Here is a 57,671-nt window from a genome sequence, read left to right on the forward strand (position 1 = left end):
GCCACAGGCATCTCCCGCACGTCGACGCGCAGCCGGCCATCGGCCTGTTTCGATGCGGACAGGAGCAACTGTTGATCCCGGCGATACAACGCTTCGAGTGCGCCATCGCGCTCCGAAATGACATGCTCCACATATCCCATTCCGACTAGCAGCTCACGGAGCCGGGCCAGTGGGAAATCCGGCATCGTCGAGATGTAGCGATACTCGGTCGCCGTCGCGGTCGAGAGATAGTGAGTCTGCCGCAGGAGAGCATCGGTTGGCCATGGTTGCGGATCAGGTCCTGCAACGCTGTCGAGAATCTGACTGGCCGACGCCACATCGCCGGAAACCGCCGCCGCAGCGGCAGAAAGGCTGCGTGTCACTTTGTCGGCCGCCGCATCCACCGCACTATTCAGCGCCTGCTCGGGTTCTGCAGCAGCCTGGGTGGCGCGATCCCGTGTACTGGCCAGTCGCTGCCTGGCTTCCGTCACGGCGCGCGCGGCCTCGTCTCGTGACTGCGACACTGCAGCGTTCGTGGCATCCGTGACCTTGTCCAGCGCCGTCGACCCCCAAGCCGAGAACCGCTGTAGCGCAACGGCGGCTATGACGACAACCAGCAGCACGACAAGAGCGGCCGCTCCCAGCAGGATCGCCACGACACTGCGGCCGGCATGTTTCGAGTGATGCATGGGTCGACTCCTCACTGTGACATCGACGAAGGGACGGCGGTGGACTTGCGGGTGCGCCACAGGCTGTAGACGATGCCGCCTCCCAGCAGCATTCCGGTTACGCCGAGCGAGATCGCCGGGTCGACCTTCCCGTATACCTGAGCCCAGAAGATCTTGCCGCCGACGAAGATCAGGACGAGGGCCAGCGCGTACTTGAGGTAGTGGAAGCGGTCGACGATCGCTGCCAGTGCGAAGTACAAGGCGCGCAGGCCGAGGATCGCGAAGATGTTGGACGTGTACACGACGAAGGGGTCATTCGTAATGGCGAAAATGGCCGGCACCGAGTCGACTGCAAATATCAGATCTGCGAACTCCACGAGCACCAGAGAGAGGAACAGCGGCGTAGCCCACCACACCATCGGCGCGGAAGCGGCGCCGTCCTGCGGTGCGCGCACGAAAAACCGGCTGCCGTGCAGCTCATGGGTTATGCGAAGCCGCTTCTGCAGGAACCCGATGAGGGGATTGGACGCAAGGTCCGGCTGCTTGCCCACCATCCAGAGCATCTTCACGCCAGTGAGCAACAGAAAGGCGCCGAAGATCCACATGACCCAATCGAAACGGGAGATCAGCGCAGCACCAAGGCCTATCATCACCGCACGCATCGCGATGACGCCCAGGATTCCCCAGAACAACACGCGATATTGATACGCCGCTGGGATGGCGAAGTAGGAGAAGATCATTGCGATGACAAAGACGTTGTCGATCGCAAGCGTTTTCTCGATCAGGAATCCCGTGAAGTACTCCTTGCCCGGATCGGCGCCGAGGTACCACCACACCCAGGCACCGTAGATCACCGCCAGGGCGATGTAGCCGATGGACAACGCGACACTCTCCCGCACGCCGATGGCGCGGTTGTTCCGGTGCAACACGCCAAGATCGAACGTCAGCAGGACTCCCACGATTCCGACGAAACTGAGCCAGAGCCAGACGGCCTTTCCAAGAAAATCTTGAGTGAGCAACAGTTCAATGGTCTGCATACGGACTCCTCAGGCCAGCAGACGGAGTTTTCGGCGGGCCACCAGCGGATCGAGCCACGCCATGGCGGCGTATGCGACACGCCGGTAGAACCGCAAGCGCAGTCCCGGCGGATCGATTCGATACGGCCGGCTGTGGTGCAGGATTTCCTCCACGATCGCCCTCGCCTGCGCCGCGACCCCGGTGTCCACGATCCTGAGCATTACGTCGAAGTTGATGCGCAGGCTTCGCGGATCGAAGTTCGCGGATCCGACATAGACCACCTCGTCGACTACGACGAGCTTGGCGTGCAGCATCGCGGGGACATACTCGTACACGCCTATGGCGGTAGAGAGCTGGTCCATCACATGCCGCGACGCGTAGTGCGCGATCGTCACGTCATTCGTTGCCGGTACGACTATTCGAACCTTGCCACGGTGTGCGGCACTGCCAAGCAAGGCGCGCACTCGCGTCGTCGGAACGAAATACGCGGCGAGCACGTCGACTCGGCGGGCCTGGCCCAGATCGCGATGCAGTTGACGGCGATAGCGCCGGCCTCCGCGCCCGGCGCCCGCAAAAAAAAGCTCCCAGTCAGCGCCCCGCGCGCCCTCGGGCATCGCCGCGCTGCCCGGCAGCTGGTTGAAAGGCGCCATGTCCCACATGCGCTGAAACGAACGCGCGAGCACGGCCACACACAACGGGGCCTGGATGCACAGCCCCAGGTCACGCCAGCCTTGCTCAACGCCGTCACCGTCGTACTCGTCACCTACGTTGCAGCCGCCGATGAATGCGTGGCTGCGGTCGACCACTACGAGCTTGCGATGGTTGCGGAATGTGAGCCGCATGAACCTCCGAGGATTGAACCACGCTACCTGGACTCCCATCCGCTCGAGACGGCGAACAGCCGGGCCGGCACCGTCGCTGCCGTAGGCGTCAATCAGCAGCCGCACGCTGCAGCCTCGGCCGACTGCCTCGGCCAACCGGGATTCCAGCCGTTGAGCGAGCCGGCCAGGCGACCAGATGTAGAACTCCGCAACGATCGACGAGGTTGCACAACGGATCGCCTCCTCGATGGCCGCGAACCACTGCCGGCCTGTCGGGTACCACACGATCGTCTGCGCGGTGGTCGATACCCCTTCAGAATTTGCGGCCTCGTTCCCAGCGGCGGACCGCATCACACAGCCCCCTTGGCGGCCGGCAGATCGCGCGTCTTGACCCAGGAGAACACCACGCCTGCAGTGATAAGGCCGAGCGTGACGCCAAGCGACAGCCATGCGGGAAACTTGCCGACGATATTGACCAGGAAGATCTTCGAGCCGATGAAAACGAGGACCAGCGCGAGCGCGTACTTGAGGTATTCGAAGCGCTCGATCATGGCCGACAGCGCGAAGTACAGGGCGCGCAGCCCGAGGACGGCGAAGATGTTCGAGGTATAGACGATGAACGGATCCTGCGTGATCGCGAAAATCGCGGGCACAGAATCCACGGCGAAGATCAGATCGGCCGTTTCGATCATGACCAGCGCCAGGAACAAAGGTGTCGCGTAACGGCGTAGGACACCGTGCTTGTCCGCAGACCGGATGAAGAAGCGGTTGCCATGCAGCGTATCCGTCACGCGCAGGCGGCGGCGAAGCCACTTCAGCACCCGGCTATTTTCCAGATCCAGTGGCTGGGCCGAAACGATGAGCATCTTGATGCCCGTCAGCAGAAGAAAGGCGCCGAAGAGGTAGAGCACCCAGCTGAACTGCGCGACCAGGGTCGCGCCCAGTCCGATCATGATGGCTCGCAGGACGATCACACCGAGGATGCCCCAGAACAGCACGCGATGCTGAAGCGCACGTGGGATGGCGAGATACGAGAAGATCATCGCGATCACGAACACGTTGTCCATCGACAATGACTTCTCCACGAGATAGCCCGTGAAATAGTCCGCCGCCGACCCCGCACCCAGCTGGAACCAGACCCACCCGCCGTAGGCGAGTCCCACCGCGATGTACCCCGCCGAGAGCCACAGGCTCTCGGATACCGGAATCTCACGTTCCGTACGATGCAGAACGCCCAGATCGAAGGCGAGCAACAGCGCGACCAGTACGAGGAAGCTGAGCCAGAGCCACGCAGGCTGGCCTAAAAACGGGGTGATCAGGAGTCCGGACAATTCCATGGTTTTTATGTTCTCTGGATGTGTGTAGGCGCAATTCGGTCAGTTATCGTCGGATGGGTTGCGGGCACGTGCCCCCCCTGTGCGCGCGTTACCTGCTACGCGTGCCCAGCACGGTCTGCGCTTCTGATCCGGCCTTCGGGGCCGGTCAGGCGAGCCCCGCCGCGCCGTGGCGCGGTGCGTGCCGGATTGCTGCCTGTCCCGCGTGCCCGTCGCCACTTGGCTGCTATCGCCGGATTCCCAGCGCATGACTGCGCGCCAGGCGGCGAGCCACCGCGCGGTCGATACGTCCAGCGGCCCGGTCGATTGCGACGTACAGGTCCGTGTCACGCTCACGCACGACGATCGGGACGAGCGCGGGACCGCGCACTTCGATGACGCAGTGCTTGTCCACCCCGCCGCGGGGACCGTTGACGTCAGCCAACCGCACATAGGTTGATTCCAGCACCTGCCGATAGCGGCCGAGGGCGGTTGCCATCCGGCGCTGCGCGTACTGGCGAATCGCCTCAGTCAGCGCGATACCGTGGCCGAGAATGCTCGTCTTCATGGTCGTGTCTCCGCGTCGAGGGAGACCAGACTGAGGGACGTGATCGGTTCGATCAATCTGCTACATTGGAATCATTCGATCGAAAAAAGCGAACCATGAACCTCAAGCACCTGCGCTATTTCTGGGCCGTCGCGCGGTTCGGCGGAGTCTCCCGCGCAGCTGAAAAACTCGAGCTGTCTCCTCAGACACTCAGTGGCCAGATCGCCGATCTCCAACTCGACATAGGCGTAGCGCTGCTCAAGCAGGTCGGCCGACGCCTGGAACTTACCGATGCGGGCCGCGTCGCCTACTCCTACGCTGACGAGATCTTTGGACTTGTGGACGAGTTGGGAGCCCAGGTCCGATCCATGCCGAGCGGGCGAACCCGAATGTTCCGGGTCGGCATTACCGACGCCGTGCCGCGTTCTTTGGCCTGTCGGCTGCTCGCGCCACTCATGGAGAACGAGAGCATTCGTTTGTCGGCAAGTCACGAGCGGCTCGACGTCCTGCTCGCGGAGCTGGCGCTGCATCGCCTGGAACTGGTGATCGCCGACCGGCCTGTCCCGGGCGGGAGTGCGGTGAAGGCCTTCAATCATGTGCTGGGAGATACGACCATCGCGCTCTTTGCCCCGCGCGCCCTTGCGAAGCGGTTGCGGCGAGGTTTTCCCGCCTCGCTCGACGGAGCACCGATGGTCGTGCCCGGCCGCGATAGCGTGATGTACGAGCAGCTACGATCCTGGCTCGAACTCCACCGCCTGAAGGTACGTATCGTGGGGGAGTTCGACGACGGTGGCCTGATGAAGACCTTCGGCGCCTCGGGCGCGGGCGCATTCCCGGCGCCGATCGCCGTTCGCAGCGAAATCGAGCGGCAGTATGGCGTGGAGTTCGTGGGCGATATCGACGGTCCGACCGAACGCTACTACGCGATCTCAACCGAGAGGCGGGCCACCGATCCCCAGGTAGTCAAGATTCTCGCCCTGGCCGGAGACATGCTGTCGGACTCTCCCTGGGTACAGAAGAACGAGCCCAGCACGCCATCGGGCGTCGCGCGGCAGCAGCGGCGCATGACGGGTGCGCCACGAACGCGATAGTCAGTACAGGCGAGCGGATTCCGGATACCGCGAGAGGCTTCGCCAACCCGACGCCAAGGTGCCGAACGTCCGGCAGACGCCGAATCTCTACATCGGCGCATCCGACGCGCGAATGGCGAGATTGCCGTGTCGGGACACGCGGGTCTGCGACAACGCCGCGGCCTGTGACGCTGCTGCTGCAGGCGGTACGCGATCACCCGACGGTCAGCGACTGTCTGGCGCTCTCGCGCGTGCACGAATGGAAGAATCTTCCGCATCGAATCGCATTGCAGCAGCGGCGGCGATCGGACAGTTCGCTGCGTCGCGTTCGGACACGACAGAGCCCTCGTCGACCACCGCACGCGGTTCACCGCGTGAGGCTATCGCGAGCGTGTCGCGCTTCTACTGGAAGCCGCTGGCAAAAATGACATCGCTTCCGGACAGCGTGACGAACACCGCGCTGACCGGACCGGCCTGGCCGGCGCCATCGGTCGCCTGCAGATAGACGAGCTGGCGACCGGGCTGGAGCATCGATCCCGGCAGACTCCACTGCGCCGTCTCGATCGTGCTGTTGAAGCTGCCGTCCTGCGGCGACATCGATCCGATCGGCGTCGCGCCACTGCTCCATGGCGGTGCCAGGAACACGTCGACGCGGGTGATCGCCTGCGCCGGTTCGGTGCCGGAGGCGGTGTTGTAGCGCGTGTCGTCGGCGCGGACCGTGAGCTGCACGGTGCCGGTCGCCGCGATCGTCGCCGGCTCGGCAGCCGCGTCGAGGAGCTCCGGGCCACCCGGCAACCGGTACGGCCGTCGCGCCACCTTCGAGGCGAAATAGAAGCCCTGGATGTTGTCCGGGGCGATGGTCGCTTCGTAGGTGGTACAGCTCGGGAAGAAGGACGATCCGCCGAGTTCGACGGTATAGGCAGGAACGCCGAGCGTGCCGAAGGTGAAGTCGTCTGTCGCGCCGCCGATCGCGCCGCCGGCATTGGACTGCTCCGGCACGTAGCGGTTGAAGAACGAAATCTTGCGGCCCAGCGTCTGCAGCTGCGTCGCGTTCGGCGCGAGCACGCCGTCGACGTTGCCCCAGGGCCACCAGGTGCGCGCCGCGTTGCTGTGGATGTCCATGTAGACGCCTTCGGCGTCGAGCGAGACCGGTGTGGTCAGGTCGACGCCGGCCTGTTCGTTGCGCTGGTCCGAAAAGATCTGGCGCAAGTAGGCGATGATGGCCTGCGATTCGACTTCCGAGTTCAGGCTCGGGCCGCGATAGACATCGCTGCAGATCGTGCCGGAACTGCCGGCCCCACCCCAGTCGAACGGAAAATTGCGATTCAGGTCGACGCCGACGGTGGTGCCGCCAGCCGGACAGAAATTCTCGTTGCGGTTCTTGCGCTGCATGCGCGTGGACTGAGTCTCGGCAACCTTGCGGCCGTCCGGATTGGCATTGAGCAGCAGTTGGACTTCCTGCGAATCCAGCAGCCAGGTCACATCGGGGTCGATGCCGTAGCGCGAGACCAGGAATTCGGCGTAGCGCGTGACGGTTTCCGAGGTGACGTACTCGCGCGCATGGATGCCGCCCTGAAGGTAGTGCACCGGCTTGGGCCCAGGAATGCTGCGATTGGTCAGCCGCAGCACGCGCAGGTCGTAGCCTTGCGCCGCGTTCTGGGTCTTCTTCCAGCTGTCGCCGATGTCGACGATCTGCGCGATCTGCGGCGCCTGGGCCACCAGCTGGTCGGCGGTGTTCTGGGTTTCCTCGACGGTGCGGTAGCACGCGAACCCGGGAATGCCGGTGATCTGCAGCGGATTGCGTTTCACAGGCGCATAGGTTTCGACGGTCAGCTCGGGATCGATGGCGACCGAGAAGCCGTCGTCGAGCAGTTGCCGATAGGCCTGCCGATCCTCGACTTCGATCGTCAGCCTTCCCGCGGCGCGATCGACTTTCCACGGCGCGGCGCGGTTCAGCAGCCGGTTGAGTGACGTATCCGAAGTGAAGTAGGCGGTGACGACCCAGGGGCCATCGCCTTCGGGCAGGACCCGGCTCGGCGCATGCGGCGCCGCTGTCGCTAAAGCGGATGCAAACAGCAGTACGGCATGAAAAACGACGCGGATCTTCACTCTGACTCTCTCCGGCGCAGACGATCCCGCAAGCATAACGCCGTGCCGATACGAAGCGTCATCGTCCGGCAGACCCGGCGCAGACTCGTTCGCAACGGCGTTGGCGCCCGCCTCGCAGGTGCGATGGCGTACGGCCCCTCGTGTCCGGATCCTTCGCCGCGCCGTGCAAACGGCTCAGGCCGCCAGGCAGACCCCAACCAACGTCGGCTTGCGAGGCCGCGCATGTCCTCGCTATGCTCCGCCGCGTCATTGGGGAGTAACTGCCTTCCAACGAAGGAGCCGACGTCAACAGACTTGGTCCACAGACCATGGCGTCGGCGGCAATAGTGAGACCTTTGACTCTGTAGTCCAAGCCGGGGCCGGCGATGGATCGCAGGGTCATTGGTTCATTCATCGCCGGCCCTGGAGTCTCTCGTGGAAGCCCTTCTGTCCTCCTTCACGCTGGTTGCGATCGCCGAGATCGGCGACAAGACGCAGCTGCTGTCATTCGTGCTCGCGACACGATTCCGTGGCCAGCACTGGCCCATCATTGCCGGCATCTTCGCAGCGACGATCGTCAACCACCTGCTCGCCGCGCTGGTCGGCGATTCCGTAGCGCGCGCACTGAGCCCCGATACCCTGCGCTGGATCCTCGGCCTGGGTTTCCTTGCGTTCGCGGCCTGGGCGCTGATACCTGACACGCTCGACGAGAGCAAGCAGAACGTTTCGCGCCACGGCGCCTTCCTGACGACGCTCGTGCTGTTCTTCCTCGCCGAGATGGGCGACAAGACCCAACTCGCCACCGTTGCGCTCGGTGCGAAGTATTCGAGCCTGCTGCTGGTCACGATCGGCACGACGCTGGGCATGATGGCCGCGAACGTGCCGGCCGTGCTCGTCGGCGAAAAACTCGCGCAGCGCTTTCCACTGGGCAAGATGCGTTTCGTCGCCGCGGCGCTGTTCGCGCTGTTCGGAGTCCTGATCCTGCTCAAGGTGAACTTCGGCCTCGGCCTCGGCGGAATCTGAAGTGCGCTCGCGCTGGCCACGCCGGCAGCGCCGGCGCGGCCGCTCGCGTCGCCCTGAAGTCGCCGCTTGACGCGTCGTGCACGTCGTAGCGCCGAGGATGCCCGCGACACGGAGGACACCTCATGAGCAAGCAGAAAGCAGCGCCGGCGACTGGCCGTCGCGCCAAGCCCACCAACGACACCATCGGTAATGGTGGAGAATTGCACCGCAGCGCAGCCGGCGATCATCCGCCGCTGACCACGAACCAGGGCATCCCGGTTCCGGACAACCAGAACTCCCTGAGGGCTGGTATCAACGGCCCGACCCTGCTGGAAGATTTCATCCTGCGGGAAAAGATCACCCATTTCGACCACGAGCGGATTCCCGAGCGCATCGTGCACGCACGCGGCTCGGCGGCGCACGGCTATTTCGAACTCACCAAGTCGCTCAAGCGCCACACCACCGCAGCGGTGCTGACCCAGGTCGGCGAGCGCACCCCGGTTTTCGTGCGCTTCTCCACCGTGGCCGGCGGTGCCGGCTCGATCGACACACCGCGCGACGTGCGCGGCTTCGCAGTCAAGTTCTATACCCAGGAAGGCAACTGGGATCTCGTCGGCAACAACATCCCGGTGTTCTTCATCCAGGACGCGATGAAATTTCCGGACCTCGTCCATTCGGTGAAGATGGAACCCGATCGCGCCTTCCCGCAGGCGGCCAGCGCGCACGACACGTTCTGGGATTTCATCTCGCTGACGCCCGAATCGATGCACATGATCATGTGGGCGATGTCGGACCGCACGATCCCGCGCTCACTGCGCATGATCGAAGGCTTCGGCGTGCATTCGTTCCGCCTGCTCAACGCGCAGGGACAATCCACCTTTGTCAAATTCCACTGGCGGCCGAAGCTCGGCCTGCAGTCGATGGTCTGGGACGAGGCGGTCAAGACCGCCGGCGCCGATCCGGACTACCATCGCCGCGATCTGTTCGAGGCGATCACGTCGGGTGCGTTCCCGGAATGGGATCTTGCCGTGCAGCTGTTCAGCGAGGACGACGCGGCGCGTTTTCCGTTCGACCATCTGGATCCGACCAAGCTGATTCCGGAAGAACTGATCCCGCTGACCGTCATCGGCCGCCTCGTGCTGGATCGCTGGCCCGACAACTTCTTCGCCGAGACCGAACAGGTCGCCTACTGCCCAGCCAATCTCGTGCCCGGCATCGACTTCAGCAACGATCCGCTGCTGCAGGGGCGATTGTTCTCGTATCTCGATACGCAGCTGTCGCGCCTGGGTGGACCCAATTTCCACCAACTTCCGATCAACGCGCCGAAATGTCCATTCGCCAACCTGCAGCGCGACGGACACATGCAAACCCAGGTGCCGCGCGGCCGCGTGAACTATGAGCCGAGTTCGCTGCAGGCCGATGCGCCGCGCGAATCCCGCAGCGGCTTCCGTTCGTTTGCGGCCGAGGGCGACCCCGGCGCCAAGGGACGCCTGCGTCCCGAGAGTTTCGCCGACCACTACAGCCAGGCGCGCCTGTTCTTCCGCAGCCAGACCGCGCACGAGCAGGCGCATATGGCTTCGGCACTGGTCTTCGAACTGTCGAAGGTCGGCACGCCGCACGTGCGCGAGGCCGTCGTCGGGCACCTGCGCCACATCGATGCGGACCTGGCCCAGCGCGTCGCCAATGGCCTCGGGCTGCCGGCCCTGCCGCCGGCGCCGGCCGCCGCGGTCGAGCCGCGGGATATGGCGCTGTCACCTGCGCTGCGACTGATCGGCCGCATGAAGCACACCCTGGAGGGCCGCTGCATCGGCATCCTCGTGGACGAGGGCAGCGACCTCAAGGCCGTCGATGTGCTGCGCAAGGCGATCGAGGCAGAAGGCGCGCAAGTCAAGATCGTCGCGCCGAAAATCGGCGGTGTGCGTGGCAGCAAGGGAGCCTGGCTGCCGGCTGACGGGCAATTGGCCGGTACGCCGTCGCTGGTCTTCGATGCCGTCGCGCTGGTGCTATCCGACGCCGCCGGCGCGAAGCTCGCGCGCGAAGCCGCGGCAGTCGACTGGGTGCGCGATGCGTTCGGCCATCTCAAGGCGATCGCGTTCTCGCCCGGCGCTCAAGCGTTGCTGCTGGCCGCTGGCGTCGAGGCCGACGACGGCGTGGTGCCGCTGGCCGGAACGGCTGTATTCCTGGAGGCCGCCGCCACGCGCCAGTTCGACCGCGAAGCCTCGGTGCGCACGCTGGCCTGAGTGCACTGGCGAAGGCGGCGTGCTGCCGGCGGTCGAGCGCCGACAGCACCCGGCGGCGGGCAGTCGATGGACCGCCTGCTGCCGCGAGTGGTCTGCACGGTCACACATCGTGCAATTCGCTGCAAACACCGCCGCGCGCGCTGGTGGATGCGCATTACCACGCTTACGGCCGACCCAGTTCTTCGCGATGGCGCTCTCGCACGCGCTACCGCCCCGGCATCGCATCGTGCACGACCTGTCGCGTGGGCATCGGGCAGTTGTCCGGCCGTGGCCATGCGGGAGCGAATGGCACGCCGCGAGATACCTCACGGAGGGCATTGGCACAACCCGTGCTCAATCCCAGCCCTACTAAGGAGAAAATCATGGCAGATCGCAAGAACACGTTCGAACAGGGCAAAGCCGCGCTGCGCGACATCAAGGACAGCCTCACCGAAGGCGCCGAGGGCGTGCGGGACGGAGTCCGGCGCGCCGCTGGCGACGCGGCCGATGCGTTGCACGACGTCGGCGACACGGTGGGAACGCACGCGCGTCGCGCTGCGCATGCGGCGCGCGCTGGCGCTTCCGCAGCGCGCGATGACATTGGCGACGCCGCGGCGGATGCGGCCGATCACCTGGAGGATGGCATCGAGTCGGTGCACGACGAGGTCGAGGAAGCCATGTACGGCGTTGGCGACGATCTGGACGACGCCATCAAGGCGGGCAAGGCTGCCTGGGCAGAGGCGACCGACGCGGTGCGGGAGGTTTCGCGCGATGCCGTGGCTTCGGCGCAAGATGCGCTCGCCGATGCCCAGGAAGGCGTGAGCGACTATGTGCGCGCCAAGCCGCTGAAGGGGCTGGCCATCGCCGGTGCCATCGGATTCGTGCTGGCGCTGCTGCTGAGGCGCCGCCGCTGATGGAGTCCCCGGCTCCGCCCGAACGGTCCGACGCCGCGCGTTCGCTGCTCGACCGGGCAGCGCGCGTCGTGATCGTCGGGCGCCATTCGGTGCCCATCCTGCGCGCGTGGGCCGGGCTGGTTCGCACGGAAGGGGACCTTGCACGCGAAAACCTGCCGCGGATTCTGGTCGCCGCCGGTATTGCCGCGTTCGGTGTCTTTGTCGTGTTCACCGCACTCATTGGCGGCGCCATGCTGGGCTTGCGCGAAGTCGGCTGGCCGGTATGGGCCGCGACTGCACTACCGGCCGGCATCGGCCTGATGGCTGCCATCGCCGCGGGCGGGTTCGCTTACGTTCGCTTTGATCGCCTGACGTTTATCCAGACCCGGCGCCGCCTCGGCGTCCTGCTGGAGGTGCTCGATGAGAGGTAACGCGTCGCCTGACGCGGTGCACGTCGCTGCCTGCCGGCTCGATGATCGTCTCGTGGCCTGTGCGCACGCCGTCAAGCAGCGTCCGACGCGACGCGCCCTGACCAATCCGTGGGTGATCGCCGGCGCGGCGGTCGTGTTCCTGCTGCTGCCGCGCCGCTTCAAGAAGCCGATTCTTCAGGCGGCGCTGCCGGTGGCGCTCGGCTTGATCAAGAGCGGCTAGACGAAAATCCGTCCCCCCGGGTAAATCGAAGGGGACGCATCGCAGGAACCTCGAGTTCGCTGCGCTTACCCGGCGCGCAAACTCACTCAATCCTTCCTCACTCAAACCTTCGCGCTGCCTCTGAACGGCCTGCAAGCTGCTCGGACGATCCTTGGATCGCCCGACAGCCCCATCCCATTCACTGCAGCCGCCGCAGGGTGAGTGCGAGACACACCAGTTTCCGGTCGCCGGTTACGGCTTCAGGAATCAGCTGGCTCTGCTGGAAGCCTCCCTCGGCAGCGATGGCGGATCGGTGAAATCCTTCGCCTCTGTTGCCGCGGAGCTGTAACGAGTACCGGCTATCGACTGAAGACGCTGGGCAAGCGGCGGCTTGGCGTGATTGAGCAACACGTAGGCCGGATGGGGCGTGAGGTTTGCGAGGCTGGTGACGGAGAGCTTCTTCAACGCGGATATGACGCTGTCTGGATTACCGGTCGTGCTTGCAGCGAAAGCATCAGCCTTCGCCTGCGTACGGCGCGACATGTAGTTGCGAACGATAGAGAACCCGAGCTCAACCGGCGGGAATACCAGGCTGAAAAAGACCAACCCAAGGTAGACCGACTGCTGTACCCCGAACGCACGGAAAATGCCCGGTTCCCAGATGAACAGCGACATCAGGTAGAACATGATGCCGATCATGCCAACGGTTCCGATCAACCCCAGGAACCAGTTGTCGAAGCGGTCCCTGCCGATGGCCAGAGCGACCGCCGCCACCATCTCGTCACGGCTTACGCTGCGAATCAGGTTATCGTTCAGGACGATGCTCTTGCTGTTGCCGAAGCCGCGCAGGAAAGCGCCGGCAACCGCGGTCCGCTGCGATGTGTCGACGACAACAATGTCCTTGAACCGGAAGTTGACGCGCTTGGCGTATTCGGCGACGGCGGTTCGAATTTCACCATCTTCGAGCGAGCGGTATTTGTTGAACAGCGGTGCAAGCAGCGGCAGAAACACGTCCTGAATGAATACGCCGCAGACGGAAACGAAGAGCCAGACATAAAGGAAGGACTGGCTCCCCATCTTCTCGAAGATCCACAGGATGCCAAATACCGGCAGTGGCAGCATCACCAGCCTGCCTATGAAATTCTTGGCGTAGTCGACAAAGAACAGGGCCGGCGTTGTTTTCCCCACGCCGAACTCGCGGTCTATCTTCAGCTTGTAAAGGTAGAACGGCACTTTGAGAAGATCGATGAGGAGCACATAGGACACGACAAAGATCGTGCCGCCGACCAGCGTCGACAAGCCGAAGCTGCGCAGGAGATTATCCGCCGCTGCGAAGCCTCCCACGAACCAGAACGCCAGTACGCAAACAAGCGCCGAAAAGTTCTTGATGAATTCGTAGATGGCCGTCTGCTTCAGATAGTCGCGTGACCGCTGGTGGTGATCCGGCTGGTAGATTTCCTGCAGTTGTGCCGGAACAGGCTGACTGGCCGCGGCCACGTTCATCCATTCCGAAAAGCGATTGGTGGCGAAGAAAGTCAAGATCGCGCTCAATATCAGGACCGTTACAACGTCCATCCCCAAACTCCTGGCATTGGTGCACCGGACGCGGTGTCTGGCGCATCCCTTTGATAAATGGCATGCCACGCGGCGGAAAACCCTGCGCGGCCCCCCGAACATCAAGCGTCAGCGATTAAAATACCAGCCGAAGTCACTATCGGCTCCAGCCTCGTCGCAAACGCTGTTTGCAGCCGTCCTGCTGTCGAAACGGAATTTCAATTCCCTGAAGTTATCGAGCGAATCGAGAACACTCGGAAAATCCATCCCGAAATCGATGAGCGCGGCAACTTCATCCACGCCGATGCGCTCCAGCGATTCCACCACCCGCCCACATTTCTCCAGGTCGCCGAGTAGTGACCGGCTGTCGAACAGATCACGGAATGCCCCCTCGAGGATCAGGTCCCGCTCGGCGTCAGTCATCGGCGCCTGCTGCGAGCTGAGCTTCTTGTCGTCATTCTTGGCCAGCAGGAAACTGGCGAGATAGCGTTTCAGGGGAGCTTCTACCAGTTTCCTGACCGTCTTGTTGTCCGTCCCGATGAACGTATGCAGGCCGACCGTTACGATGCCCGCTGCAGGATCATGACCGAAGCGCACCCTCGCGTCGCGATACCGGGCGATGTTTTCTTCGATTGAATTCCATGAGTTCAGCAGAGCCAGCACGTTGAGCCCCAGCTCGCCGGCCTTGGTCCAGATGCTCGGGTCGCTGCTGAAGACCAACCAGAGCGGGATCTGTTGCTGGACGGGTTGCGGGTGGATCCTGATATCGACAATGTCGTTGCCAATCGGACAGCCCAGGGATTTCCCGGCCCATAGGGTCCGGACTTCGTCGATTTTCCGAAATGTCACTTCTTTTCTTTTTTCGTAATTTTCCGGATAAAACACAAAGTCGCGTTTGTGCCAGCCGGTCGCGAAGCAGACGCCGGCCCTGCCTTTGGAAATCTGATCAACCAGCGCCCATTCCTCGGCGATCCTCACCGAGTGATGGTGAGGCGCCACCACCGAACCGGCTCGAATCTGCAGTTGGTTCGTTCGCGCCGCGAGCGCTGCCGACAGCACAGCCGGGTTGGGAAACGAGCCGCCAAACTCCTGGAAATGCCTTTCAGGCGTCCACAGAGCAGTGAAGCCATTCTGATCCAGGTATTCGGCAACCTTGAACAGGAACGCATAGCGCTCGGCATGGGCATAGTTATCTTCTGCCGCAAAGACAAAGCCACTAAATTTCATACGCCACCCCTTGTGTGCCGCGAACCGAAGGAACCAGCTTGCGGGTGGCAGCCGCTGCGCGCGTGTCGCCTAGGAAGCGATCGATCGCCGTGGCACATTCCCGCAGGTGCATCGGCATGGAGAGGTGATCGCAGGCAAACTCGATGAGACGGAATTCTCCTTTCAGGAAGGGCCTGAATCCCTTGGTGGGATCCGAGGAGAGACCGATGATCTGCTCTTCTTTGGCTTCGTAGTGGTGCGCCCCCCGTTGCCCTTCGTACACCGCCGGATTGTAGAAACCCTGGCTGGCCATGATCATCAGCGTGTTAACGTCGCGGGGCAGCGCGCCGGGGTGATAACGCGTATTGGCGTGCCGGTTCGCCTTGTCGACTGCGAAATGTGATGCGATCACCCGTCGCGCCGCAGTGAAAGACAGCTTCGCCGAAGAATGCGCGGCAAGATGGCGTGCCATCACCTCGATCTGATCTTCCTCTGCCAGATTGTTCAGCAACTCGAAATCCAATACCTGATTGACACGCCAGCGGTCAAAGATGATCCCCGCCAGGCCAATCTGGTTGAGATCTTTGCCGTCGACTTCAAGGCGCATCTCGCCGAACACCGAGAATGCATCGGTGTTCGGCATGTAAGGATCAATCAGGATGAGGTTCTCGACCGGATGTCCGGCGCGCTGCAGCTGATGGCAGACCTCATAGGCAACGACGCCGCCGAACGACAGGCCAAGCAATGTATACGGTGCAGCGACAGGACTGCTCAATAGCTGATCGGCGAAAGCGCCGGCCAATGTCTCAATCGTGGGATAGGTCAACGCCCTGGCGCCGAGCCACTGCTCCAGCGCATACATCGAATAGTCGCGCCCCAGGTGGAGCGAGAGGCTGGTCGCGTAGCCTGCGTCACCGTACAGGGTCGGAAAACAAACGATGTTCCCCTGGCGACCGGTGCCATTCAAGGTCACCAGACCCGGGCGAAGATGCTGCGTGCCGGTACTTGCCTTCGTTTCAACGCGCGATCGCGGCCTGTGCGGGGCGGACCGGCTCACCAGCATGCGGCGTTCGAGATCAATCTGCCGGTAGTTCGCCTCTGCAACCGGCCAGGCCTGCGCGACATAATCCGACGGACTGAGTGACGACTCGATCACCGTCATCGCGCCGGCATATGGCGCCGGCTTGATGAGGGTGGCGGCCAGCAGTGCGTTGAGCTGGGCCAGGTTACCGGCTGCCCGCGTCAGCCAGGCGTCGAGCATGTTTGCCGGCATGGGTACACGTCCATGCTGCGTCAGCAGCGCGCCCATCGCCGAAACCAGCACTGCGGGTTGTTCGCCGCTTCGGGCACGCGCGGCAATGGCGCTTACCTGCGCTTCCGGCGCCGCATCGGCACCCCATGCGCACGCATACATCTCGAATAGCTGAGGCATATCCACGCTGGCACCCGGCTGAGGGTCGACCAGAATCACCTCGTGCAGGCGATTGCCGATGACTGGCAGATCGCACAGCTGTGCGGCGACCGTTGCCATACTGGAATACGCGACGAGACGGAACCCGTCGCCACAGTCGATGTCCCGCAGCGGTTCGGCCAGCTCGCGGGCCAAAGTAGACAGGTTCTCGAACGCTACCGGCTCGCGCGCGTTCGCGTCACCAAAGCCCGCAAGCTCGATGCCGATGACGCGCTGTCCTTCGGCCAGCGTATCAATCCAGTGCATGCACCAGGTCAGGTCACCGGAAGGTCCGCACAGAATCACCAGCGGGTATTGCGCCAGTCCCGGCTTGATGTTCAGCACGGAAACGCGCGGCCGGGATGCAGGCTTGGCGCCGGGGTTTGCCATGCTGGCCGGCACATTCGTCTGCGCTGCCGGGTCCGGCGTGGGGTTCGCGGCGGGTTGCGGCGCATGAGCTTCGGCCGCGACGGACACGTCGCCGCGATCAGCCGCGACGATGGATTCAGCGATGAATCCGGCAAGATCCAGCAGGGTCGGATTTTCCAGTACCGCAGCGGCGGGTAGCTCGCTGCCATACTCCTGCTGCAGGCGCTGCATGATGCGCAGCCCCGACAGCGAATCCACGCCGAAATCGGCGAACTGGCTTGTGGGATTCAATTTTTCCATGGGGATGTGCATGGTCTCGGAGAACACTCGTGCGATGTTCTCCAGAACGGCCTGCTTCACGTCGACCGCGTGCAAGGCGGGCGGACTGGCTACTTCGGTGCGGGATTTGTCCGCGCTTACATTCGCCGTGTCCTGCTGCGGCGGTTGCGTGGCCACGGGTCCCGGCGCGGCGGGGGCCGGCCGTGCGGGCTCGCGCTGTGCGCGGCGCAGCGCCGCTTCCTCTTCCGTCACCAGGATGACTTTGCCGGGCACCCAAACCGATTCGCGCTCGAACGGGTAGCTCGGCAGGGATGCTTTGCGATACGACATTCCGGCGAATAGCGAATCCCACGATGCCGGCCCGCCCCGGACCCAGGTCTCGGCCGCCGCGCGCGGACTGTCGGACGTCAAGGCTGCGCTCACAGGCGTGGAGGCATTCGTGCGTTCGGCATGGCCGCTGACGACATCGCTGGACGGTTCGTCAGTAATGAACCCAATCAGCTGGTTGAGCAGCTGCGGTCGGGATGTCGCCAGCATGGCTACGCGGTGGGGAAATGCTTCGCGCCCCCTGGCCAGGGTTAACGCCACATCATGCAACTGCAGCGTCTCGTCGCTGGTGATCCGCTTGAGCAGCGCGGTGCAATAGCGCTTGAGCTGAGCCCTGGACTGCGCACTCAGAACGACCGGATACGTGGCCGCGCGCGCGCCAGCGGTGGTGTTGCGCTGGAAACACGAGCCCTGCTGCAGCACCTGGTGGACGATCACGCCACCGATGCCGAAAGAACTCACGCCGGCCGTGCGGGGTAACTCGGAACCTGTCTGCCAGGAAAGCTTCTCGCGAGGCAGGTACAACCGGCTGTCTTCGAGTTTGATCATGCTATTGACCGTATCGAGCGTTGCCAGCGGAGGAATCACGCCTCGCTCAAGCACGAGAATCGTCTTGATCAGGCCTGCAATACCGGCTGCCGTCTCCAGGTGACCGATGTTGGCTTTGACCGTGCCAATGGCGCAGCGAGCCGCCGTGCTGTCGGTAAACACCCTGCGCAGCGCGTTGATCTCGATCGGATCGCCGATCCGTGTGCCGGTGCCGTGGGCCTCGATATAACCGATCGTCTCGGTGCCAAGTTCTGCATCGTCCAGCGATTGGCGGATCAGGCTGGCCTGCGAGACAACGCCAGGAGATGTCATCGACGCTGCCCTGCCGCCGTGACGGATGGCGGTTCCCTTGATCACGGCACGTATGTTGTCGCCATCTTCGATCGCCTTGGCCAATGGCTTGAGCAGCACGAAGCCTACGCCTTCGCCGCGCACGTAACCGTCGGCCTTGTCATCGAATGACTTGCACCGCCCATCCCTGGCCAGCATGCCTGCCGCGCCGAACATCAGGAACGCAGCGCAACCCAGGATGATGTTGACACCGCCGGCCAGCGCGAGCTGGCATTCGCCGCTGCGCAGCGATTGCACCGCACGATGCGCTGCAACGAGGGAGCTGGAGCAGGCTGTATCTATCGCTTCGCTCGGCCCGTGCAGATCAAGATTGAACGAGATGCGGTTGGCATGTGCCGAAAACAGCGTGCCGGTGAAATCCCGTGCCTGATCGTCTTTGGCCAGCAGGGTCAGGATGTCCGCATACTCGGACGTGGCCACGCCGACGAAGACTCCAGTCAACGATCCCGACAGCGCGCGCGGATTGTAGCCAGCATCCTCGATTGTCTGCCAGGCGCACTCAAGCAGCAGGCGCTGCTGCGGATCGATGGTGCGGGCCTCCACCGGAGAGATCTTGAAGAACAGCGGATCGAACTTGTCGAAATCGTCGAGGAAGCCGCCCCTGAAGAAATAATCGAACTCCGGATACGCCTGGCGGGCCGCGTACAAAGTAAATTCTTCGGTGCGCCGTGTCGGGAAGCCTGTGATCGACGTCTGCCCTTCGCACAGGTTCTGCCAGAACGATTCGAGATCCGTACTGCCTGGGAACTGCCCGGCCATGCCGATGACCGCGACGTCTTTGTCCCGCACGGTAATCGCGGCTGGCGCAGTCACCGCGGCCGGCGCTACCTGCGCTCGCTGCTCGACCACGCGCGAGGCTGCGCCGGCCTGATCCGCGCCACGTTTTTCCCCGAAGTCACGCAACGCCAGTACATGGCGATCAAACAGCTGCTGGGCGAAGCTGCCTAGCGATGGATGGCTGATGAATGACCGCACGTCGATGCCGATATCTTGCGGCAGGTTGAGACGCCGAAGCAGCTCCGACGAATTGACCGCATCGAAACCGAGTTCACGCATCGGCATGTCCATGCGGATTTCAAGGCGATCTATCTTGAGCAGGTCACTGACTTGCTCGGCCAGGAATTCCCGCAGCAGGTCAAGGCTCAGGCTAAGGCCAGGCCCACCGGCCAGCGGGCTGTCGGCGCCGCGCACGGGTGCCGATGCCTGCGGGAAAACCAGCTGAACCGGGTCGTGCAAAGCGGGCGGCGCGGTTTTCACGGGTGCATGCGAAGCGACAGAAATGACGGCTCCGTCCGCCGCGACTTGCCCGCCGGCGGCACCGGCCAGCCGGCCCGCATGCGACTCGAACAAATAGCGCGCGAAGCTGCCCAGCGTGGTGTGCTCGAAAAAGATCGTGACATCAATGTCGATGTCGTAGGGCTCAGCGAAGCGAGCCACCAGCTCGGACAGGCTGATCGAATCGAAACCATATTCGCTCAGCGGGCCCTCGATGCGGATCTCTTTCGCGTCGATCGACAGTACGCTGCAGACCTCCCGCACGACCAGTGATTGAATGTCTTCCAAAGTCGGTGCAGCGGCATTGCCCCCCCCCGCTCCCAGCGCGGAATCGCGTTCCGCGCCGGCAGCGATCCGCAATACATCCTCTTCGGTGAGCAGGCAAGCCCCGCCCGGCGCGGCAGCCGGCAACTCCTTGACGGCTGATGCAGGCGACGTGACGGCGGCCGGCACATGCAGCGCCGAGATCTTTGCGGCGTGATGCTCAAAAAGGAAATTTGCAAACTGCTGTACCGTGGTGTGCTCGAAAAATACCGTCACGTCGATATCGATGCCGTAGGGCTCGGCAAAGCGCGCCACCAGCTCGGTCAGCGTGATCGAGTCGAATCCATATTCGCTCAGCGGACCTTCGGGATGAATGTCGGCCTGGTCAATCTTGAGGACTTCCCCGATCTGTCCGCAGACCAGCGTCTGTATGTCGGCCAGCGTGATCGTGCGGTCATCCACGGCCGTTACCGGCGTCGCGGCAGCATTAGTCATGATTCTTGTCGCTCCATCGCCAGTGCCTTTTTGGTCATTTTGCATTGGGTACACAGCTGCCACAGGCCTCGGTTCTGCCTTTTCAAACCAGTGCCTGACCTCTTCGAACGGGTAGCCCGGCAACGCCAGGCGACCGGGGAATTCGCCCGCATACATCGCCAGCCAGTCCACTTCGCCACCACTGACCCAACGCCTGGCTAGCGCCGCCGGCGGTGCCTCGCTATGCGGCTCCGCTTCTGCAGCTGCCCGCGAAGCGGATTCCTCCACTTCACCGCTAAAGCCATCGCGGATAGCGCCGCTCCCGGCGAACTCCGCAAGCTTGCCGCGCAAGTCAGTCAGATCCGAGAACGCCAGGCACAGGCGGAACCGCTGCGCCACGCGACCCACCTGCGCGGTAAACGCCACCTCGGCCACAGACAGATCCGGGTGGTTCGAAAAATACTGCGCCATCCGGTCCGCATAGCGGCGCAGGATCGCCGGCTTGCGCGCCGATAGCGGAAACAGCAACAGACCGCGGCACGGCGCAGTGCGCGCCTGCGCCATGTAGTCCTCGATGATGACGTGGACATTGCTGCCCCCGGCCCCGAACGAGCTGATCCCCGCCCGCCGCGGTCGCGCGGGCGTGAACGGCCAGTCCCGGGTTTCGCGCACAAGCTGAAGGTTGGGCCCAAAATAGTTGGCCTCAGGTTCGGGAGCAAAATCTGCAATCGTCTTCGCCAACCTGCCCCACCGCAGCTGCAGCACCGCTTTGGTGAGCTGCGCCATTCCGGCCGCCGCCTCGAGATGGCCGATTCCGGGCTTGACCGAGCCGAGCCAAAGCGGTCGGTCACGCCGCGACTCGGCAGTGCCGAATACGCGGCCCAGGGCATCGATTTCGGCCTTGTCGCCGAGGCGAGAGCCAGTGCTCTGCAGCTCGATGTAGTCGATGCAATCCGCGCTGAGCCCGGCCTTGTCCAGCGCTCGCCGGATCACAGCGGCCTGCGCCGCTGCCGAAGGCACGGCAGTAGCCGTGGAACCGTTGGCGTTGGACGCGACAGCCTTGACGACTGCATAGATATGGTCACCGTCTGCCCGCGCCGCAGCTAGCGGTTTGATAACCATCGCGCCCACGCCTTCACCGACCAGGAAGCCGTCCGCGTCTGCGGCAAATACCCGGCATTGTCCGCTGGGTGAAAGCATCTTCATCGCATCGAGCGATGCCAGGTGAGAAGGATGAAGTACCAGATTGACACCGCCGACGAGCGCGACCGCACAATCGCCGCTGCGCAAGTGCATCACCGCCAGATGCAAGGCCGTGAGCGCGGAGGAACAGGCGCTGTCGACCGTGACGCTGGGGCCGGTGAAATTCATCAGTCGCGACACGTTGTTGGCCAGTGCGTAATGCGCTGATGACGCCGAGGCCGGATGATTTTTTGCCCACTCGTCGGCGGCCAGCAATTCGTAATGCCCATACATCGTGGCCGCGAACACGCCGACCCCATTTTGGGTATCCGTGGTATCCAGACCGGCAGGCGTGTACCCCGCATCTTCGACGGCCAGCCAGCAGGTTTCGATCAGCAGCCGCTCCTGCGGATCCATGCGTTGCGCGTCGCGCGGCGAAACATGGAAAAACAGCGAATCGAAGCAGTCGATACGATCCAGATAACCGCCGCTGAGCATTCCGGCGGCCAGTGGAGCAGATGCCGGCCAACGGTCGGTCGGGGTCGGGCCGAAGGCGCTGTGGCCTGCGACGAGATTCGCCCAGAAGGTGTCGATATCGGCAGCACCCGGATAGCGACCGCTGATGCCGATGATCGCAATTTCGCCCACTTGGGTGGATGGTTCGCCAAAGTCAGGCGGGCTGGCAGCGCGCACCGGTCGGTGCGCCGGATACGCCTCGCTACTGACTTCGGGTGGCAGCATGGCCCCCTCCCCGGCTGCGACAGCGCCGGCAGATTCCGCATCCCGCGACACACCTGATTCCTGCGCGTGATGAGAGCGCCCGTCGGCCACCTCTCCCGCCGTGATGGCTGCCATGTGGCGAGCCAGTGATGCGATCGTGTTGTGGCGGATCACGGCCTCGTTGGACAGTGCCGGGCAGCGAACGCGAAGGCGGTCCAGAAGCTGCAATGAAACGATGGAGTCCACGCCGTAGCGGTTGAAGCTGACGTGATCGCCGAGTTCATCTGGCGGAATTCTCTGCAGTTCGGAAAGGTGCTGGCGAATGACGCCGGCGATTGCTACTTCGTCCGCCGAATGGGCAATGTCCACCGATGCGCTGGGAACGCCGCTTTGCACTGCCGCGGGCGAAGAATCAGGCCGTGCGGATTCAGTCACAGCCTGCGCGCCATCCCCATGCCCGGCCCAGGCAAAGCAGGCGAAGTGACCGAATGCATCGCTGTGCGGGCTGTCACCGATGAACTGGATATCGGTAAACCCCGCGTGGCGCAGCAGGTGCGACCATCGTTCTGGCTTCAGCAGCGGTGAATGTTCTATCCGCTGCGCAGGATCCTCGAACGTCCACCAGCCTGACGAAAGGCCGAAGGTCAGAGTCATGATGTCTTTTCGCTCGCAAGCCTCGTTCAGCATCAGCACGCCACCATCGCGCAGCAGCGAGCGGCAATGCTGCAGCACCTGCCCGATTGAGCGCGTGGCGTGCAGGACGTTGGTCGCGATCACGACGTCGAACTGGTTACGCAGCTGGCGCTGCGACGCTTCGTCCTCAATGTCCAGGACAGCGAAGGACATCCGGGCGGCCTGTGGTCCGAAGCGCTCCCGGCCGGCGTTGACGAAGCTGCTCGATATGTCGGTAAACACGTACTCCACGGCGGGCTCCCCGCGCGTGAGCGCATCCAGCAGCAAGCGCGTGGTGCCGCCTGTGCCGGCACCGATCTCCAGCACGCGCACGGGTCGACCGCGCGGGCAGTGCGCCTCTGCGCGCAAATAGGCTTCAAGACCATGCCGGATGACGCGATTGAACAGATCGGAGGCCGGATTGTCCCGATACAGCGGTGCGACCAGCCGGTCCGATCCGCGCGGAAACAGAACTTCCGCATAGCTCATCCTGCCGCCCATCACGGCGGCGAGATGGTCCATGCAGCGCCTGAACAGGGTCAGGATGGGAGCAGTATCCGCGTGCGCCTGCGCGAGCTGTTCAATGCGCGTCTCGACCTGAGCCCGCGAGGCCACCGGCCGCGCACTCAGGCTCACGCCGCCATCGACCTGGTCCAGCCTGCCCGCGCCGACAAGAATCGCCATGCAGGCCTGCAGCAGGGCCTGATAGTCGGGCACGACGCACAACTGCCCTATCACCTCCGCCACCGGCCAGATGCGGGTCTGCTGCAGGAAAAGGCCGGCATCCCGCAAGGTGACAAGCAGCAATTCCTCGACACATGTCTGCAGTTCGTCGCGTATGCCTTCGCCGGCACCCAGGTCAATGTTTTGGACATCCAGCTTTTTCCAGAACCGTTCCAGGGACGACTCGAACGACCGGCGCGCGGTATCGGGCGCGCGAAGCGGTGACGTGCTTGCCGCCGTCAGCACATCGTCGGAGCCGGTCACGACCTGGCTGAAATCCCCGTTCACTGCAAGCTGCAGCAACGCCATGCCCTCGGCCGTCGACAGGCCTGCAATGCCCTTTCGGGCAAACGCACCGACATACTTGCTGGTGGCGACGATGCCGACTTCGCGCCAGAACCCCCAGTTGATCAGGACGATTTTCGGCGCGTCGTCCCGCTGCCTGAAGGTGTGTATCATGGCCCGCGCATAAGCGTCTTCAAACGCCGACGCCGCGGCGTAGTTCGCCTGTCCCTCGGTGCCGTTCTGCGAAATCGCCGACGAATACAGAACAACAAGGTCCCGACAGAGCGGCGCAAGGTATCTGAAGAAATTCACCACGCCCGCGGTCTTGGGCGCCAGCACCTCGTCGAGTGCCTCCCGGCTCATCTGCCGTACAGACACATCACGCAGAACCACGGCCGAATGGAAGACACCATCGATGCGGCCATAGTCCGATTCAATATCCCGCGCCAGCTTGAGCACGTCCTTGGTGGAGGTGATGTCGGCACGGTAGTGCAGGATCCGCCCGCAGCCCGGCTCCTGCAACTCGATCAGGCCGCGCGGTGTCGAGCGGCGCCCGACCAGAATGACGGTAGCCGAGTACTGCTCGGCGAGAAATGCGGCCGTTGCCGAACCAAGCCCTCCGGAGCCACCGACAATGAGATAGGTGCCGCGGGCTTTCAGCGCGTCGGCATTGCCGATGTGTGTGCGTGCCACCGGTGCGAAGGACTCGGTATGGGCGACGTCATGGCGGATGGCTACGGCACTGTGCGGCAGCGAAGGCAAGTCCGCGCGTAGCCACTTGCCCAGGTATTCACGCCGTGCTGCCGGCGCGCGTGCGGCGATGTCGGCGCTGTCGAAGTCCAACAGGGCGACCTTCGCGCCCACCAGCTCCCGCGATAGCGATCTGGCGAAGCCTGCGAGACTGCTGCTGGCAAGGTTGAAGTTTTCGCCGCCTTCTAGCTGGAAAACGTCATCGGTGACCACGGTCAACTCGACGCGGGCATCGCTCAGACCGAACAGGAGCTTGGAAAGGTCGAACAGGGAGTAAAGCGCGTTCCGGTCGAGTGCGCCGTCCACATCGGAACCGTCGCGCTGCGCGGCGGCGCTGTCGGACAATCCTACACAATGCAGCAGCCGCACGCGCCGGCTGCCGGCGTCATGCAGCGCGTCTTTGATGTGCGACCAGTCCTGGGAGGCCGAAATGTCCAGGCGCCGTACATTGTCTTTGCCCAGTGCCTCGATCAGCGCATCCAGCAGCAGGCTGGGATGCGGCGGCGCCAGCACCAAGGTAAAGCCGGCCGGCTCTGGCTCCGGTCGCGCTGACGGCAATGCATGCACTTGCCAAAGCGGACGATACAGATTGGTGCCGCCAGCAGTCACGGAGCTGGCGCTGCTCGTGGCGCGGGCGCAAAAATCCAGATAGGCGATACATTCGCGGTCGTGCCGGTCGAGTAGACGTATGTCGAAACGCTGCTCGTCGGCGCTACTGCCGGCCCGGCGCACAGCGACCGAGCGGACGATGTGCTCAGCCGGACGCTGCACGCGTATCTCGGCGCAGGAAAAAGGCAGGAATTGGTGGCCGGCGCGCGTGTTCATCAGCGCAATCGACTGCAGTCCGGCATCCACGATGGCGGGGTGGAACAACATTGGCTGATAGCGCCTGGCGCCGTCAGCTAACGGATCAGCCTGGCGTATCGTCGCCAGGCACCCATCGGCTCCGAACGTAGCGGACTCGATGCCGCAGTAAAGCTCGCCATACGCGTAGCCTGCCTGAGCGAACAGCCGGTAAAGCTCCGCGCCAGCCATCGACTGCATGCGGTCGCCGCTCGTCGCCGTGGCCTGCCCGGCCTGCGCCGCATCCGGCGGCGCGGGCGCGACAAAGCCGCGCGCGTGGGTGCCCTGGGCCGCGACCTCGAACGCGAACTGGCCGCGTTCGTGCGTAGTCAGAGTGACCGTGACGTCCACTGCCTGATCCACATTCAGCACGCTCGCATAGATGACATCGCGAAAGCTCAGCGGCGTCCCGACTGCAAATGTTCCCAGCAGCGCAGTCGCCGCGCGAACCAGTTCGAGTTGCAAGGTGCCGGCGACAATGACGTGTGAGTTGAAGCGGTGCTCCCCGACCATGGGTTCGGTAGCATCCAGGTGGAAGACAACACGCGCATCACCGGCGGCCGGCCGCTCGATGCGGTGCCCGATCGGATACCGCGCAACCGGCGCTTCGGGCGCGGTCGGGGCCTGGCGGGACATCGCCTTGTTGTCATGGAACCAGCAACGCTTGCTCTCGAACGGATACAGCGGCAGCGCAATCACGCGGGTGGCGGGTTCCTCGTGCCAGGGTATGCTGCGGTTGTCAAGCCAACTGTCGGCGAGTGTCGACCACGCCGCGCGTCGTATCAGTGCCAGCATCTGCTCCGCTGGCATGGCTGCCTGCACTGTCAGGGGGCGTTCGGACATGCAGTGATAGCGCCAGGCCTGATGCGTTTCCTGCCGGATGAAGCTGCAGAGGACAGCCAGCAACTCGTCGTAGCCCTGGGCGATGACTGCAAGCCGGCAATCCAGCGACGCGCGCGCAGTGCGCAGCAGCGTCGCCAGATTTTCAGGCGGCGGAAGACTTGCCTGGGTCTTTCCTGACTGCAGCCACTGAATATAGGTCTGCACGAGCGCATCAAGCCGACCGCGCGTCATCGCCGAGAAAAGGAACAGCTGTGCCCCTGCCGGCGGTGACGCGGCAACTGTGTGTGGATCCTCGACGCGGTCCCGATGCTCCAGGATCACGTGACCATTCGAGCCTCCGGCTCCGAACGAACTCAGCACCGCGATCCGCCTGCCCGCCGGACCGGCAATCCAGTCCGTCGCAGCCTGCGGCACGAAGAAATGCGTCTTGTCGATATCCAGCGCCGGATTCAATGTGCGCGAATGCAGGGACGGGAATATCGTCGCGCTCTCAAATTGCAGCAGGATCTTCGTCAGGCCTGCCAGCGCGGCGGCTGGCTCCAGATGGCCAATGTTGCTTTTGATCGAACCGATCGCACAGGGCGACTGTGTCGTGTGTCCGGCTCCCAGACCAAATGCCCTGCCAAGCCCAGCCAGCTCAATCGGATCGCCAAGCTGGGTGCCTGTGCCGTGCGCTTCGACATAGCTCACATCCGCGGCACTCACTCCGGCCTCGGCAAGGGTTTCGGCAATCAGGCTCGCGTGGGCGACCGGACTGGGCACCGTATAACCGTTGGTGCGGCCGCCGTGGTTGAGGCGGCATGCCTTGATGACGCCCAGAACGTTGTCCCGGTCGCGCTGCGCATCGCCAAGCCGCCGGAGTACAAGCGCTGCAACACCCTCGCCGGGCACGAAACCGGTTCCCCCGGCGCCGAAGCTGCGGCAGCGCCTGTCGGCCGACAGCATGTGCGCAGCCTCCAGCACCCGGTTGCGAAGCGGGTCCAGATTGAGGCTGATACCGCCGACAATAGCCACGGCAATATCGTCATTCCTCAGCGCGGTGCAGGCGATGTCCAGCGCCGACAGCGATGACGAGCACGCGCTATCGATGGACAGGCTGGGGCCGTGCAGGTCGAGGAAATACGATACGCGGTTGGCCACCGACCAGGAACTCGACTGCGCGCACACCGCCTCGCCGGGCTGATGATCACGCGCGACCAGCAGCGAATATTGGCCCGCCGCGATACCGGCATATACACCCACCCGGTGACGCGGCTGGCCCAGCGCATCGTGCCGCAGGCTTCGCGCATGTAGCTTTTCCACGCTGTAGCCGCCGTTTTCCAGCGCGTGCCAGACGGTCTGCAGGAAAAGGCGCTCCTGCGGGTCTATGTTTTCGGCATCCCGCGGCGAGATCCCGAAGAAGTACGGGTCGAACATTTCCACATCGTCAAGATAGCCGCCAGCCGTCAGCGACGCGTGTGCGTCATCCGTGCTGAAACCCACGAGCGGCCAGCGCGCTGCAGGAATTTCGCCGATGCAATCGGCACCCGCGCGCAAGCGTGCCGCCAGGGCGGCAATATTGGCCGCATCCGGATAGCGGCCGGCGACGCCGACGATGGCAATGTCCTGCTCAAGCGGCGTCGGCCGGCGCGTGCAGGAGCGCTGTTCCCAAGCCTGCGCGGATGACGAATGCACCGGCTCAGCCAATGAACTGTCTTGCGCTGCCGGTTTGGGCACCTGACGCGGTTGTACAAGCAGATGCTGCGCCAGGGCGCGAATCGACGGATATTCGAAGAACACGGTCTTGGCAACGCCCTGGAACTGTGTCGCCAGCTCCACGTTCAGGCGATTGATCATCAGCGAGTCGAGGCCATAGGCATCGAATGTCTGGTCGGGATGTATCTTTTCCCGCGCGGTCTCGGTGGCTTGTGCGATCGCCGTGACAAGAAATTCGACGATGCTGCCGATTCCGTCCGGCGCGGCAACGTCCACCGGCAAGGACTGCGCCACTGGCTGCGCCACGCCGGCCAGCAACCGCTCCAGCTTGGGGCGTTCGCCGAACAGGTACCAGCGCTGCGTTTCCCCGCTCGCCAGCATTGCCTCCAGCGTCTGCATGCCGGTTGCAACGGGCATCGGGTAAATGCCGAAAGCCTCGGCCTGAGCAGCCTTTTCCTGCGCCGACAACCCCATGCTTCCGCCATCCCACAGTGGCCAGTGGAGAGCAACCGTGCGTCCCGGCGCGCCCGCGGCACAGCGCAACGCGGTCATCGCGCTCATGGCGCGATTCGCCGCGGCATACGCCGCCTGCCCAGTATTGGGCAGCGAGGTAGCCATGGATGAACACAGGGCGAAGAAATCGAGATCGAACCTGCGGCTGTGCAGGTCCAGCCGATGTGCTCCGAGCAGTTTCGGTGCCAGCACACCGGCAAAGCGCGACACATCCTGCCTTATGAAATAGCTGTCATCGAGCACGCCAGCGGCATGGATGACGCCATGCAGTTCGCCATGCAGCGCGCCAATCTGCGCCATCAGCCCGGCAACCTGTGCGTCGTCGGCCACATCAACGCTGAAGTAGTCGCAGCTCAGCTGCGCGTCGTCGAGCGAGCGGCGCAATCGCTCGTCCAGGGGACTACGGCCCGCGAGCACCAGCCGGGCGCCGTAGCTGTGCTTCAGATGACGCGCGATCTGCAGTCCAATACCACCGGCGCCGCCCGTAATCAGGTATACGCCGTTCTGGCGCAACCCGACGCGTGAGATCGGCGCTGACTGCAGGTTCTCGACCAGGACCGGCCGGTAGCAGGTGCGATCGACCAGCGACAGCTCGAAATAGGCGCCAACGTCCAGTCCGGCCAGCGCGCGCAAGGCGCGCAGCGCCGTTTCCACGTCGGGGGATTCGGTGTGGATCACGCTTATGACGCAAGCCGGATGCTCTGCGCGCATGACCTGCACCAGGCCGGCAATGCCTTGCGACAGGGACAGGTGGAAGCGGCCATGGCACGCGAACAGCACGCGCTTGCCGGGATGCCGACGCAAGGCGCCAAGCCACTGAAAAGCCGATTGCAGCTTTTCCTGGCACTCGTCTGCGCAATCGGCCCCAAGCAGCAGAAGAACCGCGTCGCAGTCTGCCAACGGCAGATTTTCACTGTCGGGGGCGGCAAACGGAATTGTCCACTGCACGCCCGCCAGCGCGCTGTCACAGCGTGTACCGGCGGTGAGGTCGGAAATCAACACCATGGCGGCCGGGTAGGACAGCGCCGCCGGTTCAAGCCGCTGCTGGGAGCAACTCAATGTCAGCAAGACGCTAGCGTCCGACGCAAGCGCACCCGCGTTTGCCCGCAGATCCGCCAGCAGGCGCTTGGCCTGCCGCACATCGATCTCACGGCGTTCCAGCGCCTGCAAAATTTCCAGCTTTGTCATTTTCGCGCCTCTGAGCGGCATGCCTGTCGCTGAACTCATTCCTGGTCAAGGCAGTGTGTTCAACACTTCATCGACGGACAATCCGCCTTGGTAAAGCGATTCCAGCAACCAGTCTTCACTGGCGATTGCCGGTGCCACCGTCGCAAGACGGGATGTCTGCGGCGACGGCCCGCCTCGTGGATCCGGCACCGGCACGATGGCAGCAGGCCGATCGACCCAGTAGCGTTCGTCCGCCAGAGGATATACGGGTAACGACACACGCCGCGGCGTAGCGGTGAAAAAAGTACCGAAATTGATTCGTCGCCCGCGGGTAAACTGCACTGCTGTGTATTCCAGCAACCCATCTGGCTGAGTCGGATCAGCCAGGGAGATCCCAGTTTCCCGTTCCAGCGCCGCCAGGCTCAGCGGCGCCATGGCCGCGTCGGCAGGGGAATGGACTTTTGCCTCGCCGCAGTTGCTGTGAACCTTCGCCGTTCTCGCGCCGTCGCGCCAGGCCAGGAGCAGATTCCGCAGCCCAGCTATCGAGTGCGCCACGACCGCCAGCCGATAAGGCAGCTGACGGCGTCCCACGGCCAGTGTGTATGCGACCGACGTCAGCGAAGCGTGGTTCGAGCCCAGGCAATCAAGCAGGGCATCGACGAGTTCACCGACCTGGCGCGGGCTGTGTGCAGACAGCACAACAAGCCGCGCATGCGTTTCCTGCTCCAGGTCCGCGCGCGTCGGCGCTTCGTCGATGACGACATGGGCATTGGTTCCGCTGAAGCCGAACGAACTCACTGCCGCGCGCCGGACTTCTTCCGCGCCGACAACCCAGTCCTGCAACTGCGTATTGACGTAGAACGGACTGTGCGCGAAATCGATCGCGGGGTTGCTCTGGCGATAGTGCAGCGATGGCGGCAGCCGCCGGTGTTTGAGTGCGAGCAGCACCTTGAGCACGCCCGCCACGCCGGCCGCAGCGATGGTATGGCCGATGTTCGACTTGATCGACCCCAGCGCACAAAACTGGGTGCGATCAGTCCGCTTACGGAACGCCTCGCACAGGGCCTGGAACTCGATGGGATCGCCGAGGATGGTGCCGGTGCCGTGCGCCTCGACCAACGTGATACTGGCAGGATCAATCCCGAAGCGCGAATACACGGCGCTCTCCAGCCGCTCCTGCGATTTCGTACTGGGCGCCGTGATGCCGTTGGTCAGACCGTCCTGGTTGATTCCCGAGCCGCGAATCACGCCATGGATATTGTCGTTGTCGCGCAACGCATCCCTGAGCCGCTTCAGCAGCAGCACACCGGCGCCTTCTCCAGCGACAAATCCGTCTGCACGGCTGTCGAAAGAATGGCAGCGGCCGGTCGGCGAGAGCATGCCGGCACCGGCGGCACTACCGATCATTGCTGGAGTCGACAGCACCGTGACGCCACCGGCCAGGGCCAGGTCCACCTCTGCGCTGACTAGCGCACGGCAAGCCGTGTGTATGGCGACCAGTGAGCTTGAGCACGCCGTGTCGATGGCCACGGCCGGGCCATGCAGGTCCAGGTAATAGGAGATGCGTGACGCGATGACTGACATCGCATTGCCCCAGAACGCCTGGGGTGGGGCCGCTTTGATCAGCGAACCATAATCGCCGCTGCCGCAGCCGACATACACGCCACAGTTGCTCCCTTCGATGGATCCGGCGTAGCCGCCGTCCTCGACCGCTTTCCAGCATTCCTCCAAAAAGACACGTTGTTGCGGATCCATGTATTTCGCTTCGCTCGCCGAAATCTTGAAGAACATCGGATCGAAGCGATCAATATCGGACAGGAAGCTGCCCCATAGCACGTGGCCATCAATGGCGTCGTTCGGCCAGCGGTCTGCCTGACGCACGGAATCCTTCGCCGAAGCGATGTTGCGCCACAGCTCGGCGGGGCTGGACGCATCGGCGAAGCGGCAGGCCATGCCGATGACCGCGACCTGATCCTCATCGATAGCCGGCCGGCCAGCCGGTTCGATCTTCCGGTCGGCGGCGCTGCCCATCGCGGCCGTGGCAGGAGGGTGTGCGCGTCCGGTAGATCGGGCATGTTCATCACGTATCCCGCTTGCTGCCTCGCCGGAAAACGCGGCGCTCGCCGGCGGCGTATTCCGCGCCTCAGCAGGCTGGCTCGATGCTGACGGCGCCGGCGCCATGCGCGCGCCAGCCAGCGCGCAGACGCGTTGGCTGAGCTGGCGCAGCGTGGGATGACTGAACAACTCGCTCGTGGCGAGCTTGATCGAATACCGGGCGCTGATCGCATGGACCCATTCGACCCCGGTCACGGAGTCCAATCCCAGATCGCTGAACGGAAGATCCGGATCCCGCACTTCTGACTCGAGATAGAGGACCTCTCCAAGCTGCATCTTGAGGAACTGTGTCACCTCATCCAGGGAGACACCGGACGTTGCTGCGGCAGGCGTAACTGCTCCAGTCGCCGCCGCGGATGCGGTTGCGGCGATCAGCGCCGCCGGTACAGGCTCATCGACCGACATGGCGGCGGGAGTTCCATCGCCTGGTGGCAGCAACAGCGCAGCATCTCCCGCCGGCGCGATCTTTCGCATCACGAAAGCGGCGAACTGGATCAGAGTCGGAAAGCTAAATATCTCTGCAGAAGCAACTTTGATACCGAACGTTGTATTGACCGCCTGTACCCACTCCACGCCGGTGACGGAATCCAGCCCCAGCTCATTGAAAGGAACTTCGATATCGATCGCGTCCGCTTCCATGAACAAGGCTTCGGCAAGCAGGCGCTGGAGGCTGTCCAGCACAGCTACCTGCGCTGGCATGGATACAACCGGCACCACGAACGCCGCGTCTGACGTCCGGATGGGTGCCGTGTTGTCCCCGCTCGGCGGTTCGACTGCGCCCGGCGCCCCGCCGCCGGCTAGCGGCGCCAGCACGATAGGCGGCCTTGACGCACCCTCCGGGCGGTCCACTGCGGCTTGTGGAGAAATCCGCCCGGGTGCGCCGCTGCGCAGCGTTGACTCAATGCCAGCGGGATCCAGCAGCCTGACCACTGGCTTGTTTTCGGTTTTTGCCGCGACGGCCGGGAGCGCAGTGGAGCGCGGCAGGGGCACCGCCGGCGGGGCGGCCGGGCGCGCATCCGACGCCGTATCGTCCTGCGGTTTTACAGGCTCTATCCAGTAGCGTTTCAGGTCGAAAGGATAGCCTGGCAGGCTTATTCGCATCGGATGCGGGGACATGGCGCCCGCAAGCGCATCCCACGCGACAGCGTGACCGGCAACCCACAGTCTGAGGAGTTGCAGATATTTCCGCTGTGCAGTCCATGTTGACACCAAGGCCTGGAAATCCGCGTCCCTCGCCAGGGCCGACACCTCAGCCTTCTCCGTCTTGGCGTCGCCGCTCATCCAGCGACCTGCCGGCGCGGCACCCTCGACGAAAGCGTCGAGAACGTCCGTCAGGTCAGCCACGCTGGCGACACAGCATGCGAAACGCTTGCGCATTGCGTTGCGGCCGACCTGCAGGGTAAACGCGATATCTGCCAGGTCGGCGTCGCGGCAGCCGCGCTGCGCGATCGCAGCGCGCAATTGCGCCGCCTGGCGGATCAGTTGTTCGTCCGTTCGGGCTGAGAGAACGATGGCAAACGCATCGATCCCACCCGGCACGAAGGCGGACGGCGGGGCGGCGACGTAAGCCTCAATCACCACATGTGCGTTGACACCGCCGAAGCCATAGGAACTCACGCCGGCGCGCCGGGGTAGCGGCCTGCCATCGATGCCGCGCCCTGCCGGCCAGGGGCGGGATTGGGAAAGAATCTCGAACGGGCTATCCTGCAGATCTATGTAGGCGTTGCGCGGCAGACTGTGCAGGCTGGGCACCAGGGTCTGGTGCCGCATCTGCAGCAGCACCTTGATGACACCTGCCACGCCGGCCGCATACTCCAGATGGCCGATATTGCTCTTGACCGAGGCCAGGGCGCACCACGGTGCTGCAAGGCCGTCGGCGGAGGCAAACTCGCCGTAGCGCTGCTCTGCCTCGGCGTACAGCTCGCGAAAAGCGCTCTTGAGGCCATTGATCTCTACCGGATCGCCCAGTTCCGTGCCGGTGCCATGGCACTCGATGTAGCTCACCGTACGCGGATCGACGCCTGCTTCGCGATAAGCGGCCTTGAGCAGCATCGCCTGCGCGACCGGATTCGGCGAAGTCAGGGTATTCGCCTTGCCACCGTGATTCTCCACGCTGGCCAGAATCAGGCCGTGGATCTGATCGTGATCGCGCTCCGCATCGCACAGGCGCTTGAGCACGAGTATGCCCACGCCCTCGCCACGCGAGTAGCCGTCGGCACTACTGGAGAATGTCTTGCAACGCCCGTCCTGGCTGAGCATCCCGGCCTTGTTGAAGCTCATGTGCACTTCGGGCGTGACGATCGTATTGACGCCCCCGGCGATGGCCAATGCGCACTGCCGCGCCCTGAGTGTCGTCACGGCGCGGTGGATAGCCACCAGCGAGCTGGAACACGCTGTCTCGATCGGTTCGCTGGGACCGTGCAGATCGAGCAGGTAGCTGATCCGGTTAGGGCCTACCGAAGGCGATATGCCGGTTGCACTGTAGCTCTGGATCGCGTGCCCGGACTGCGCGATCAGGCTTACATAGCCGCTGACCGTGGTTCCGACAAAAATCGCCGTATCGCTGCCGGCAAGGCTTTCCGGCGCATGTCCGGCGTCCTCGATGGCGTGCCACACATGCAGCATCAACAGGCGTTGCTGCGGATCCATGTACAGCGCTTCGCGTGGTGATATGCCGAAGAAAGCAGGGTCGAAGTCCCCTACTCCGTCGATGAAGCCGCCCCACTTGATGTTGGTCTTGTTCGACTCAAGCAGCGGGTCGCCATAGAACTCGCGCCAATTCCAGCGGTCCGGCGGGATCTCGCCGATGCCATCGACGCCGGCGGCCAGATTGCTCCAGAACGCCTCGATGTTTTTCGCTGCGGGAAACGCACCGCTCATGCCGATGATGGCGACGGGCTCGGGTTCAGCCGCGTGCTGTACCGCCCTGGCATGGACAGGCCAGGGCGATGGTGCCGACAGAGCTGGCGCGCTGCCGGTTATGCTCAGCCCCGCAATCGGTGGCGCTGGTTGCTGCATCGGCGGGGCGACGGATGCTGGCGCCGCCCGCGGCTGCAACGCGCAAGCCACGGCGCTGCCTTGGGTGGCGGCGAGATGGGCGCAGAAACGCCGTAAGGTCGGATGTTCGAAGAAGACCGTCGGCATGACGGGCACGTCGAAAAACGCCTGTAGCCGGTTGCCCAGTTCCGTGAGGTTTATGGAATCGAAACCGTACTCGCTGAGTTCCGCATCCAGGTCGAGATCTCGAGTTTCGATCTTCAGCAGCGCCGAAACGACTGACAGCACGTGTGCGTGCAGTAGCTCCTCCAGCGCAGCCGGCGCTGCTGCGGGCGCCGGCGGCACAGGGGCGGCAACCGCGGCGGCGTTGCCGGCCGACGGCGTGAGCGCATGTGCTACCGCGGGCTCGCCCGGAAAATCGCCAGACTGCGCCAGCAGGTAGGCCGAGAACGCGGCGATGCTGGGATACTCGAAGAAGATCGTCGGCAGCAGGGACATTCCGCTCGTCTGGCTGATCCTGTTGGCAAACTCGGTCAGCGAGATTGAGTCGAAACCGTATTCGCTGAAATCACTGTCGACGTCCAGATCCGATTCGTCGATCTTCAGTTGTGCCGATACCTCCTGTAGCAGCCGTTGCTGCAGCTGCTGCAGTGCATCCGCACCGCGCTCGGTGCGGCTGGGGGGCGTTGAGGCCGTCGGCGGCAGGCTGGTCCTGGCCGTCGTCGGCGCCGGCACGGCTGCTTCGTGACTGATCACCGCCCACTGGCCGGATCCGACCAGGGCGAGATGCTCCAGCACCGCCATGGCGTCTTCGTCTTTCATCGGCAGCATGCGCCGCTGCTCCATGTCCGCGCGTGCCGCTGCGCCGGGCTGCATGCCCCCGTTGGCCCAGAGCGGCCAGTTGACGCAGGCGCTGTGCCCGTGCCCCCGCCCTTCCCTTACGCGACGCATGCGCTCATGGACAAACCCGTCGAGATAGCCGTTTGCTGCGGTGTAATCCACTTGTCCGGGGTTGCCGAACAGGCTGCTCAGCGACGAGAACACCACGAAAAACGCCAGCGGATCCTGCCGCGTGGCGCGTTCGAGATGGGCAACTCCGGCAACCTTGGCCGCCAGCACCTCATGGATCTCCTGCGCGCTCTTATTGGCAATAAAGCTGTCGCGGTTCACTCCGGCACAATGCAGCACGCCGGTGAAGGAACCGTAGTGCTGGCGCAGGTTGGCCAGCGACGCGACCACGTGCGCCTCGTCCGACACATCCAGCGACTCATAGACGATCCTGGCGGAGGCCGTGCGGTTGGCATCGAGGAATTCCTGTGCCTGCCGGTCCAGCGGCCTGCGCCCGACCAGCACGAGGGTGACGGGCTGGCCCAGACCTGTCAGGTAGCGGACCAGCGCGCGGCCGACCCCGCCCATGCCCCCGCTGATCAGGATCACCGCGTCGGCGGGTAATTGATACTTTGCACTACTCTTCCATTGATCAACTGCCACGAGGCGACGCTCCAGACGGCGACCACCCTCGTAGAAAAGTTCGCGTGCGTCGCCTTGGGCCTGGGCCGCCAGCAAGTCAGCCAGCACGTCGCTCCGCGGCACTATCGGGAAACCGAGCAGGCGCGTCTGCAGTGACGGGTACTCGCGCCCGGCGCTGGCCAGCAGACCGGCCAGTCCGCACATCAACGCGCTGTCGGCGGCTTCGGACTGGACGACAACGCAAAGCAGGCGGTTTGCCGCCCCCTGCGTGGCGATGTGCCTGCAGATATCGACAAGCTGCGTGACGAAATCGCCGTAGCGTGCTTCTGGGGACTGAGCCTTACTGACGAGGAACTGGTGCTGGCCCTGCACCGCGCCAAGGTCGGGCGTCTCGCTTATGCCCACGAAACACACCAGCGCATCGGCAACGCCTGAAACCGCCGGCTGCGGCGATGCAACCACCGTCCATCCGGGAGCCAACACGGTCAACGCCGCCGCCGGAAGTGACGGCACAGGCTGCACCGAGCGTGTGGTGTAGCCGCGCAGCGCCACGGCAACACGGCCGTGCGCATCCGCAAGATCAATATCGAAGCGGCTGACCGGCGCGCCCGCAACCCGGCCCGCTTCGGCAGGTCGCGCCCAGACCACTGCCTGCGCCGGACAAGCCGAATAGACGCGGACCTCCTCCAGCGCGAACGGCAGCGACATCCCTGCCGTACCCTGCCCAGCGGGCGCGGCGGAAGCGACGATGCCGGACAGCGCGGCAACAGCCTGCAACGCTGCGTCCATGAGGCTGGGATGAAGCACATAGCTGCTGTGGTCCGCCGCGACAGCCGCTGACAGACGCAGTTGCGCTAGCACGAACGGACGAGCGACATCCTGCGAGATGGCCACCTCGCTAAGCGCCTGCATAGCCGGGCCGTACTGAGCGCCGCCCACACCGGCACTGTGATAGAACGCAGCCGCGGCGATGCGCTGACTGGCGCACTGCGCCCGCAGCAGTGCGAGGTCAAGTGTCGGTGCCGCTGCCGCCGGCAACATCTGGATCTCGCCCTGGCTGTGTACGCGCACCGGCTGGTCCTGCGGCACCGAAACTATCCTGAATCGCAGCCGGCCGGTTTCGTCACGCCGCAACTCGGTGCAGACGCTGGCGGACGCGCCCTCCAGCACTACGGGTTGCATCCAGACCACGCCACGAATACATGCGATCTGTCCCGACGCGTCCTTGTCTTCCAGCAGACCGGCTGCCGCGCGCGCCATTTCCAGATGGGCCACACCCGGTAATAGTTGCCGCCCGCCGAGCACGTGGTCGCGTAGGAAGAAATCTTCTGGACCAAACGTGGATAGAAAGGCAAGTCGCTCAAAGTTACTGATGTTCACATGCACCATCGGGTGCAGGCGCACCGCGGTCGCTGATGACTTGCGCCGGGGTTCGAAGCGGCCGCCGATCCAGTGCGAGCGCCTTGCGAATGGATAGGTTGCCAGGCTGCACTTGGTCAACGTTGCCCATGTCGCGTGGTAAGCCGGCCTCCATTCGATCTGCTGTCCCCGCAGCCAACCGTCCGCGACGGGCTGGAGGTCTCCCTGGGTAAACAACTCGACGATTCGCTGCGGCGCCGGACGGTCGGCGCTGCCTGCCGCTGACGCCACATCGTGACGGCGCGGCACGACGTGGCGGTAGTGGCCCTCCAGCCCACCGGTCGCAAATTCGTCGAGCCGGCTGATCAGTGCCGCAACCGTGGAACAGATCACCGCAAGGCGGTGGGCATGCTCGTCACGGCCCACCGCCAGCGTGTAGCCGATCGAAGGCAAGTCTGCGTCGCCGTAGCGGTAGGCCTCGATCGAACGCTTCAGGCCGGCGGCATACTGCTCCAGCTGGGGGCGCGAGCGGGCCGACAGCACGACCAGCACCGGCAGCGAAGCCCTGTCCGGCGGCGCGGGCTCGGGTTTAGCGTATTCCTCGACGATCACATGCGCGTTGGCGCCGCCGGCGCCAAAGGACGATATGCCGGCCATGCGTGGCGCCCGCGCTCGAGCTCCCTCGTGAGGCGTAGGTGGAGCGGGCCAGACAGCCAGTTCGCGCTGCACGCGAAACGGCGAGTTGCCGAAATCAATGGACGGATTCAGGCTTTCGGAATGCAGGCTGGGAACCAGCATCTTGTGCTTGAGCTGCAGCAGCACCTTGGTCAGGCCGGCGATGCCGGCGGCGCTCTCGCAGTGACCGATATTGGACTTGACCGAGCCGATGGCGCAGAACTGGCCGCGAGCGCGCAGCTGTTCTTGGTCTGGCGCCGCGCGATAGAACGCCTGGGTAAGGCCGCTGATCTCGATGGGATCGCCGAGCGCGGTTCCGGTGCCGTGCGCCTCTATATACGACAGCGCCGACGGATCAACGCCGCCCTTGCGTAGCGCCGTCTCGATCAGCGCGGCCTGCGCCGTGGGATTGGGCACGGTATAGCCGTAGGTCTTACCGCCCGAATTGATGTGCGAGCTGCGGATCAACGCGTAGATCTGGTCATGGTCGCGCCTTGCAGCGTGCAGCGGCTTGATCACTACCGCACCTACTCCCTCGGCCGGGATAAAACCGTCACCGTCTGCGGCAAAGCTGCGGCATCGGCCCGAACTGGCGTGCATAGTCATCAGCGATTGCTGGATGTACTTGTTCGGGTGGATGGAAAGATTGACGCCGCCGACGATCGCAGCCTTGCATTCGTCGCGGCGAATGCTGTCGATAGCCAGATGCAAGGCAGTCAGCGAGGCGGAGCACATCGTATCGACGGCCATGCTCGGACCGCTCAGGTCCATGCTGTAAGACACCTGGTGCGCTACCGAACCGTAGGAGATTCCGCCGAGGTGATAGACCCCGTCCGCCGTGCGGGCGTCGTGCAACTGATAGTCGCCGTGCATCACTCCGACAAAGACCCCGACCTCGCCGGCATAAAGGCGCTTCAGGCAGGACGAGCGGTGCCCGGCGTCTTCCAGTGCTTCCCAGGCGGTCTGCAGGAACAGACGCACCTGCGGATCCATAAAGTCCGCCGTCGAAGGAGCGACACCAAAGAACAGTGCGTCAAACATGTCAACATCGTTGATGAAACCACCGCAGCGCGTCGCGCCTTGCGGCAGTCGCGGCACGCCATCGGGAAGATAGTCGTCGGCGCGCCAGCGTTCAGCGGGAATTTCTGTGATGCAATCGCGTCCCTGGGTAAGGTTTTCCCAGAATGCGATCAGATCGGCCGCGCCGGGGTATCGTCCGGCAACGCCGACCACCGCGATCGCCGATGCATCGTCAGCGCGGCTTTCTGTCCTCTCTGCCGAACCCGCATCTGCCGGGGCGGCGTAAGAGGAAATACTGCTTTCTGGCTCGTCGGCATCTGCCGCAGACTTGGCGTATCCCGGCTGGGCAAAGCGCGCCAGCACTGCCCTTGCGCGCGCCACATATACCGCGGCGGCAAGATCGGCAATGGTCTTGTGCGCAAAAAACAGCGTTGGCTCCAGTGCCTCGCCCAGCTCCCGCTCCAACTGCCGTGTCATGGCCGCGACAGTCAGCGAATTCAGGCCGAAGCGCTGTGTATTGTCTTTGGGATGCACATGGTCCAGCGGCGTCTCGGTCACCCGCGCGACGAGTTCGACCAGAAACTGCTGCAGATTCGCCTGCGCCAGGGCCGGGTCTGTGTTTGTGTGTAAGACCTCCGTAGGGGCGGCCGCTTCATCGCGTCCAGCCATGTCGTCGCGACCAGGGCCGTGGCCCGCTGCGGATCCACTGCCGGACGCCGGTAGCGAGGTCTGTGGGAGGCTGGCCGCGAGAAACATGTCCTGAGCCGCGGCCGCAACGGGCAGCCAATGCCGATGCTTGGCGAAACAGTATCCAGGCAAGCTGATGCGCCGCGCGCGGCGCGCTTCAAGCTCATCGGTGAGGCCGCTCAGGCTCGCATCGCCCCCTGCCCAGCGCCTGGCAAGCGCCGCCAGTTCCGTCGGCGACAAGCCATTGCGGCCTGCCCCTTGCCCGACCGACGGCGGCGCGCCGGCCGCGACTCCGAACCAGCCTCCGCACTGCTCGACCGTCCGAGTGGCGAAGCGGTCAGCAGCAGCCTGAGGCGGCGAAGCGATGAACGCGTCCAGGCAGCGCACCAGTTCGTCAACCGATTCGACAACCAGTGCGAGGCGGAACTCGCCGTGACGCCGGCCGCCTGCCAGGGTGAATGCAGCATCTGCCAGCACCGGTGAGTGGCGCTCAAGAAACCTTGCCAGGGCATCTGCCTGCTGCCGCAACTGTGCTTCGCTCATGCTCGACAGCACCAGCAGATGCGGCTGTGCCACTGCAGGCTCGCTCGCAGGCTCGAGTTGCTCGCCGAGCAGCAAGTGTGCCGTAGCACCGCCCGCCCCGCTCGAATTGACCAGCACCGTGCGCGCAAGTCCATCGCCGCGCGCAGGCCAGGGACGTGCGGCGGCAAGCAATTGCACCTGCTCCGACTGCGCGGAGACGAAGGGACTGGGCGGCGCGCCTGAACACAGCGGAATCATCTGATCATGCTGTAACTGCACAATAGCCTTGATGATCTGCGCCAGCGCCGAAGTCGATTCGAGATGGCCCAGATAATCTTTGCTGGTGCCCAGATAGCACGGCACCGCGCGAGCGGCGCCGGCAATGACCTTTTCTATCGCGTTGTATTCCGCGGCATCTCCCATCGCCGCACCCGCCGCGCAGCATTCGACGAGATCGATACGCGCCGGGCTGAGTCCCGTATCCTGCAGCAATTTCTGCACGCCCTCGCTTTGTGCCACCGAGCTTGGCGCGGCGTACTGGAACGTGCTGCCCATATGCCCGATCAGCGAACCCAGAAGATGTGCGTAGACATGGTCCCTGTCGTCATTGGCCAGATCGGAGCGCTTCAACAACAAGGTCGCGACGCCTTCGCCAGGCACCCAACCATCCGCCGTCAGCGCGAACGGTTCGGCGACTCCGCGCTCGCTGGCGAAACCCAGGTTGCGCAGCATCACCTGGTGATACGGGTGCGCAAACAAGTTGACGCCACCTACCAGTGCCATGTCGCACTCGCCGATGCGCAGCGCCGTACACGCCAGGTGCAAGGCCGTCATCGCCGAGGCACACGAGGTGTTGACCGTGAGGCTGGGCCCTTTCAGGTCGAGGGCATGCGAAATGCGGTTTGAAACACCGGAGGCATTCGAGGCGAACGCGGTCACGCCACTGCGATGCCAATGCTCGACGCCGGCCGATGCATAGTCATCTCGCATGATCCCGCAGTAGACGCCTACACGACCCAGGCGTGGATCGTCGACACAATAGCCGGCATCCTCCAGGCACAGCCAAGCCGACTCCATCAGGCGCCTTTCCTGCGGATCCATGCTCCTGGCTTCCGGAGCGGAAATGCCGAAGAAGCGGTGGTCGAAACAATCGATATCGTTGAGGTAGGAGCCGATAAAGGATTGCTGCGCCAGCGCTGGATGGCTGGCGTCCCAGAGTTGACGCCGCTCCAGAGGCAGCGGGCCGTAGATCGGCTCGCGCCGCGACAGCGCGCGCCAGAAGCTGTTTAGGTCACTGCTCCCCGGGAAGTTGAAGTGGATGCCGATCAGCGCGATGCGTCGCGCCGCGGCAGGATCGGCCTCTGCCCGTGGCGCGCTCGGCTGCGGCACTTCCTGCACGGGCGAATCCGGCAGCGTCTGTGCAACCGGCACGACGGGCGCCTCGGCGCACTCGGCCGCGGGCCCCGGGCAGTCCAGCAACACCAGCAGCGCATGGACAGTCGGTTCAGCCAGAAACGTATCGATGGGAATCTCAACGCCGAACGTTTTCTTGATGCGCTCGGCGAGAAATACGATGGTCAGCGACGTCGCGCCCGCTTCAAACAGGCTGGTGTGTTCATCTAGCTGTGCGTGATGCAGGAGTTCCGCCACGATCTCTAACAGCTGCCTGCGCACCTGCACCTGCGCAACCTGGCGCAGTGCAGGCTCGGCGACAGGCGCCGGGCCAGCTGGCAGCGCAGCCAGCCGGTGCGCGCCAGCCGGCAGCGGCCATGGCAAGGCAGCGCGATCGACTTTGCCGTTGCCACTGACCGGCAGGCTGGGCATGACGCAGGTGAAATTCGGCAGCATTGGCTCTGGAAGGTATTTCTCCAGAAAGCCACGAAGCCGCAAATGGTCAAGCGTAGGGCTGCGGCTGGCGACATAGGCGACTACGCGCGGATCCGGCGTATTTCTGTCCTGCAACAACACGACCGCGTGATCGACATCCTCGTGTTTCTGCAGCACGACCTCGATCTCGCCCAACTCCACGCGGAAGCCGCGGACTTTGACTTGAGTATCGGCGCGACCGAGGAAAATCATGGTGCCGTCGGACTCAAAGCGCGCGAGGTCACCCGTGCGGTACATCCGCGCCTGCCGATCAGCGACGAACGGATCAGGCACAAAGCTGCGCCGGGTCAATTCCTCCGAGGTGTAGCCGTCGGCAAGGCACAGGCCGCCAATATACAGGTCGCCGGCCACGCCGACCGGGCATGGCTGCAGGCGTTTGTTCACAATGTAATAACGCGCATTCTGGATCGGCTTGCCGTAGGGAATGCTGCCCCAGCCCGAGCCTACTTCGCCAATCCGATAGAAATTGGACCAGACGGTCGCTTCGGTCGCACCGCCTAGGCTGACAATTTGCGCATGTGGGAACGCGCAGCGCATCGCGTCTGGCAGCTTGACCGGTATCCAGTCACCGCTGAGGAATACCAGGCGCAGATGCAGGTGTCGTGCATCGCCCGGCTGCTCGGCCAGCAGCGGCACCAGCCGCTGAAGATTGGCCGGCGCCGAGTCCCAGAAGGTAATCGGCTCGGTCAGCAGCAGGTCAAGCAACGCCCGCGCGTCGCGAATAGCCAGCTGAGAGGCGACGCGGATGCGCCCACCGGCCGCCAGCATGCCGAAAAGATCATAGACGGACAGGTCGAAACAGAGCGAGGTGACGAATAGCAGTGTGTCGTCAGCACCGACAGAGAACGTTCGGTTCACCCACTCGATCAGATTGACCACCGGCTGGTGCCGCACCATCACGCCCTTGGGCTTCCCGGTCGATCCGGAGGTGAAGATGGTATAGGCGAGATCCCCAGCACTGACCGCGACGGCAAGATTCGTCGACTCGCGCTGCATCCAGGCAAGCGGGCCATGAACCGCGACAGCGGTTCTGCCGATGCCGGTGCGCGCGGGGTCTGGCAGCGCATCGAGATAGATGACGTGTCGCGCGCCGCAGTCCGCTTCGAGCAGTTCGACCAGTTCGGCCTGGTAGCAGGCGTGCGTGATGATGATGCTGGCTGCCTGCTCGCGTACGATGCCGGCATTGCGTTGCTGCGGATGCTGGGCGTCCAGCGGAACATAGGCATTGCCGGATTTCAGGATAGCCAGCAGTGCGACCGGGATATCGATGCGCCGGTCCAGCATCACGCAGACGTTGCTTGCCGCCGTCCCCGCCAGCGTTTCGATGAAACGCGCAAGCCGGTTGGCGCGTTCGTTCAGTTCGCGGTAGCTGCAGGCGGACGCGTGATCATAGATGGCCGGCGCATCAGGGCGCAGCGCTGCCTGTCGTTCGAATAGCTGATGTATGCACGCGCTTGCCTCGAACGCGGCATCGGTCATGTTCCAGTCCTGGACCTGCATCTGGTATTGCTGCGAGGACAATACCGGCAACGCAGCGATGTCCGTGTCCGGATGATCGATGCACTGCTGCGCGAGCTGGGCAAAGGATTGCGCAAGGCGATCCACCATACCTTGCGCGACAAACGATTCGCGACAAGTCAGCACATACCGGATGCGCCGATTTGCCAGCTCGAAGCGACACAGCAAATCCAGGCCGAAGGTTTGCAGGTGACGTTCGTCGAGACGGTTGCGCTGCGCGTCGCTCCTGCCGCCTTTGCCGCTCTTGCCGCAATACCGCACGACGAACTGGCAGAGCCGGTTGAAGCCCGCCTGGCGCGCCTGTGTCAGCGCGTTCTCGAGCGCAGGGCCCGTCGTGTTGCGAAGCATCGCAGGAGAAGTCTGCATCTGCTGCAGAAGGTCGCGGAACGAAGTGCCCTCGGTGAACGATGCGGTGAACAGGCGCGCGGGCTGCGTCGGCCCCACGCCCGCTTCGTTTCCCAGGCTGGCGAGAGTGATGCACGGATCATCGGCGTAGCGGTGCAGCAGCAGCGCCCAGACTGCCATGAGCAGTTCGGCGACACCCCGCCGTTCGGCGGTAGCGAAGCGCGCAAGCACTTCAACCAAATGCTCCGGTAACCCTTGCGCTATGGACACGACCGCACCGCTGCCCAGCGCATCGGCGCCGAGCAGCAGTGGCTTGTCGCGCAGTGGCGGCTGGACTGGCGCGATACCAGCGGCGCCGTCGCTGACACTGCCTTCTGCCGATGCCAGAGACACCAGGGCACCTTCCCGGCCTTTGTGCAGCGCCACAGCGCCGTGCGACAGTTTCACCACGACGCTATCGCGATCGCCGCCGACCTGCGACGTCGACGCTGCCTGAACACGCTGCAGTGCCGCGCCACTGAGCAGACACCATAGCGCCGCAAGCACCATTTCGGCCGCGCGCACCGGCTGGCCCAGTTGCAGCGTCGAACCCGGCTCAAGGGGGCGGCCCTTTTGCAACCTAGCCAGATCGGCCAATACGCTGTCATCGCTGAGCACGACCTGCTGTCCGCTCGCATCGACGCAGACAATGGTGGTCTCGCTGTCGCTGTCTACGACGTAGGCGACGTCGGCAAGATCAGCCCAATAGCCGGTATCCGTCTCCAGGTCGATGATGGTGGCGATACTGTCCAGCAGCAATGCCGTACAACTGGACTCGGTCACGACGACCCTGGCCCCGCCCTGCTCCAGCGCGCGGCATAGCGACTCGCCGGGCAGGGATGGATCCAGCACAACGATGCGGCTTTGGCTTCTGATCGCGGCGCCCAGCGCCAGCGGCAGTCGCGATGGATCACGCAGCAGCACAAAAACTGCATCGCCTGCAACAACGCCCAGGCTGGCGAGGAAACTGGCCAGTCGCGCGGCATGCTGCTGCGTGCGCAGTGGATCGCTTTCGTCAGGCCCCGCAGCCGCAGACACAGCTCCCGACGCCGCCGCCAGTCCGGCGCCCTGCCGGCCTATGACCCGGATCAGCCGAAGTGGTGCGTTCGCGGATATGTACTCGTGCAGCCATTCGTGTTCTAGCATTGCCGATCCAATTGCAGTTCTGCGGTTGTCTGGTCTCGCCGGCCTGACAGGCCGGCAACGGGTCAATCTTGCAGCAAAAGGAATTAGTCCGTAGCGGCACGCAGTCCACAGGTTCCCGTTTCGCTCCAGTCGGAGCCAAGCAGCGCCGCTACGCCGCTGCAGTAATGCGCGAAAGCGTCTTCTGCCCAGCGCATGTCCAGCAGCGACTCCGCCACGTCCCAGTGGAATACAGCGCACTCTTGCGTGATGTCGGTGATGTTGTCGATCTCCACACCAGTGGTTTTTGTGTCCATGCGACGCATGGTGAATACTTGCGCCAGCGCGAAAGCCGCCTGATCCGACTCCACGGGAGGCGAGAAAACGACCGGGTAGTTGAGCAGCCGACCGGTCTTTTCGAAATGCTGGCGGACTCCCGTCAGGCCACTGACAGCGCGATGGGTCAGATCCGCATCGCGCTGCCGTTCGTATTCGCGGCAGCGCTCAAGGAAGGAGGCGCCGCGCGTGTCGGCTGCAATCCAGCTCATGGCCGTGAAATCGCCGACAACATTGTCGATATCGGCATGCACCGGCAGACGGTCCCAGAAAGGAATGACGATCTCAAAACGGCTGCAGTGGCCCACTTGCGCCAGTGCATCGATGTAGACGGCGAGCAGTACCGTGCCGGCATCGACGCCATAGAGGCTTGCGCGCCTAGCCAGGGACGTCCAATCGTCGAAGCGGAACGAGAGGCGCCTGCGCGATACCGTCCCCGTGTTGGCCTTGGCGCGCGGCAAGGTTGGGCCACCGACGAAATCGGCGAACTTGAGGCGCCAGTACGCGCCGCTGCGGCGGCAGTCCTGCGTTTCCTTGAATCGCTCCAACGCGACGACGTAATCGCGATAGCTCAAGCCCTGCGCCGGAAACGCGAAGCCCGGGTCCAGGTAGCGTTTCAACCACTGCTGCACTAGCAGTTGGATGCTCTTGCCGTCGGCTGCCATCATGTCGATCGCGAAATGGATTTTCACCGCGTCGCCCAGCCGGGACAGCCGGATCTCGAACGAAGGCCATTCGCCAAGACCGACGATGCGCGACATCATTGACGCCTTGGTTTCTTCCAGTGCGCGATGTCTTTCCTGCGGTGTGGCAGCGCGCAGATCGGCAACGGCGAAGCGATAGGCCGGGACTTCGCGCCGGCGAACCTGCATGCCGTCAGCGCCGAATACCGTGGACAGCGCGCCGTGCTCGCGAACGATGGCAGCCCAGGATTCTTCCAGTCGCTGCAGGTCAACCTTTGCGCTGTCGATTTCGCAATACACCTGGCAGCTGTTCAGCTCACCGTTGACCTTACGCAGCCGCGCGAACGCGTAGGCCTGCTGCTGCATCGTCTGCGGGAAGGGCTGGAACAGGCCATCGACATCGATAGGCATGTGCCATTGCCGGAGGTCCACCGCCCCAGTCGGCATGTCAGCGGGCAGCGGCAATGCCAGCGGCTGCGCCGTGGCAACGTGCTCGATCGCCTGGCAGTAGTGGCGGAAGCATCCCGCCAGGAAACCCGCCTCGTACGCCGTCTCGACCACGTCCCAGACCAGCACCAGGCTACCGTCGACTTCCGACACCATGTGGTCGAGCACCACATCGGGTGTCTGGCTGCCAGCGAACACCGGCTCAAACAGAGGCGCCTGCGCAGCCTGCGCCTCAGAAACTGTGTTCAGAAAGGACGTAAAGACGACCGGAAGTGCGAACTCGCGCGTCAGCAGGCCGCGTTGTCTCAGGGTTTGCAGCAGGCGGACTCCGCCGACCTGGCTATATTCCATTTCTTCGCGCAGCCGAAGGTCATAGTCGGCGAGGCGTTGCGCAAGCCCCGTTTCCGGCGGCTTGCTGTCGACGACCAGCAGCTGGGTAGCGGTAAACGGGCCGATGACCTCGTCGATGCCGACGCTCAACGGCGGACGGTTGAAGTAAGTGAGATTTATAGTGAAAGAATCCCTTTCCACCCAATTCCGCAGTGACTCGGCGAATACGCCAAGAATGAAGCTCGTCGTGGAAATGCCGATCTGTACGGCACGCTGCGTGATCAGGGCCCAGGCCGCCGCCGGCAGGCGGTACTCGAAGCGCGAGCGGCCCATGTTCTTGACAGCCCCCGCCAGCGGCGAACGGTGCAGGAATACCGGCCCGGCCGGCAGCTGCCGATGCCGGTCGACGTACGCATCGAGCAGACGCCGGAAGTGTTCGCCGCGCTGGAATGCCGCCGTCGCAATGACAACGTCGCGAAAGCTCAGCGCCAGGGGCGCCTGAAGCGAGGCGGGCGCGCGGTAGAGCTGCACCCATTCGCGCAGCAGCCGCGCCAGCGAATGGCCGTCGACGATCCAGCTGTCGATCGAGAAAAAGACCCGATATTCGTCGCGCGGCAGGCGGCAGACCTTGATCGCAAACAGCGGCCATTGGCCCGGCTGAAACGCCTGGCCGCCGATGCGCTGGCGCAGTGCCAGCATGCGTTCCCTGGCGCTGTCCTCGTCACCGTCGCGAAGATCGAAGACATCAACCTTGTAGAACGCGACCGATTTCTCAAGCTGCTGGGTTCCGTCCGGCCTGATGCGGGTGCGTAGCATCGGATGGCGCTCCACCAGCAGTTGCCAGGCCCGGTTGAGCTGCACGACATCCAGGCCTTCGGCGCGCAGTTCCTGGTAGATATGACTGCCCGTCCCGTCGCCGCTCCTCATCAGTTTTCCGGCCAGCACCGCGGCCTGCAGGTCGGTCAGCGGAAATGGCTCCAGGGCAGTCTGCGGAGAAGGCAGAATTTCCGGATGAAGCGCCAGCGCCGGCTGTAGTGATTCAGCCATGGCTGCGCGGCGCGACAGGGCCAGCGCGAGGACGTCGTCCGCTGACTGCCGAAGGGACAGCTCCACTGAAGGAATCTGCGCTCCCGTCCACTTCTCCAGATGGAACTTCAGCGAAATGAGGCTGATCGAGCTCATGCCCAGCGACTGCAGCGGGCGCGAGGTATCGATGTCATGCGACGCAATACCCAGTAGTTGCGACAGGCGCTCCAGCAGGAGCTGTCCCAGGCCGGCCACGCTTTCATCGGCGTGTCGCGCGAGAGGTGGCTCGGAGATGGCGCCTGCCGCCGGCACCGTGCGTGACGGTACGGGGACGGCCTGCCGCTGGAACGGATACAGCGGCAGCATTCGACCGTAGCAGTCCTGGCCCGCCGCCCTGCCGGCATGGTTCCAGGGAATCGACACACCGCGGCTCCAGAGCATCGCCAGGCGATCGACGCTTGCCTCCTCCAGCAACCGCTGCAGCATCGCTGCGCCAGCGGCGCATTTGAACAGTGGGCGCAGGTCGGAGGTGCCGCTCGCCTCGTCGCCGAAAAACAGCTCCTCCATTCGGGGCTCGGTGCCGCAAGCGACTGCCGCGACGAACGCATCCAGACAACGGCGCAGCTGGCCGACATCCGTGGCGACCACGGCGAGCCGGATCTTGAGCGCCTCTCGCCGGACCTGCGTTGCCCAGGCAAGCGCCGGCAGGTCGTCGTCGCAAAGCAAGGCAGCCTTTGCCGACAGGCTTGCGGCCAATGCCGCCAGAGCCCCGCGGCTGGAGGCCGACAGCGTGACCACGGGCACGCCCTGCGCCGCGGCAGCGTGGCCCACGGGCGGCGCATGGTAGGAGCCGAGTATCACGCAGGCATTGGATCCGCCCGCGCCGATGGAATTGATCAGCACGTGGCGGGCGCAGTCCCTGACCGGCCAGTCCTGGGTACCTGTCTGCAGGCGAAGCGGGCCGCCTTCGAAATCGATATCGGGATTTCCATTGGCTGGCGCGCGCACCGCGACCAGCCGCTCATGGCGGAACTGCAGGATGGCCTTGGCCAGCTGGGTCATGCCTGATGCCGCTTCGGCATGCCCGAGATTCGCCTTGACGGCGCCTATCGGCACGCTCCGCGCCAGCGACGCGAAGACCTTGCGCAAGGCGCGGAACTCGATGGCGTCGAGCAGCATCGAGCCATTCGCCGCAGACTCGACATAGTCGATATCCGCAGCGGCCAGCCCGGCCTTGCCCAACGCCGCCTCGAACAGTCGCACAAGTCCGTCCGGGTTCGGCAGCAGGTAGGTGGTGCCGCTGCCGCCATGACTGGCAGCCACCGACTTGATCACGGCGTGGATCTCGTCGCCGTCCTGCTGGGCTAGGCCAAGGGGTTTAAGCAGAACGCTGCACACCGCTTCGCAGGGCAGGAAACCGTCCCCCTGCGCGAAGCTGCGACTCTCGGGATGACTGCCCAGCACTTGCGCCTGGCTCAGCGTTACCAACTTGCGCGCCGACGACACGACGCTGACGGCGCCCACCACAGCCGCCTGGCATTCGCCCAGCCGCAAGTCGGCGCAGGCCAAGCTGATCGCCGCCATCGCGGACGAGCACATCGTATCGAGGGCGATGCTCGGCCCCTCGAAGCCGAAGAAGTAGGACACGCGATTGGCAATGGAACTGCTGCGTATCTCGGCAGTCGCGCCAACATAGACGCCGACGCGGCGAGCGCCGCCGGTCAGCTGTGAACGTGTCGTGCCGCTCGTCTCCAGCAGATGCCAGACGCACTCAAGCATCAACCGCTCTTCGACGTCCATGCAGGATGCCTCGGCCGGCGACAGACCGAAAAACTGCGCGTCGAACCCCTCCAAGTCGTCGATGAACCCGCCCCATTTACAGTAGCTCGCGTCCGCGCGGGTGCGGTCCTCACAGTAGTAGTCCTGCCCGGGCCAGCGCGACGAAGGCACCTCGGCAATGCAGTCTTCCGCGTCGCTGAGCCGCTTCCAGAGCGCCTCAAGCCCGTCCGCGCCGGGAAAACGTCCATGTATGCCGATCACGGCGATGGGCTCGTCAGCACTGACAGCGGCCCGCCCGACGCTGGCCTGCGACGGTGCGGCGGCGGGTCTGGCAAGCACGTCTGGCTTCGGGGTAGCCACGACAGCAGTGGCCGCCACCGTGACGCCAGCAATCGAACCAGCGGCAGTCGCATGCTCGCTCAGCAGATGTGCGGCCAGCATGCGGATCGTGGGGTATTCGAACAGCAGGGTTTTCGGCAATGGCCCCAGATCGTCTTCGAGCTTGGCGACCACGTTGTTGGCGAGGATCGAATCAATGCCGAAGCTGCTGAAGGACTCGTCGATATCCAGCCGTTGCGAATCGAGTGCGACGGCGTTGGCCACGAGCCGCCGTACATGCCGGCACAGCCCTTCCAACTGCGCTGCGGCGATGGCCGACCCGACCGGCGCCGGTTCGCCCACTTCAGCCGGCGCACTGGCCGCGGTGAAGCCCGCCTGCGAGGCTGCGGCAACCGGCACCGGCGCGATAAGCGTGCGGCTGCCTGCGGATGCGGCGGACATGCGCACCAAGCCGTCGCTCTGCGCCACCACAATCTGCAGTCCAAGTTCGTGATCCTGTGGCAGCGGGAAGAACACCGGATCGAATCCTTCGTCAGCCATCACGGCGGCCCAGGATTCCGGCGTCAGCCCGGGGCACCCGGCTATGCGCAAGGCGGCATCGTCGAAACGCCACCACCCGTCCAGCAGCGCAAATGTGAGGTGATTGAACAGCGTGTTGCGACTCAGCTCGCTGAGCACCAGGACGCCGCCGCGCCTGAGCAGCATTTTTGCGTTGCGCAGCGTGCGCCGGATAGCGCGCGTGGCATGCAGCACATTGGCCGCGATCACCACATCGAAGCTGCCGGCTGCCAGTCCCTGGCTATCTGGAGACGTTTCAATATCCAACAGGCGGCACGTCAGGTAAGGCACCTTGCTGGCGAAGAAATGCGTTGCATGCTGCAGGAATGCCTTGGAGATATCGGTGTAGCAATACTCCTCGACCTGTGCTTCCAACCCGGCCAGCGCGGCAAAAACATGCTCGCTGGTACTGCCGGTGCCAGCCCCGATTTCAAGGATCCTCAGCTTGCGGCCACTCCCGTCCAGCGACGCCTGCGTCGCGATATGGCGCACCACTTGCGCCAGGTTCGCATTGAAGTAGTCGGAACCGGGATTTCCTTTGTAGATTCCTTCCACAATATCCATAGAAGCATTGGGAAACATCACCTCGGTCGCAGTGCGTTGCCCGCGCAGCAGCGCCGGCAGCGCATCAAGGGTGATGTCCAGCAGGCGCACCTGTGCGGCGAGGTTCGGGTTCTGCCGCCACTGCGGGCTATGCGCCTGCCATTGGTCTTCGCAGGTCTGCAGTTGACCCAGAACGTGTTCGCTTGCGCACAGGGAGTCCGGGCCATCGCCGATCAACAGGCCCTGGGCCCGCAGGCGGACCAAACTTGCATCAAGCCAGCGCGCGTATTCCGGAGCAACGGCATCGGCTGTCGCCGCGCAGCGGCCCGTACGGTGATCGACGATATCCAGCCTCGCCAGCACCTTAAGCAGACGCAGCGCCATCAGATCTTGCATGCGGCTGGCAAGAACGTCATCCGCCTCGCTTATCTGGTGAAGCTGGCGGAAAGCAGGCTTTGGGCTGCGCTCCCAGGCAGCTCTCAGCGACGGCACGGCGTCGTCGACATCGCTCGCGAACTGTTGCAGCACGCTGCCCGGCACGCTGGCTTCGCTGGTCTTGAGCACGCCGATCTGGACCTGGTCGCCGTGCAATGCGAAATCTATCGCGGCCATGGCATCGTCAGCCTCGATGCCGATGATGCCCGCATTGCGCGTGCGGGTTTTCAGCGCATCTGGGACCGCGTCGGCAGCTCCGATGCGGCCGAGCCAGCCCCAGTTGATCACCCGCACCTTGAACGCGGATCGGCGCGACAGGGCGGTGAAATAGGCGTCGGCGAACAGGCTGCCGGCCGTATAGCCACTTTTTCCGGCTTCTTTGCCGAAGGAAGCCAGCGACGAGAACAGTAACAAGAAGGCAAGATCGTCGGATTGGCAGACAGTCGCGACATTTTCCGCAATGCATACTTTTGCACTAAGAACGCGACAAAACGTCGACTCGTCCATGCTGGCAATGCTCTGGTCGAATTCTCCGACCGCCGAATGGACTACCCCGTCGATACGGCCATGCTCGCGCCGGATCCGCTCGATGCACTGCGCCAGCGCGGCGCGATCGGCAGCATCGCAGGAGTGATAGACCGGCCGGTGCCTGGCCGGACCGACGTTATCCAGCTGTTGCTGGATACCGGCGTCCCGCGGCCGGCGGCCGAGCCAGATGACCTGGGCGTCCACCCGCTGTAGCAATAGCCGCGTCCAGGCGGCGCCCAGGCCGCCGGCACCGCCGATGACGACATAGACGTGATCAGCGCGGAAACAGTGATCCCGGCGCGCGGCCGAGCGTAGTGCGACGTCCACTTGCAAAGGCAGCAGTTCCCGCCGCCACAGTTCGCCACGGCGCCAGTACAGCGGATCGGCGCCGCCACTGAAGCCTTCGCTCGTGAAGTTTGCCAGTACAGCAGCGGCAGGCGCTTCGCTGCCGTCCAGATCGAGCTGACGTAGTGACCAGCGGGCGAACTCTTTGGCCGCCGATCCGAACAGACCATGCAAGCCGGCGTGAACCGGATTCGCCAACGTCTCCCGCTGCAAGCACCCGGCATTGAAGGTGATGCATAGCCAGGTCAGTGCCTGTTGATCCCAGCCACAGGCCAGCACCGCCTTGATGAAGCGATAGCCGATTGCTAGGGCTGCTGTTCCGCGCGCCTCGCCGGGCAGTTCGTCCACGCTACAGCGCCCGGCCGGCGGAGCGATCCAGACGATTCTGCGCACCCCGCTGAAACGGCGCAGCGCCGCCTCCAGCGCTGCAGGCGTTTCGCTGCCCTGCAACTGCAGCCGCCCGGCCTGCGGCAGCGCCCCATCGATGAGCGCGTGCCAGTGAGCGGGGCCCGCGTGTTGCACCAGGTCGTCGGCATAGAAGACCAGCAGCGTCGCCAGGCCGCAGTCGAGCTGCGGATGCGCAGCATCCAGCGTGACGTAATCCCAGGCCGGCAGCAGCAGGTGGCAGACACCTTCACTGTCGTGCGGCTGCGCTAGCCCGCCAGCCACCGCCTTTTCTTCAGGCCGAAGGGAATGTACGTCGGGGCTGCCCGGCGGCGTCGGAGCCGGCGCATCAAGCCAGTACCGGTCGCGCTCGAATGGGTAGGTCGGGAGCGAAATCCGGCCCAGGCCAGTGCCGGCAAACAATGCTGCGAATTCGATCGCAGCACCCCGACAGAACGCATCGGCCAGCGCTTGCAGAGACGCTGTGTAGGTCTGCGGCGTAACCTGAGCTCCACCGAGTCGCTCCAGCGCCGCATCGACCGCGCCTGCCAACGACTGCTGCGTCCGTCGGGTCACCGTCGCGACCTGGCCCTCCATTACGCCCGCGGCGTCATCCACCAGCCAGCTGCCAAGCCGGCGCTCAAGCTCGGCCCGGTCACGGACCACCAGGGCCAGGCGATGGGCGAAGTGGCGGCGCCCCATCAGCAGGGTGAAGCTGACGGCGCCGATCGGGTCCTGCTCCTGCACGCCCAGCGCATCGCGCAGTTGGGAGACCTGGCGCTGCAGCTGCGCGCGACTGCGCGCCGAAACCACGATCAGCCAGGCCGGCGCGACGTGCGTGCTGCCCGCCCGCTGCGGCGCTTCCTCAAGCACGAGATGGGCATTCGTGCCGCTGAAGCCGAAGGCGCTGACCGCCGCTGTCCGGCGCCGCCCGGGCGGCACGTCCCACTCCTTCAGCGCGGTATTCAGGTAGAACGCGCTCCCGTCCAGCCGCATAGCCGGATTGGCACGTTCGAAATTGAGCGACGGCGGAATGCGCCGGTGCCTGAACGCGAGCAGGACTTTGATCACGCCTGCCACGCCTGCCGCCAGCAGGGTGTGTCCGATGTTGGTTTTGATCGAGCCCAGCGCGCAGTAGGCTTTGCCATCGGCCGGGCGGCCGAAAGCCCGATCCAGCGCGTCGAACTCGATCGGGTCGCCCAGTTCCGTGCCGGTACCGTGGGCCTCCAGCATCTGCACATCCGCCGGATCGATGCCGAAGGTCCGGTAGACGTGGCGTTCGAGTTCCTCCTGGGAACGCGCGCTGGGTGCGGTGATGCCGTTGCTGGTTCCATCCTGGTTGATGGCCGATCCGCGTATCACGCCATGAATATGGTCGTTGTCCGCCAGCGCATCGGCGAGCCGCTTCAGAACGATGACACCGACCCCCTCCCCCGGCACGAAGCCGTCGGCGCGGTGATCGAAGGTGTGGCAATGGCCGCTCCGGGAGAGCATTCCGGCCGCAGCCGCGGACAGATGGAATGTCGGCATCGTCTGCAAAGAGATGCCGCCTGCGAGCGCTAGATCCACTTCGCCGCCCCAGAGGTTCTGGCACGCCACGTGGATCGCCACCAGGGAGCTGGAGCATGCCGTCTCTATCACCATCGCCGGCCCGGCGAAATCCAGGTGATAGGCAATGCGCGCCGGCAGCACGGGCTGCGAGTTGCCCCAGAAAGCCTGTGCCGGCGGCGTGCCGGTAATCAGTTGTCCGTACTCGCCGGCGGTGCAGCCGGCAAATACGCCGCATCGCGCCCGCGCACTACCCGCCAGCCCGGCATAGCCGGCGTCTTCCAGCGCGTTCCAGGCCTCCTCCAGGAACAGCCGCTGCTGCGGGTCCATGAACTTCGCTTCGATTCCGGAGATGCTGAAGAACATCGGATCGAACTCGTCGATACGGTCGAGAAAACCCCCTCGCCAGCAGCCCTCGCGGCCCGAGCCATCCAGCGCCGCGAGATTCCAGCGGCTGGCATCTGCGATCAGTTCCTCGCCGTGTTCCAGGTGCTTCCACAATTCGTCCACATTGGCCGATCTGGGAAAACGTCCCGCCATACCGATTATCGCGATGTCAAACTGCCGTCCGCTGGCGGCCTGCCCGACTGCTTCGGGGCTCGCATGCCCCGGAATGGCGCGCGCGCTGACGCCGTTGCCGTCGCCGACCGCGTCGCCTGCCGCGGCGGGGACCGGGGAACCCGCTGTCGAAGCCGCATCGGATGCGCGGATAATCGTGGGCTGGCAGCAACCGACGATGTGCTCGCTCAATGCAAGGACGCTGCTGTGACTGAACAGCACCGTCGTCTCCATTGCTATCCCTAACGCGCGGTTGAGCCGCTGGACGAACTGAACGCCGGTGATGGAATCGACGCCGTAGTCCATGAACGGCTGCGACAGTGCAACCTGCTCTGCCGCCAGACCCAGTGATTCGCACAGCTGGGTGAGCACGGCCTGCTCTACTGCTTCGTACTGGCTCAGCGCATCGATGCCAGCCGGCGTCGCGGCCGAGCCGGCATTCCCGGCTTCCGCATCGATGTGGCGCGGCTCGGGCGGCACTTCGGCCGGCGCCAGCGCGCCAGCGGTCTGCTGCGACTGCCGCCCGGGAGACGGATGCGAGCTGGATTCCCAGGGCTGGCGCGCAATGCCGTCGCTGGTCGCAATAATGATCGCCTGGCCTTTGCCGTGCAGCTTGCGGGCCGGAAAAATCACGTCGCGCAGCCCCTGCGATTGCAGTTCCATCTGCCAGGTTTCCGGCGCCAGTGCCGGGCTGCCGGGAATACGCAGCGGGGCATCGCTGTAGAGCCACCAGCCATCCAGCAGGCCGAAGGTGAGATGGGCGAACAGTGAATTGCTGCTCATCTCGTTGATCAGTATGACGCCGCCGCGCTTCAGGCAGGCCTTTGCGTTAGCGATCGTCTGGCGAATGTCCTGGGTGGCATGCAGTACGTTGGTCGCAATGACCAGGTCATAGCTGCCCGGCACGACGCCTTGTGGCGCAAGCGCCTGTTCGACATTGAAAAGCTGCGTCCTGAGATAGGGCGCCGTCGCGCCGAACTGGGCGCGGCCATGATCCAGGAAGGCCGCAGAAATATCGGTATACGTATAGGTTTCCACGTGTTCCGAATAGTCCTGCAACGCAGCGAATACCGCCGCGCTGGTCCCGCCGGTGCCCGCGCCGATCTCGAGGATGCGCAACGGCTGGCGCAGCGGCCGGGTCAGGCTGGCCTGTACGATCTCCAGCACGGCGGCGCTGACAACGGCGTTGAAGTAGTCGGAGACGGAGTTGCCGCGGTAGACACTCGCCACGAAGGACATGGACGAGTTCGGGAACAGTACATCCGTAGCCAGACGGCTGCCGGCCAGAATATCCGGCAGTGCCTGCAGCGTGGCGGAAACGACGGCCAGCTGGCTCTGCAGCGAAGGAATGGTGTCGACGAATTGCCGCCATCTGTCCCAGCATTGCGCTGCGTCGAGGCGGGCCACCGCGCGCAGCCGTCCGTTGCTGTCTTGCGCCAGCAGGCCATAGGACTGAAGAAACGCGACGCTGGCGTCCAGCCAGCCCGTGTAGCGCGGATGCAGCAGCCGGCCTGTCGTCGCGACGAAACCCGTGCCGTCAATGACGCCGCGTTCCTGCAACGCTAACTGCAGCAGTTCAGCCATGCGCTGCTCGCTTTCGCGCGCCTGGGCAGGATCGATTTCCGCGACGGGATCGGGGATGCGTTCGGCGCAGCGCACCAGCGCCGCATTCAGCACCTCGCGCCGCCGCGGTTCGTCGACAGCACCGCCATCGCATTGCAGGCACGCGGCAGCCACCACGCCCGGCATGGGCTGGGGCTTGCTCGTCTTGACCAGCGCAACCTGGTCCAGCGGGCCGGACAGCAGCAGTTGCAGGCACTCGAGGCCTTCCGCCGGCTCGATCGAACCGACCCCGGCCTGCTCCATCTTCTGGCGATACTCCGCGCCGGACACAATGCCGACGCTGCCCCAGTAGCCCCAGTTCACGATCTTGACGGCACAGGGCCAGTCGCGCCGCAGTTGGCGGGCAAAGGCATCGGCGAAATTGCAGCCTGCCGCGTAGTTGGCCTGCCCCGGCGCACGGGTAAAGCTCTGCAACGACGAGAAGTAAAGGACGAAATCAAGATCGGAGCGATCCGGCGCGAACGCCGCAGCCATTGCCACCGAGGTGTCGACCTTGGCGGCAAGGCAGTCGACGAAGCGCTGTTCGTCCATCCGGACGAGGCTCTGATCCAGCAGCGCTATAGCTGAGTGGACGATGCCGTTGATGCGGCCCAGGCGGGAAACGATGTGCGTACGGGCGGCCGACAGCGCAGCGGTGTCAGCTGCATCCACGCTGAGATATAGCGGTGCTGGCCCCAGGCGTGCCAGACGGTCGATCTTGGCCGTGATCTGAGCA

General features: G+C 64.3%; 17 protein-coding genes and 1 riboswitch (2 of these 18 cut by a window edge). Of the genes, 6 read left to right on the plus strand and 11 right to left on the minus strand.

Features of this window, described 5'->3' with window-relative positions; genetic code table 11:
- From RUU78_RS15825 to RUU78_RS15845, 5 genes are all read right to left on the minus strand, one after another.
- Nucleotides 1-668 carry the 5' portion of a hypothetical protein gene (locus RUU78_RS15825; RefSeq protein ID WP_313918287.1) on the minus strand. The gene continues 16 nt to the left of window position 1, outside the view, so the window shows 668 of its 684 coding nt (coding positions 1-668); the start codon lies at nucleotides 666-668; its stop codon lies off the left edge, out of view.
- 11 nt (nucleotides 669-679) lie between these two features.
- On the minus strand, nucleotides 680-1,684 hold the full coding sequence (locus RUU78_RS15830) for a TerC family protein (RefSeq protein ID WP_313918289.1): 1,005 nt from the start codon (nucleotides 1,682-1,684) through the stop codon (nucleotides 680-682).
- A 9-nt stretch (nucleotides 1,685-1,693) separates the two neighbouring features.
- The gene (locus RUU78_RS15835) at nucleotides 1,694-2,836 is read right to left on the minus strand and encodes a phospholipase D-like domain-containing protein (RefSeq protein ID WP_313918291.1); all 1,143 of its coding nucleotides are present in this window, start codon (nucleotides 2,834-2,836) and stop codon (nucleotides 1,694-1,696) included.
- Nucleotides 2,836-3,822: a TerC family protein gene (locus RUU78_RS15840; protein ID WP_313918293.1), complete on the minus strand. Its 987-nt coding sequence runs from the start codon at nucleotides 3,820-3,822 to the stop codon at nucleotides 2,836-2,838. The genes RUU78_RS15835 and RUU78_RS15840 overlap by 1 nt, the downstream gene beginning before the upstream one ends.
- A 223-nt stretch (nucleotides 3,823-4,045) precedes the next feature.
- A complete protein-coding gene (locus RUU78_RS15845; protein ID WP_313918295.1) occupies nucleotides 4,046-4,366 on the minus strand; it encodes an HPF/RaiA family ribosome-associated protein in 321 nt (106 codons plus the stop codon).
- Between the two features lie 95 nt (nucleotides 4,367-4,461).
- On the opposite strand from RUU78_RS15845, the gene RUU78_RS15850 reads away from it, so the two are divergent.
- Nucleotides 4,462-5,436 (plus strand): LysR family transcriptional regulator, encoded by a 975-nt coding sequence (locus RUU78_RS15850; RefSeq protein ID WP_313918297.1) that lies wholly within the window; start codon nucleotides 4,462-4,464, stop codon nucleotides 5,434-5,436.
- 381 nt (nucleotides 5,437-5,817) lie between these two features.
- Here RUU78_RS15850 and RUU78_RS15855 read toward each other — a convergent pair whose 3' ends face one another.
- A complete protein-coding gene (locus RUU78_RS15855) occupies nucleotides 5,818-7,524 on the minus strand; it encodes a M14 family zinc carboxypeptidase (RefSeq protein WP_313918299.1) in 1,707 nt (568 codons plus the stop codon).
- A 238-nt stretch (nucleotides 7,525-7,762) separates the two neighbouring features.
- A riboswitch (yybP-ykoY riboswitch) is annotated at nucleotides 7,763-7,936 on the plus strand.
- Nucleotides 7,937-7,938: 2 nt separating this feature from the next.
- Here RUU78_RS15855 and RUU78_RS15860 point away from each other — a divergent pair.
- From RUU78_RS15860 to RUU78_RS15880, 5 genes are all read left to right on the plus strand, one after another.
- On the plus strand, nucleotides 7,939-8,526 hold the full coding sequence (locus RUU78_RS15860; protein WP_313918301.1) for a TMEM165/GDT1 family protein: 588 nt from the start codon (nucleotides 7,939-7,941) through the stop codon (nucleotides 8,524-8,526).
- 122 nt (nucleotides 8,527-8,648) lie between these two features.
- Nucleotides 8,649-10,745: a catalase gene (locus tag RUU78_RS15865; RefSeq protein ID WP_313918303.1), complete on the plus strand. Its 2,097-nt coding sequence runs from the start codon at nucleotides 8,649-8,651 to the stop codon at nucleotides 10,743-10,745.
- A gap of 362 nt (nucleotides 10,746-11,107) precedes the next feature.
- Complete coding sequence (locus RUU78_RS15870) at nucleotides 11,108-11,638, plus strand: hypothetical protein (protein WP_313918305.1); 531 nt, start codon at nucleotides 11,108-11,110, stop codon at nucleotides 11,636-11,638.
- Complete coding sequence (locus RUU78_RS15875) at nucleotides 11,638-12,048, plus strand: hypothetical protein (RefSeq protein ID WP_313918307.1); 411 nt, start codon at nucleotides 11,638-11,640, stop codon at nucleotides 12,046-12,048. The genes RUU78_RS15870 and RUU78_RS15875 overlap by 1 nt, the downstream gene beginning before the upstream one ends.
- Nucleotides 12,038-12,268, plus strand: coding sequence for a hypothetical protein (locus RUU78_RS15880; RefSeq protein WP_313918309.1), 231 nt, complete (start codon nucleotides 12,038-12,040; stop codon nucleotides 12,266-12,268). Before RUU78_RS15875 ends, RUU78_RS15880 begins: the two co-directional genes overlap by 11 nt.
- Before the next feature lie 246 nt (nucleotides 12,269-12,514).
- Here RUU78_RS15880 and RUU78_RS15885 read toward each other — a convergent pair whose 3' ends face one another.
- The 5 genes from RUU78_RS15885 to RUU78_RS15905 all read right to left on the minus strand — a co-directional run.
- A complete protein-coding gene (locus RUU78_RS15885) occupies nucleotides 12,515-13,822 on the minus strand; it encodes a M48 family metallopeptidase (protein WP_313918311.1) in 1,308 nt (435 codons plus the stop codon).
- A gap of 108 nt (nucleotides 13,823-13,930) precedes the next feature.
- Entirely contained in the window at nucleotides 13,931-15,028 is a 1,098-nt protein-coding gene (locus tag RUU78_RS15890; protein ID WP_313918312.1) for a MupA/Atu3671 family FMN-dependent luciferase-like monooxygenase, read from the minus strand.
- The gene (locus RUU78_RS15895; protein WP_313918315.1) at nucleotides 15,018-29,759 is read right to left on the minus strand and encodes an SDR family NAD(P)-dependent oxidoreductase; all 14,742 of its coding nucleotides are present in this window, start codon (nucleotides 29,757-29,759) and stop codon (nucleotides 15,018-15,020) included. The genes RUU78_RS15890 and RUU78_RS15895 overlap by 11 nt, the downstream gene beginning before the upstream one ends.
- A 45-nt stretch (nucleotides 29,760-29,804) precedes the next feature.
- Nucleotides 29,805-45,518, minus strand: coding sequence for an amino acid adenylation domain-containing protein (locus tag RUU78_RS15900; protein WP_313918351.1), 15,714 nt, complete (start codon nucleotides 45,516-45,518; stop codon nucleotides 29,805-29,807).
- Nucleotides 45,519-45,601: 83 nt separating this feature from the next.
- A protein-coding gene (locus RUU78_RS15905) for an SDR family NAD(P)-dependent oxidoreductase (RefSeq protein WP_313918318.1) crosses the window boundary here: on the minus strand, nucleotides 45,602-57,671 show its end. 17,675 nt of this gene lie beyond the right edge of the window; the window shows 12,070 of its 29,745 coding nt (coding positions 17,676-29,745); its start codon lies beyond the right edge, outside the window; it ends in the stop codon at nucleotides 45,602-45,604.

Source organism: Tahibacter sp. (assembly GCF_032229445.1).
Taxonomy (GTDB): domain Bacteria; phylum Pseudomonadota; class Gammaproteobacteria; order Xanthomonadales; family Rhodanobacteraceae; genus Tahibacter.

Bases quoted from the DNA above. Each gene is read 5' to 3' on its own strand.
- RUU78_RS15830 (WP_313918289.1), bottom strand. From the start codon at position 1,684: ATGCAGACCATTGAACTGTTGCTCACTCAAGATTTTCTTGGAAAGGCC.
- RUU78_RS15835 (WP_313918291.1), bottom strand. From the start codon at position 2,836: ATGCGGTCCGCCGCTGGGAACGAGGCCGCAAATTCTGAAGGGGTATCG.
- RUU78_RS15840 (WP_313918293.1), bottom strand. From the start codon at position 3,822: ATGGAATTGTCCGGACTCCTGATCACCCCGTTTTTAGGCCAGCCTGCG.
- RUU78_RS15845 (WP_313918295.1), bottom strand. From the start codon at position 4,366: ATGAAGACGAGCATTCTCGGCCACGGTATCGCGCTGACTGAGGCGATT.
- RUU78_RS15850 (WP_313918297.1), top strand. From the start codon at position 4,462: ATGAACCTCAAGCACCTGCGCTATTTCTGGGCCGTCGCGCGGTTCGGC.
- RUU78_RS15865 (WP_313918303.1), top strand. From the start codon at position 8,649: ATGAGCAAGCAGAAAGCAGCGCCGGCGACTGGCCGTCGCGCCAAGCCC.
- RUU78_RS15870 (WP_313918305.1), top strand. From the start codon at position 11,108: ATGGCAGATCGCAAGAACACGTTCGAACAGGGCAAAGCCGCGCTGCGC.
- RUU78_RS15875 (WP_313918307.1), top strand. From the start codon at position 11,638: ATGGAGTCCCCGGCTCCGCCCGAACGGTCCGACGCCGCGCGTTCGCTG.
- RUU78_RS15880 (WP_313918309.1), top strand. From the start codon at position 12,038: ATGAGAGGTAACGCGTCGCCTGACGCGGTGCACGTCGCTGCCTGCCGG.
- RUU78_RS15885 (WP_313918311.1), bottom strand. From the start codon at position 13,822: ATGGACGTTGTAACGGTCCTGATATTGAGCGCGATCTTGACTTTCTTC.
- RUU78_RS15890 (WP_313918312.1), bottom strand. From the start codon at position 15,028: ATGAAATTTAGTGGCTTTGTCTTTGCGGCAGAAGATAACTATGCCCAT.
- RUU78_RS15895 (WP_313918315.1), bottom strand. From the start codon at position 29,759: ATGACAAAGCTGGAAATTTTGCAGGCGCTGGAACGCCGTGAGATCGAT.
- RUU78_RS15900 (WP_313918351.1), bottom strand. From the start codon at position 45,518: ATGCTAGAACACGAATGGCTGCACGAGTACATATCCGCGAACGCACCA.